A 54,400-nucleotide genomic window follows, 5' to 3' on the forward strand; every position below is an offset into this window, starting at 1 on the left:
ATCTCCCGGATGTTTCCGGTCGACGGGGTATCAACATATCTGGCGTTGACTTTTGGCACGCTGTTGAGTTCTCAAGGAACGGACGCTTCCTTTGTGCCTGTTTCACCAGGCTCTCCGGGCGCTTCCCTTCGGTCTTGCGTTTCCGACTCTATCAGATCCTTGCGGCTCCGATTTTCGCCGGTGCGTTTCCGCCTTTCGGCTTCTCCGCGTTTCCAACCTTACCAGATCCGTTTCCGTCTCTGGCCCCCTGCTGGAGCGGGGTCGGCCGTTTGGCTTTCGCTTTTCGGCCTCTCCGACTTTATCAGATCCGGTTTCGCTTGGATTCCGGTTCCGATTTTCGTCGGAGGTCCGCTTCGGAGCAGCTTTTTGCGGCTGCCCTTTCGGCGTGATTACTACTTTAGCGGCTCTCCCTTGCGGCTCATAATCGAGTCGGCGGGTCGAATTTCGGCAACGCCGAATAGGACCCGTCAGGGAGTCGTTGAGAGTAGTTGGTTGCGCCGTCTGGCGGTCTGCGCAGATAGCGCTGCCCGTCTCCAACGGCTCGGGCTACGTTAGGCGGTTGACCGTGGAGAGTCAAGTTGCGCCGGCGGTGCGGCGACGGGGGACGTGCCGGCGGTAGGGGCTGACCGTCGGATCGTCGGCGATCCAGTAGCGCCAAGGGTGATCGGCCCCGTCTCCGCCGACGCCGGTGCGCGGGCCGCTGCGTACCCGCTCGGGGGCGGGCGGGCGACCGTGCAGCAGGGTGAGGGGGGCTTCGCCGCCGGCGCACAGATCGACGCCGTCGAGGGTGCGGTCGATGTCGAGGGCGGTGGCCAGGCGGGCCGGGCCCTTTGCCAGTTCGTTGGCGCTGCGGGCCTTGGGGCGTCGGGCCGCGGCGAGTGGGGCGCCGGTGAGGATCTCGCCGGCGCGCAGGAGGACGCCGCTCGCCCGGCCCTCGGGGCCGCAGACCGCGTTCAGGCTGAACCACATGCCGTAGATGAAGTAGACGTACGCATGGCCGGGCGGGCCGAACATGGTGGCGTTGCGGGCGGTGCGGCCGCGGTAGGCATGGGAGCCGGGGTCGGACTCGCCGTCGTACGCCTCGACCTCGGTCAGCCGGAGTTCGATCGGGCCGTCGGGGGTGTGGCGGACGAGGGTGCGGCCCAGCAGATCGGGGGCCACCTCCACGACGGGGCGGTCGAAGAAGTCGCGGTGGAGCGGCATTCGTTCCGGTACGTCGGTCATGCGGCCCGAGGGTAGTGGAGCGGTGGTGGGTGCCGGCTGGCCAGCGGGGCGTCGGGGTTGGGAAGGTTGGGCCGTGGAACCGGCCTTCGCGGTTTCGCGTTCGTAGGAAACGATGCGCAGGAACCGAGCCGAGTTCTCGGCGCGCGACAACACAGCACAGGCGTTCCGCCTGGGGAGGACGAGCATGGGATTCAAGAAGCTGCTGGCGAGCCTGGGTGCCGGAGGCGCGTCGGTGGAGACGGTGCTCTTCGAGGAGAACGTGGTCCCGGGCGGGGTTGCGCAGGGTGAGGTGCGGATCCAGGGCGGGTCCGTCGCCCAGGAGATCCAGGGGCTGTCGGTCGGGCTGCAGGCCCGGGTCGAGGTCGAGAGCGGCGACGAGGAGTTCAAGCGGAACATCCAGTTCACCAAGGCGCAGCTGGGCGGGGCGTTCGAGGTGCAGCCGGGGGCGGTGCACACGGTGCCGTTCGGGCTGGAGATCCCGTGGGAGACGCCGATCACCACGTTCCTGGGCACGCATCTGCACGGGATGAGCGTCGGGGTGACCACGGAGCTGGCGATCGCCCGCGCGGTGGACTCCGGTGACCTCGACCCGGTGAACGTCCACCCGCTGCCGGCGCAGCAGGCCATCCTCGACGCGTTCGGCCGGCTCGGGTTCCGCTTCAAGGCCGCCGACCTGGAGCAGGGGCACATCCGGGGGACCCGGCAGAAGCTGCCCTTCTACCAGGAGATCGAGTTCTACGCCCCGCAGCAGTACCGCGGGCTGAACCAGGTCGAGCTGTCGTTCGTGGCGGACGACCGGGAGATGGACGTCATCCTGGAGATGGACAAGAAGCCGGGGCTGTTCACCGAGGGGTCGGACACCTACCGGTCGTTCACGGTCGGGCTCAACGACTTCGAGGGGACCGACTGGGCGGCGTACCTCAACCAGTGGCTGGCGGAGGTCGGTGGCAAGCGGAACTGGCTCTAACCTGGCCGGACAAGGTGTCAGCAAGCGACCAGGAGGTTCGCGTGTCCGAGCTGAAGCGGCGGCCGCTCCCGCACGATTTCCATCCGCCGGTTCCGGAGTTCACGGTACTGAGCGATGAGGTGGAGCCGGGCGGGACGCTGCGGCCGGAGCAGGTCTTCGCCGAGGGGAACCGTTCGCCGCACCTGCGGTGGGAGGGCGCTCCCACGGGGACCAAGAGCTACGCCGTCACCTGCTACGACCCGGACGCGCCGACCGGCAGCGGATTCTGGCACTGGTCGCTGTTCGACATCCCGGCGTCGGTGACGGAGCTGCCGGCCGGTGCCGGCTCCGGGGACATGAAGGGGCTGCCCGAGGGCGCCGTCCATGTCCGCAACGACTACGGGACGCGGGACTTCGGGGGCGCGGCGCCGCCGCCCGGGGACGGTCCGCACCGCTATGTCTTCACGGTGTACGCGGTGGACCAGGAGAAGCTGGGGCCGGACGCGGATGCCTCGCCCGCGGTGGTGGGGTTCAATCTGCGCTTCCACGCCCTCGGCCGGGCCCAGCTGATCGCCGAGTACGAGGTGCCGGCCGGCTGAGCCCCGTAATTCCGTTGCGCCCCGGCGCTTCCGACACGCAGAGTGGTACCTGCGCCGCCGCCCTGTAACAAGGGCGTCGGGCAGCTGGTACCGCAGTGGCGGGAGTGGCGGGGCGCAGGTGTGTCGCCGGCTGCTTGCCGGAGCCCGTTGTGTGTCGGGCGTCCGCGCCGGCTGCCGTTCGCTCCGGGTCCCGCGTGTCTCACGGGGGTGGGACCCGGAGCGATGCCGTTCCCGGTGTGCGGGTGCCGCCGGACCACCTCTTCTTCATCTTCTGATCTCGCTCCATTTCCCTTGTGGCATGCGGAAATTGCGTTGTTCGGGGAATACCTGCCGCTGCACAGTGGAGCAACTTCGCCACGGGGGCGGAGCGGGTCCGGGAGGTGGACGGGATGCGCGAGACGCTGGTGCTGAATGCGAGCTTCGAGCCGCTGTCGACGGTGTCGCTGCGGCGCGCGGTGGTGCTGGTCATGCAGGACAAGGCCGTCGTCGAGCACGCGCACCCGGGGCTGCGGATCCGGGCCGCCTCGGTGGACGTGCCGGTGCCGCAAGTGATCAGACTGAGCAGATACGTACGGGTACCGTTCCGACAACGGGCGCCGTGGTCGCGGCGCGGGGTGCTGGTGCGCGACCAGCACCGGTGCGCGTACTGCGGGCGCCGGGCGACCACGGTGGACCATGTGGTACCGCGTTCGCACGGCGGTGGCGACACCTGGCTGAATACCGTCGCCTCCTGCGCGGAGGACAACCACCGCAAGGCGGACCGTACGCCGGAGCAGGCGGGGATGCAGCTGCTGCGGCGGCCGTTCGAGCCGACGCCGGCGGATGCGCTGCTGTCGACGCTGGGGGTGTCCGTACGGGAGGGGCTGCCGGAGTGGATGGCCCTGCCGGCGTAGCAGCACCGTCCGGCCGCTGAGCCGTCGTCCGACTCCCGCTACCTGACCAGGAGTCGGACGATGGCCAGCAGGCCGACGACGACGATCACGGCGCGCAGGGCGATGGGCGGCAGCCGGCGTCCGATCTTCGCGCCGAGCAGGCCGCCGAGGGTGGAGCCGAGGGCGATCAGGCCGACGGCGGCCCAGTCGAAGGTGGCGACGAAGAGGAAGAAGACCGCCGCGATGCCGTTGACGATCGCGGCGAGGACGTTCTTTATGGCGTTGAGGCGCTGCAGGTCCTCGTTGAGCTGCAGGCCCATCAGGGACAGGTAGATCACGCCCTGGGCGGCGCCGAAGTAGCCGCCGTAGGCGCTGGCGACCAGCAGCCCGAGGAGCAGGAGGGGGCCGCCGTCGGGGTGTGCGGTGGTGCCGCTGCGCTCACGGCGGGCACGGAGCCGGGCGGCGAGCGCGGGCTGGGCGACGACGAGGACGAGCGCGATCGCGATCAGCGCCGGGACGACTATGGCGAACGCCTCGGGTGGCAGCGCCAGCAGCAGGATCGCGCCACCCAGGCCGCCGAGCATGGCGGTGATCCCGAAGCGCAGCAGACGGCGGCGCTGGCCGGCGAGTTCACGGCGGTAGCCGAAGGCGCCGCTGAGTGAACCGGGCACCAGCCCCAGGGTGTTGGAGACGTTGGCGGTGACCGGCGGCAGTCCGAAGGCCAGCAGCACCGGGAAGGTGATGAGGGTCCCGGACCCGACGATGGTGTTGATCGTGCCGGCGCCGACCCCGGCGGCGAGGACGGCGACGGCTTCCCAGATGGTCACGCTGGCTCCCCCGAGCATGATCGGTACGGTCTCGCCCGATCATGCACCAGGGGAGCGCAACAGTCAGTCGATCGGGGGATTTTCGTGCTTCGGCGTGCTGGGCTTGGGGATGGAGCCGCCGCCGGTCGGCGGGGCGAAGTTGCCGATGGCGCCGCCGAGGCCCTTGAGGGCGTCGCCGATCTCGCTGGGCACGATCCAGAGCTTGTTGGCATCGCCCTCGGCGATCTTCGGGAGCATCTGGAGGTACTGGTAGGACAGCAGCTTCTGGTCCGGGTCGCCGGCGTGGATGGACTCGAAGACCACCCGGATCGCCTGGGCCTCGCCCTCGGCGCGCAGCGCGGCGGCCTTGGCCTCACCTTCGGCGCGCAGGATGGAGGACTGCTTCTCGCCCTCGGCGGTCAGGATCTGGGACTGGCGGACACCTTCGGCCTGGAGGATGGCGGCGCGCTTGTCGCGGTCGGCGCGCATCTGCTTCTCCATCGAGTCCTGGATGGAGGTCGGCGGCTCGATGGCCTTGAGCTCGACGCGGTTGACGCGGATGCCCCACTTGCCGGTGGCCTCGTCCAGGACGCCGCGCAGCGCCGCGTTGATCTCCTCACGGGAGGTCAGGGTCCGCTCCAGGTCCATACCGCCGATGATGTTCCTCAGGGTGGTGACCGTGAGCTGCTCGATGGCCTGGATGTAGCTGGCGACCTCGTACGTCGCGGCGCGCGCGTCCGTCACCTGGTAGTAGATGACGGTGTCGATGTTCACGACCAGGTTGTCCTGGGTGATCACCGGCTGCGGCGGGAACGGCACGACCTGCTCGCGGAGGTCGATGCGGTTGCGGATGGAGTCGATGAACGGGACGACGATGTTCAGGCCCGCGTTCAGGGTTCTCGTATAGCGGCCGAAGCGCTCCACGATCGCGGCGCTGGCCTGTGGGATGACCTGGATCGTTTTGATGAGTGCGATGAACACGAGCACCACCAGGATGATCAGGACGATGATGATCGGTTCCACAGCGGCTCCCGTGCCCTTCGTTGCTGGTCCGTGCCGGCCGGTGTGACCGGCTTGCCGTTGATCAGTCTTTCAGAGACATGGCTCGTGGCGCAGCGTGTTCAGGTCAGATGACGACGGCCGTGGCGCCGTCGATCTCGACGACGTCGACCTGCTGGCCGGGTTCGTAGCTCCGCTCGGTGTCCAGGGCGCGGGCGGACCAGATCTCGCCGGCGAGCTTGATGCGGCCGCCGCCCCCGCCGTCGACCCGCTCCAGGACCGTGGCGGTCCTGCCCTTGAGCGCGTCGATCCCTGAGACGAGTTGGGGGCCCTGGCCGCGGTGGCGGTTGGCGATCGGCCGTACGACGGCGATCAGCGCCACCGACACGGCGGCGAACACGATGAATTGGAGGACGGTGCCGCCACCGACCGCTGCGGTGACGGCACCGGCGACGGCGCCGACCGCGAGCATCCCGAATTCGGGCATCGCGGTCACGACGAGAGGAATACCCAGCCCTACGGCGGCGATCAGCCACCACACCCATGGATCCACGGCTTCATGGTAGGTCCGTGCGGCGGACCGGGACAGGGTGCGACCGGTCGGCGACGGGGGCCGGCGCCGGGTCGGGGGCCTGGTGCGGGGTGGGTGGCCGGGCGACGGGCGGGGCTCAGGTCAGCGGCAGGCCCTGCGCGGTCCAGCGGTCGTTGCCGTTGCGCTCGACGATCAGCGGCAGGCCGAAGCAGTGGGAGAGGTTGCTGGAGGTGAGTTCGAGGTCGAGCGGGCCGGCGGCGAGCACCTTGCCCTGACGGATCATCAGGACGTGGGTGAAACCGGGGGCGATCTCCTCGACGTGGTGGGTGACCATGATCATCGAGGGCGCGTACGGGTCGCGGGCCAGGCGGCCGAGGCGGCGCACCAGGTCCTCGCGGCCGCCGAGGTCGAGGCCGGCGGCCGGCTCGTCCAGCAGGAGCAGCTCGGGGTCGGTCATCATCGCGCGGGCGATCAGGGTGCGCTTGCGCTCCCCCTCGGAGAGGGTGCCGAACTTGCGGTCGAGGTAGGCGGTCATGCCCAGGCGGTCGAGGAAGGCGCGGGCGCGCTCCTCGTCGACGTCCTCGTAGTCCTCCTGCCAGCTCGCGGTCATGCCGTATGCGGCGGTGAGCACGGTCTGCAGGACGGTCTGGCTGCGCGGCAGCTTGTCGGCGAGCGCGATGCCGGCGACGCCGATCCGCGGGCGCAGGTCGAAGACGTCGACCTTGCCGAGCTGCTCACCGAGGATGGAGGCGGTGCCCGTGGTCGGGAAGAGGTAGCTGGAGGCGACATTCAGCAGGGTGGTCTTGCCGGCGCCGTTGGGGCCGAGGATCACCCAGCGCTCTCCCTCCTTGACCGACCAGGAGACCTGGTCCACCAGAGCCCGTCCTTCGCGGACCACGGATACGTCCACCAGCTCCAGCACATCGCTCATGAGCGCGTTGTCTCCCATTGCTTCTCGGTCGTCGCGTACACCTGTAGGCGCAGCCCCCCTGCAAACCTACGCCACTCGTTGTCAGTGCCGTTCCCTAGGCTGGGGGCCATGCTCGATGAACCTCGCTCGGGACGACTGGCGGCATGGGGAAATGCCCTATTGGCCGGACTTGTCTCGCCAGATGAAGCCGCACATCGGATCGCGGACGACGACGCGGTGCACCGCGTGGAAGGGCTGCCCGGAGAGGAGAAGCCGGTCGGGCTGACCCTCGCGCTGGGCCGGCTGCGGGCGCTGGGGGCGGTCGGCCTGCGGGTGGCGCTGCCGGTGCCGGGGCATCCGCTGGGGCTGTGCGGCCCGCCGGAATTCAACGCGCGGGCCCTGGAGGCCGGGGAGGCGGTGCTCGCCGCGGGCGTCGGGCTGGGGCTGGTCCCGGAGGCGTACGAGGCCGGGCCCGAGGGCGGTGCCGCGCCCGATGTGCATGTGGAGGTGGTCTGGCGCTGCCTGCCGGCGCGGGACGCACACCCGGCCGATGTGCCGTCGCTGGGCGAGGCGGAGCGGGAGCTGGCGGAGGCGCTGCGGGAGGCGACCGAGCTGCTCTCGAAGCTGGATGTGGCCGGGTCCGGCCCGGTGGCGCAGGCGGCGCTGGAGGCGTACCGGGCGCGGGCGGAGGCGGGACGGCAGGTGCTGGCTCCCGGCTATCCGCCGCGTGCGGTGCGGGTGCTGGAGCTCGCGCAGCGGGTGGGCGCGCTGATCGACATCGCCCGCGCGGCGGGCGGGGACGGGGAGCACGGCGGGGCGGTGAGCTCGTCGGAGATCGCGGCGCGGGCGGAGGTGCTGCGGCCGGTGGAGCGTACGGCCCGGCGGGCGCAGGTGGCGGCGTACAACTCCGCGATGGAGGAGCGGGAGCGCCGCCGGGGGTGAACGCGGCAGGCCCCGCCGGACCATTGTGTGGTCGACGACGGGGCCGTCGCCGAGACGGGGCGAACAGCTCGGGCAGGTGAGCTGTTCGTCCCGTTCCGGGCAACCTCAGTTGTTCACGCTGTCGTTGGCGAACGTGGGGTTGAGCGCACCGATGACGTTGCCGCTGTTGCCGGTGGCGTTCACGGGCACATGCACGGGGGCCTGGACCAGGTTCCCCGAGCCGACGCCCGGCGAGTTCGTGGCCTTGCCGTCGGCCTGCGCCCCGCCGTGAGCGGAGGCGGAACCGGCGGCGATGCCGAGGGCCAGCCCGGTGGTGGCAATGACGAGTGCGGCCCTCTTGGCGGTGTTCATGGAGTGTGAGTTCCTTACGTGGTGGCACAGGGCCGCAAACGACGGTTGCTGTGTGGAGCGAAGGGCCGACCGGGTTCCCGGGGGCCGACAGCGCCCACGGGCTGAACGGCTCGGGGCAGGTGAGCTGTTCAGCCCGTGATCAGGCAACGTCAGTTGTTGACGCTGACGTTGTCGAAGACGGCGTTGCCGATGCCCACCACGTTGGCGCTGTTGCCGTTGACGTTCACGGGGACGTTCACCGGCACCTGGGTGTTGTTGCCGGAGACCACGCCCGGGGAGTGCACGGCCTGACCGCCGGCCTGCGCACCGTCGGTGGCGAACGCGGCGCCGGCGGCGGCACCGAGGGCCAGACCGGTGGCGGAGAGAACGAGGGCAGCCTTCTTGACGGTGTTCATGAGATGAGTTCCTTAGGTGGTGGCACGGGGCCACGGATGGCGGTGGTGGTGCGGAGCGGACCGGCCACTCGTCCAAGGGGTGACGGGGCCGGTCCGGCGTGACCCGCGGAGATCACGACGGAGCGCGGGTCACGCGGATCATGCAGGTGGGGCCTCGGTCAGTTGTTGACGCAGCGCTCACCGAAGTTGGGGTTGAGAATGCCCACGATGTGGAGGCTGTTGCCACAGACGTTCGTGGCGACGTTCACCGGCACCTGGGTGTTGTTGCCGGAGACGACGCCCGGGGAGTGCACGGCCTGACCGCCGGCCTGCGGGCCGTGGGCCGAAGCGACGCCGGCGCCCGCGAGGGCGAGACCGCTCGCCACCATCGTGATGGCCGCTGCGCGCTTGATGTTCTTCACTTCTCTTGCTCCTCATTGCCGTTGCCGTGACCAGCCGCCACGACTGCTCTGAACAACGGCCCGGCCCGAGGAGGGATACGCCGAACGGGCTACGGCTACACGACAGTATGAATCTCTGATCGGAAGTCGACGTTCGGCTTGACGCATTGTCGTACGGGACGACCTTCGCACCCCGGGGCGGTGCGGTTCTCAGGCCCCGATGCCGTGCCGGACGGCCCACAGGGCGGCCTGCGTCCGGTCGGCGAGGTCGAGCTTCATGAGGATGTTGGAGACATGGGTCTTGACGGTCTTCTCGGACAGCACCAGCGCTCGGGCGATCTCGCGGTTGGAGCGGCCGTCCGCGATCAGGCCCAGCACCTCGCTCTCGCGTTCGGTGAGCGAGGTGCCGCGCCCCTGGCCGCCGTTGGCCTCGTCCTGGGAGAGCAGCGCGCCGGCCACCTCGGGCTGCAGCAGGACATGGCCGGCGTGGACGGAGCGGATGGCGGCGGCCAGCGCCTCCGGGTCGATGTCCTTGTAGACATAGCCGGCCGCGCCCGCGCGCAGCGCCGGGACGACGGTGCGCTGCTCGGTGAAGCTCGTCACCACCAGCACCCGTGCGGGGTTGTGCAGTTCACGCAGCTTGCGGAGCGCCTCGATGCCGTCCATCCCGGGCATCTTGACGTCCATCAGGACGACGTCCGGGCCCAGTTGCTCGGCGGCGGCGACGCCCTCTGCCCCGTCGGACGCCTCCCCCACGACCTCGATGTCGTCCTGGACCTCCAGGAACGTCCGCAGGCCCCGGCGGACGACCTGGTGGTCGTCGACCAGCAGTACGCGGATTGAGCCGGTGTCAGCCACCGGGCACCTCCATCTCCACAGCGGTGCCCTTTCCGGGCTCCGACTCCACGGTGAGCTTTCCGCCGACGCCGCCGGCGCGGTCGCGCATCGAGACCAGGCCGAGGTGGCGGCCGGCCCGGCGGACGGCCCTGGGGTCGAAGCCGCCACCGTCGTCGGCGATCCGCAGCAGCGCGCCCTGGCCGTTGCGGGAGAGGGTGACCTCGACGTGCTCGGCGCCCGAGTGCCGCAGGGCGTTGTGCAGCGCCTCCTGGGCGACCCGGAGCACGGCCTCCTCCTGGGCGGCGGGCAGCGCCCGTACGCCCTGGGCCTCGAAGGTGACCCGTGCGCAGTGGGCGCGGTCCAGGACCTGGATCTGCGAGCGCAGGGTGGCGATCAGGCCGTCCTCGTCCAGCGCGGCGGGGCGCAGTTCGACGACGGCGGCGCGCAGTTCGTCGGCGGCCTCCGCGGCCAGCGCGGCGACCTGGTGCAGCTCGTCCTTGGCGCGGGCCGGGTCGCGGTCGACCAGGGCGGTGGCGGCCTGGGCGGTGAGGCGGAGCGAGAAGAGCTTCTGGGCGACCGCGTCGTGCAGTTCGTGGGCGAGGCGGGCCCGCTCGCCGGCGATGGTCAGCTCGCGGCTGCGTTCGTAGAGGCGGGCGTTGGTCAGGGCGATGGCGGCGTGCTGGGCGAGTATGCCGAGCAGATGCTCGTCCTCCTCGGTGAAGCCGCAGGTGCGCTCCGGCTTGGGGCAGCGCTTGTTGGCGAGGAAGAGGGCGCCGAGGATCTCGTCGCCGTCGGCGACCGGCAGGCCGAGGAAGTCGGACATGTCCGGGTGGGCCGCCGGCCAGCCGCCGAAGCGGGGGTCCTCGCGGACGTCGGCGAGCCGTTCGGGGGTGGCGTTGTGCAGCATCGCGGCGAGGATGCCGTGCTGCCGGGGCAGCGGGCCGATGGCCTTCCACTGCTCGGCGCTGACGCCGTCCACCACGAACTGGGCGAAGCCGCCGTGATCGTCGGGCACGCCGAGGGCGGCGTACTCGGCGTCCAGCAGCTCGCGGGCCGAGGCCACGATCGTCTTCAGGACGTCGCGTACCTCCAGATGCCTGCTCATCGCCAGGATCGCGGTGCTCACCGCGGGGATCCCGGCTCCCGGTCCGTTGGTCATGGCCTCACCGTACCGGCGGCGTGAGCGGCCCGTATCGGTCCGGCGACGCCTTCCGCCTAGGACCCGCGGCCTAGGCCGAATGCCCTGGCCGCGGCCGGTCCGGTGGCCGACGCCCGCGGGGTGGCGGCGTTCCTACGGTGAGGGCGTGGGCTCGGCCCGCGAGCCCGCAGGGGAAAGGGGACGCGATCATGCCGGTGGCGATCATCACGGGGGCTTCGAAGGGGCTGGGGCTGGCGCTCGCCCGGGCGCTGGCCGGACGCGGCTGGGATCTGGTGGTGGACGCCAGGTCCGCCGGTCCGCTGGCCGAGGCGGCGCGGAAGCTGCGCGGGGCGGGGGCGCGGGTGGTGGCGCTGCCCGGTGATGTGGCGGACGGCGGGCACCGGGCGGCGCTGGTGGCCGCGGCCGGGGAGCTGGGCGGGCTCGATCTGCTGGTGAACAACGCCAGCGCGCTGGGGGCCGAGCCGCTGGTGCGGCTGGCGGAGCTTCCGGTGGCGGGGCTGCGGCGGGCCCTGGAGGTGAACGTGGTGGCACCGCTGGGGCTTATCGCGGAGGCTTTGCCCCTTTTGCGCAGCTCCTCATATTTCTCCTATCCGTCCTCGTATGAAGCAGAGGCCCCTTATATAGGGGACGCACCTTTTAGGAGCGATGGACACCTTACCGGGGCATACGATTCGCACCCTTACTCCGAGAATTCCCAAAATCCCTACTTGTCCGATTCGCACCTTTATGTAGGGTTTCATGGTGCCGTTCTCAACGTCAGCTCGGACGCCGCCGTCGACGCCTATCCGACCTGGGGCGGTTACGGGGCCTCGAAAGCGGCGCTGGAGCGGCTGTCGGCGGTGCTCGCGGTGGAGGAGCCGGGGCTGCGGGTGTGGTGGGTGGACCCGGGCGATATGCGGACCGAGCTGTACGCGGCCGCGGTGCCGGACGACGACGACTCCGGGCGGCCGCTGCCCGGGACGGTGGTCCCGGCGCTGCTGCGGCTGCTGGACGGGGCGGCCGCCAGTGGGCGCTACACGGCCGCGGAGCTGCTGTCCGCGCCCGACGGTGCGAGCTCCCGGTGATCACGGAGGTGCCGGCGGTCCCGCGGGAGCTGTCGGCGCGGGTGCCGGCCGAGCAGCGCGGACCGGGCCTGGGACGGGATGCCGTACGGCTGATGGTGAGCCGGGGCGCGGCCGGGATCGGGCACCACGCCTTCGGTGAGCTGCCGGAGCTGCTGGCGGCCGGGGACGTGCTGGTGGTGAACACCTCGCGGACGCTGCCCGCGGCGGTGGACGGCAGGATCGGCGACGGGCGCGGGCGCGGTGAGCCGGTGGTGGTGCACTTCTCGACCCGTGCGGACCACAGGCACCCGGCGGGCCGGGCGGTGGCCGGCTGCTGGGCGGTGGAGCTGCGCACCCCGGACGGCCGGGGCAGCACCCTGCCGCGTGCGGGCGGACCGGCCGGTGCGGCGGTACGCCTGGAGGGCGGCGGCCGGCTGGTGCTCCAGGCCCCGGTGGACCCCGGCGGCCGGCGGCTGTGGTGGGCGCGGCCGGCGGGGGTGCGGGTACCGGAGCTGATGCGGCGCCACGGACGGCCGATCCGCTACGGCTACACGGACCGGGACCAGCCGCTGGCCGCGTACCAGACGGTGTTCGCCGTGGACTCCCCCGGCGAGGGCAGCGCGGAGATGCCGAGCGCGGCCCGGCCCTTCACCCCGGAGCTGGTGGCGCGGCTGGTCGGCAGGGGGGTGCAGTTCGCGCCGATCTCGCTGCATACGGGGGTGGCGTCGGCGGAGGCGTTCGAGCCGCCGTATCCGGAGCGGTTCGCGGTGCCGCCGACGACGGCGTGGCTGGTGAACGCCGTACGGGCGCGGCGCAGGGCGGCGCCGCGGTCGGGCGGTCCGCGGCGGAGTGCCCCCGGGGGGCGGGTCATCGCGGTGGGCACCACCGCCGTACGGGCGCTGGAGTCGGCGACCGGGGCGGACGGGCGGGTGCGGGCGGCGGGCGGCTGGACGGACCTGGTGGTGACACCGCAGCGCGGGGTGCGGGCGGTGGACGGCCTGCTCACCGGGCTGCACGAGCCCACCGCCTCGCATCTGCTGATGCTCCAGGCGGTGGCGGACGCGGTGGCGGACGGGGCGGCGCTGCGGCGCGCCTACGCCGAGGCGGTGCGGCGCCGCTACCTGTGGCACGAATTCGGCGATCTGCATCTGCTGCTGCCGGACTGAGTTCCAGACTCGGTGTATGTCGCAACCAACGCAGTCGGAACCCACGCAGCCAGACGCACCGACACCCTGGACGCCGACCCACGGCGCGCCCTACCGGCCCGTCCCCTACCGGCCCGAGCGGATGCCCGCGGCCGAGTCGCTGGCCCGCGCCGCCGAGCTGCGCGAGCGGATGGCCCGGCGGCGCACGGTCCGCCAGTTCTCCACCGACCCGGTCCCGGAGCAGGTGGTACGGGACGCGATCGCCTGTGCGGCCACCGCGCCGTCCGGGGCGCATCAGCAGCCCTGGACGTTCGTCCTGGTCAAGGACCCCGAGGTGCGCCGGAGGATCAGGGCGGCGGCCGAGGCGGAGGAGCGGCTGTCCTACGAGGGGCGGCTGGGCGAGGAGTGGCTCGCGGCGCTGCGGCCGCTGGGCACGGACGAGGTCAAGCCGCATCTGACCGATGCCCCGCAGCTGATCGTCGTCTTCCAGCAGCGGCACTGGCTGGGCGAGGACGGCAGCAGGCGCAAGCACTACTACGTGGACGAGTCGGTGGGCATCGCGGTCGGCATGCTGCTGTCCGCGCTGCATCTGTCGGGGCTGGCGGCGCTGGTGCACACGCCCAGCCCGATGCGCTTCCTGCGGGAGGTGCTGGGGCGGCCCGCCAACGAGAAGGCCTTCGCGGTGATTCCCGTGGGGTATCCCGCACCGGAGTGCGAAGTACCCGATTTGGTCCGAAAGTCCCTTGACCAGGTCGTGGTGGAGATCTGACCTCTACAGACTGTGCGTTTGCAATTACGTCTGGCGAGATAAACCGTTCCATGGTGTGACGCCGCTAATAGGACGCACATCACTTACGACCCGGGTTAGTGGTCCCCCAAATAGGGCGTGAGCTGGGAAATGACGGTACGGGACGCAATATTCCCGCCCATGGTTCCACTAACCGGGATCGTACGTCACACCTTTGCCGGGGCAATTTTCGGCCGCTAAGAATGGCTCCCGTCGCTCGGCGCCGTGGTTCAGAACTCGGCGTTCGCCGCCGCTCAGGGCCCGTGCGATGTCCCCCATCGGAAGGTCTGTCCCGCCATGCCTAAGCACGCCATCTCTGGTCTGAACCGCCTGACCCGGACGCACAAGCTCTCCGTCGCCGGTGTCGCCGCCGCCGGTGCCGCCGCACTGGTCTTCAGCATTGTTCCGGGGGCCGACGCCGGTCAGGGCAAGGCCCAGGCCGACGCCGTCGAGAACGTCAAGCCGGTCGCCTTCAGCGCGGTGGACACCGCCGCCAAGACCCAGCAGGCCACTATCGCCCAGCAGGCCGAGAAGGCCGCCGTCAAGGGCAAGGCCGAGGCCGCCGCCAAGAAGGCCGCCGCCGAGAAGGCCGCGAAGGCGAAGGCCGCCGCCGAGGCGAAGGCCAAGGCCGAGAAGGCGCGCAAGGCCAAGCAGGCCGCCAGCCGGTCCGCCGTGCGCACCGCGATCCCCGCCGCCGCCCCGAAGCCGGCCGTCAAGACCTACCCGGACAACCTCGACGGCTGGATCCGCGAGTCCCTGGACGTCATGGCCAAGAAGGGCATCCCGGGCTCCTACAACGGCATCTACCGGAACATCATCCGGGAGTCGAGCGGTAACCCGATGGCGATCAACCTCTGGGACATCAACGCGCAGAACGGCATCCCGTCCAAGGGCCTGCTGCAGGTCATCGACCCGACCTTCAAGACGTGGCACGTCGAGGGCACCTCGTGGAACATCTACGACCCGGTCGCCAACATCACCGCCGCCTGCAACTACGCCGCCGACAAGTACGGCTCGATGGACAACGTCAACTCGGCCTACTGAGCCGCCGGTTCACGCAGTCCGCGCACACAGCGCACAACGCCCGAGGGGCGGCACCCGGATGCCGGGTGCCGCCCCTCGGGCGTTGTGCCGCGCGCCGCGGGGGCGCGCTACTTGCGCATGACCTCCGGCTCGTGGCGGCGCAGCAGCCGCGCGACGACGAAGGCGAGCGCGACGCCCAGGCTGATCAGGATGATCATGTCCATCACGTAGACACCGGTCTGGTGCTTCCACAGCGCGTCGGGGTTGCCCAGCTCCCACGGCAGCAGGGTGTTCATATCGGCGGTCGCGCCCATCGCGGCGACGGCCCAGCGCGACGGCATCAGCCAGGCGAACTGGGCGACGCCGGGGGTGTCGAACAGCTGGAAGAGCACGCCGGTGAAGACCACCTGGACGATGGCGAACATGACCAGCAGCGGCATGGTCTTCTCGGCGGTCTTGACCAGCGCGGAGATGATCAGGCCGAACATCATCGAGGTGAAGCCCAGGGCGATGATCGCCAGCGCCATCTCGATGGCCGGGGCCTTCTCGATCACCAGGCCCTCGGCGGGCATGTTCCGGGTCGAGAAGCCGATCGCCGCGATGATCACGCCCTGGATGGCCGTGACCACACCGAGCACGATCACCTTGGACATCAGGTACGCCGAGCGCGACAGGCCGGTGGCCCGTTCCCGCTCGTAGATGACCCGTTCCTTGATCAGCTCGCGGACCGAGTTGGCCGCACCCGAGAAGCACATGCCGACCGCGAGGATCAGCATGATCGTGCTCGCGTCGCGGTTGGTGCGGTGCTTGTTCAGCGGGCCGTACCCGAGGCCGTAGTCGCTGGGGATGAGCATCGAGACCACGCCGAGGACCGCCGGCAGGATCACCATCAGTCCCAGGAAGCCCCGGTCGGAGGCGAGCACCGAGACATAGCGCCGCATCAGCGTCCACAGCTGCGAGCCCCAGCTCTGGGACTTCTGCATCCGGGCCGGCGGCGGCTGGACGTTCACCGACTGCGGGGCGACCGAGTCGAGGTCGGCGGCGTACATCTGGTAGTGCGGGGAGCCGCGCCAGCGGCCCATCCAGTCGTAGTCCCGGTAGTTCTCGAAGGCCGAGAAGACGTCCGCCCAGGTCTCGTACTGGAAGAAGTTCAACGCCTCCTCGGGCGGGCCGAAGTAGGCCACGCCGCCGCCCGGGGCCATCACCAGCAGCTTGTCGCAGAGCCCGAGTTCGGCCACGGAGTGGGTGACGACCAGGACCGTGCGGCCGTCGTCGGCGAGGTCGCGCAGCAGCTTCATGACGTCGCGGTCCATGCCCGGGTCGAGGCCGGAGGTCGGCTCGTCCAGGAAGATCAGCGAGGGCTTGGTCAGCAGCTCCAGGGCCACCGAGACGCGCTTGCGCTGGCCGCCGGAGAGCGAGGTGACCTTCTTCTCCTTGTGCACATGGAGCTTGAGCTCGTGCAGCACCTCGTCGATCCGGGCCTCGCGCTCGGCCTCCGCGGTGTCGCCGGGGAAGCGGAGCTTGGCCGCGTAGCGCAGCGCCTTCTGGACGGTCAGCTCCTTGTGCAGGATGTCGTCCTGCGGGACCAGACCGATGCGCTGGCGCAGCTCGGCGAACTGCTTGTAGAGGTTCCGGTTGTCGTAGAGGACGTCGCCCTGATTGGCGGGACGGTAGCCGGTCAGCGCCTTGAGCAGCGTCGACTTGCCGGAGCCGGACGGGCCGATGACCGCGACCAGCGACTTCTCCGGAACGCCGAAGGAGACGTCCTTGAGGATCTGCTTGCCGCCGTCGACGGTGACCGTGAGGTGGCGGGCCGAGAAGGAGACCTCGCCGGTGTCGACGAACTCCTCCAGCCGGTCGCCGACCAGCCGGAAGGTGGAGTGGCCGACGCCGATGATGTCGTTCGGGCCGATCAGGGCCGTACCGGACTTGGTGACCGGCTGGCCGTTGACGTAGGTGCCGTTGTGGCTGCCCAGGTCGCGGATCTCGAACCGGCCGTCGGGGGTGGCGCGGAACTCGGCGTGGTGGCGGGAGACCTGGAGGTCGGAGACGACCAGCTCGTTCTCCAGCGCACGGCCGATCCGCATCACCCGGCCCGTGTCGAGGCGGTGGAAGGTGGTCGGGCTGCGGTCGCCCTGGGCGGCCGGGCGCTGCTGGGGCTGCTGGGGCTGCCCGGCCTGCTGCGGCGGGACGTACGGCGGCTGCCGGCCCTGCGGCGGAGCCTGCCAGCCCTGCTGGGCGGGCGGCTGGTGCTGTGCGGGCGGCTGCTGGGCCGGCGGCTGCTGCGCGGGCGGTGCCTGCCAGCCCTGCGCGGACTGCTGCTGCGGCGCCATCGCGGGCTGCGCGTGGAAGGCGTCGGCGGCCGGTGCCGCGGCGGACAGGGTCACCCGGGGGCCGTCGGTGGCGTTGCCCAGGTGCACGGTCGAGCCGGGGCCGATCTCCATCTGGTGGATCCGCTGGCCCTGGACGTAGGTGCCGTTGGTGCTGCCCTGGTCTTCGATGATCCAGCTGCGGCCGCCCCACCGCACGGTGGCGTGGCGCCAGGAGACCCTGGCGTCGTCGAGCACCATGTCGCCCTGCGGATCACGGCCCACGTTGTAGGACCGGGACGGGTCGAGCGTCCAGGTCCTTCCGTTCAATTCGAGTACGAGTTCAGGCACTCCATGCCCCATTACATAGTCCCCCGAGTGACGCCCTGTATGGGAAGTCTAGGGATGGCGAACATCGTGAGGAACTATTTCAGGCTCGGCCCGTGGACCGGAAACCGGGAACGGGACTGGGGTGCGGACGGCTCGTGCGGCGGCCCGCCAAACTCTCCCGGAGCGCGGGAAGAACCCATGGATGGGCAGGGATCACCGGATTACGGGTGTTCCCGGGCGCTCCGGTGCCCGGCGGGTGGCGGCCGGGCCCGTCCCGGACGCGATGCGCGTCCGCCCCGCAGGCCGCATTATGGGATGGAGCGGACAAAACCATGATCCAGACCGCGGACTGTCGCGGTTGCGTTCCGTTATCGGCCCGAACATGTCACCGCGGCAAGGGCGTTGGCGTTCCGGCGGTGCGACCGGGCCCCGGAGCGGGCCGGACACGACTCCATAACGATCGACGGGGGCATCCGGGGCGGAGCGCCGGTGTGCGGGTGCGCGCGGGCCCGGGCCGCGGTGGTCCGAACCCCGGACACCCGTACGGGCGCGACGGCCCGGCGGTTACCGTAAGGGCACCATGAGCGCATCGCAGACCCCGCCTGCCACCGCCGCCCCCGGCGACGACGTACCCACCCTTCTCGTGAAGATCTTCGGGAAGGACCGGCCCGGCATCACCGCAGGTCTCTTCGACACCCTCGCCGCCTACTCCGTCGATGTCGTGGACATCGAGCAGGTGGTGACCCGAGGGCGCATCACACTGTGCGCACTGGTCACCACCCCCTCCCCCGCCGAGGGCACCTCGGGCTCCTCCGAAGGAGACCTGCGGGCCACCGTGCACAGCTGGGCCGAGTCGCTGAACCTCCAGGCGGAGATCATCTCCGGCCGGGGCGACAACCGTCCGCGCGGCACCGGACGTTCGCACGTCACCGTGCTGGGGCACCCGCTCACCGCGGAGTCCACCGCCGCCATCGCCGCCGCCATAACGGCCACCGGCGGCAATATCGACCGTATTTTCCGCCTTGCCAAGTATCCGGTGACCGCCGTGGAATTCGCGGTGTCCGGCACGGCCACCGAGGCGCTGCGCACCGCCCTGGCGCTGGAGGCCGCGCAGCTGGGCGTGGACGTCGCCGTGGTGGCGGCCGGGCTGCAGCGCAGGGCCCAGCGGCTGGTCGTCATGGACGTCGACTCCACGCTGATCCAGGACGAGGTCATCGAGCTGTTCGCGGCGCACGCCGGCTGTGAGGCCGAGGTGGCCGAGGTGACCGCCGCCGCGATGCGCGGCGAGCTGGACTTCGAGCAGTCCCTGCACGCCCGGGTCGAGCTGCTCGGCGGGCTCGACGAGTCGGTGGTCGAGGCCGTGCGCAAGGAGGTACGGCTCACCCCCGGCGCCCGGACGCTGGTGCGGACCCTCAAGCGGCTCGGCTACCAAGTCGGCGTCGTGTCGGGCGGGTTCACCCAGGTCACCGATGCGCTCAAGGAGGAGCTGGGGCTGGACTTCGCCTCCGCCAACACCCTGGAGATCGTCGACGGCAAGCTGACCGGCCGGGTCACCGGCGACATCGTGGACCGGGCCGGCAAGGCCAGGCTGCTGCGGGACTTCGCGCATCAGGCCGGGGTGCCGCTCGACCAGACCGTGGCCATCGGCGACGGGGCCAACGACCTCGACATGCTCAACACGGCGGGCCTCGGTGTGGCCTTCAACGCCAAGCCGGTGGTGCGCCAGGCGGCGCACACGGCCGTGAACGTTCCGTTCCTGGACACCGTGCTGTATCTGCTGGGCGTCACCCGCGAAGAGGTCGAGGCGGCGGACACCCACGCCGAGTGAGCGCAGCGCGCACCACGCGCACCACGCCCGCGATGCACAGCGCATCCGACGCGGACGGAGACGAGGACATACGGGAGGGCCCCGGCACACGGCTGCCGGGGCCCTCGCGTCGTATCCGGGTCGCCGACCGCGCGCGCTGGGCGCGCGAAGGCGGCGGGATCACTCGTGCGGTGTCCAGTACGCGACCAGCCGTCCGACGCCGTGCTCGACCGACTTCCAGGAGCCGTTGAAGCTGATCACGGCCATCGAGGCGGTCGGGAAGCCGCTGCGGTTCATCCGCGGCAGCAGATCGCCGTCGGACTCACCGGCGAGCGCGTCGGCGAGCGCGTGCACTCCCGGGTTGTGGCCGACCAGCATCAGGTCGTCGACCTCGTCGGAGGTCTCGTTCAGCAGCGCGATGAGCTCGCCCAGGGACGCTTCGTAGATCCGCTCGTCATAGACGGTCCTGGGCCGCTCGGGGAGCTCATGGACGGCGAGTTTCCACGTCTCGCGAGTGCGTACCGACGTCGAGCACAGGGTCAGATCGGGGTTGATCCCGGCCCCGGCCAGCCAGCGGCCGGCCACCGGGGCATCCTTGCGGCCGCGGTCCGCAAGCGGACGCTCATGGTCGTCGGTGTCCGACCATTCGGCCTTGGCGTGTCGGAGGAGGACAATCCGGCGGGGTGTATCGGCGCTCATGCGTCCCAGCTTCGCACGAAAGACGGCACGGGGCGCGGGGTGTTGAAGCGCTCCCCCCTGCCGGGTGACGCCGGGCGCCGGCACGTGTCAGACACCTATGGGGATGATCCGGGCAAGGGCCTCCAGCAGCCACGTCAGGCCCTGCGGAGGGCTCGCCGCGCTCGCCTCGGAGGCGCCCGCCACCAGCGCCAGCAGGGCTATGAACGAGACCACCGGCAGCGCCAGCGCCCACCACGGCAGCCGTGTCCGCAGGCGGCGGGCCTTGGCCGCGGATGATCGGCTGACCGCGGGTGACGGACTGGACGCGGCGGACATGCGAATCGCCTCCGTGGCGGCGCCGAAGGGCTGCGCGCACGCGGGCCGCGGCGCGCCCACCGCTGTCTGCGGTGTACTTCGAAGCTACGGATCACCGGCGGCCGCGCCCACCCGGGAAGCCACCCACTTAACCCTGACCCTGGCCCCCTAGGGGACGGTGGGGCTACCCCCACCCCGGACCCTCCGGCGGACCCGCGGGCCGGGCCGCGGGCGGCTCACGGAGCGGCGATACTCGCCACGATCGCGACGACGACGGTCACACCGAGCATGAGGCCCAGCACGAGGAGCAGCTTCTTCTGGCCGCCCTGCGGATTCGGTTCGAGCACTGGCATGCGCCCAGTGTCGCACTCAGGCCTCGTCCTCGATCCGGCGGTCCCGGCCCGCCAGCACGCCCACCGCGATCTGCGGCACCATCAGCCCCGCCATCAGCGCGATCGGCAGCCCCCAGCCGCCGCTGTGGTCGTAGAGCGTGCCGACCAGCTGCGGGCCCGGGATGGAGATCAGATAGCCGACGCTCTGCGCGAAGGCCGAGAGCTTGACGACGCCGGCGGAGCTGCTCGAACGCATCCCGATCATGGTCAGGGCCAGCGGGAACGCGCAGTTGGAGACGCCCATCAGCAGCGCCCAGGCCCAGGCGCCGGCGGCCGGGGCCAGCCACAGCCCGGCGTAGCCCGCCAGACCGCACAGGCCGAGCGCCACCGCGAGCGGACCCTGGTGCCGCATCCGGGACGCCAGCCGCGGCAGGACGAAGGAGAGCGGCACGCCCATGGCCATGGTGACGGCGAGCAGCACGCCCGCGGTACCCGCCGAGACCCCGGCGTCGCGGAAGATCTGCGGCATCCAGCCCATGGTGATGTACGCGGCGGTGGCCTGCAGTCCGAAGAAGACGGCCAGCGCCCAGGCGGTCGGTGAGGAGGTGATCCGGACCGGCGCCTCCTCGGGGCGCTCGGTGCCGGAGGCCGGGCCGGAGGCGGCCCCGCGCTGCCGCAGCACCGCCAGCCAGGGCAGCGCCGCGACCGCGGCGAGCCCCGCCCACACTGCCAGGCCGATACGCCAACTGCCGCCCAGCCCCTCGGTGATGGGCACGGTGAGCGCCGCGGCGAGCGAGGTCCCCAGGGCCAGCGCCATCGAGTACAGCCCGGTCATCGGGCCGACCCGGTCGGGGAACCAGTTCTTGATCACGACGGGCATCAGCACGTTGCTGACCGCGATGCCGGCCAGGGCGAGCGCGCTGGCGGCCAGGAAGCCGCCGGTGCCGCCCGCGAACGGACGCAGCGCCACGCCCACGGCGATGGCGGCCATCCCGGCGCAGACGATCGCACCGGGCCCCCAGCGCCGGGCCAGCCTGGGCGCGGCGATGCCGAAGGCGGCGAAGCACATGGCCGGTACGGACGTCAGCAGTCCGGCGACGCTGGCGCTCATGCCGAGGCTCGCGCGGACCTCCGCCATCAGCGGGCCGAGGCTGGTGATGGCCGGGCGGAGGTTGAGCGCCGCGAGGACGATCCCGGCCGTCACGATCCACGGCAGCCAGCGGCCGGCGGCACCGCCGGACCGGCCGCTCTCCGCGGCGGCCGCACCGGGCCCGGCCTGCGGCTCGGTGCCCTCGGAGCGCAGGGCTGTGGAGGTGGTGCGGGGCCCGGCCGCCGGGCCGAGGGTCGCGAGGTCTTCGTCTGCCATGGACGTCATCATAGAATCATGGGATGAATGCTTGTCCAGCCGATATCGCTAGCCTCGGCCGTCCCGGACGGCTCCCGGGCGCCGCGACGGCCCCCGGACGCCGCACCACCGCCCGTCCACCCCTGCACCCCGGAGCGCAGTTGTGCCTCTGACCTCGCCCCGCCGGTCCGCGCTGGCCGACCAGGTGATCGCGCAGCTGCGCGCCCAGATCACCTCCGGTGAGTGGCCGGTGGGATCCCGTATCCCGACCGAGCCGGAACTCGTCGAGCAGCTCGGCGTGGCCCGCAACACCGTCCGCGAGGCGGTGCGCGCGCTGGCCCACAACGGGCTGCTGGACATCCGGCAGGGCTCGGGCACCTACGTGGTGGCGACCAGCGAGCTGGCCGGGGTGATGAACCGCCGGTTCGCGGCCGCCGAGCCCGAGCACGTCGCCGAGCTGCGCAGCGCCCTGGAGGCGAGCGCCGCCCGGCTGGCCGCCCGCCGCCGCACCGACCAGGACCTGCGGCAGATCGACGCGCTGCTGGAGCGGCGCGAGGCCGCCTGGGAGTCCGGTGCGGCCGAGACCTTCGTGGAGGCGGACGCGACGTTGCACATGGCGATCGTGTCGGCCTCGCACAACGAGGTGCTGGCCGAGATCTACGCCGACCTCGGCGGCGTGCTGCGCGACTTCCTGCGCGCCGATGTCGGCGAGGAGCTGCGCCCGGAGGCGCACATGGACCACTCCCGGCTGGTGGAGGCGATCCGCGCGGGCGACGCCGAGCTGGCCGCCGCCGAGGCGGGCGCGCACCCCTTCGGCTGCCGGATGGCCGTACCGGGGCCGTGAGCGGGGTACCGGGGACGTGAGGGGATGGGGGCCTGGAGGTGGGGCCCGGGGGCCCTAAGGGGGGATCGAACGGCTCCCGTAGGGGATGCGAGCGCCCCCTGCGGGGCCACAACGGGGCGGGTACGGGCGATATTCCCGCAGGCGGTACTCCTGCGGTCGGTGGCACGGGCAGTGGTGCCCTGGGCGGTGGCGCAGGCGGTGGCGCCGTGCGCGATGGCGCAGACGGTGGCGCCGTGCAGGTCACACCGAGCCCCACAGGCCGTACCGCCGCCCACAACGCGTACCACCGCCCCACAACACGCACCGCCCCCAGCTCGCCCGCAGGCCAGCTGCCCGCTCACCCGCACGCACAACGCATACTGCCCGCCCCGATGGCCGGGGCGGGCAGTATGGACGTGATCGGGATCGGGGCGTCAGGCGCCCATCATGTGCACGCCGCCGTCGACGTGCACGATCTCACCGGTCGTCTTCGGGAAGAAGTCCGAGAGCAGACCGACGACGCCACGGCCCGCCGGCTCCGGGTCGGCCAGGTCCCAGCCGATCGGCGCGCGGTGGTTCCAGACGTCCGCCAGCTCCTCGAAGCCCGGGATGGACTTGGCGGCCATCGACTTGATCGGGCCGGCCGAGACCATGTTGACGCGGATGTTCCGCCCGCCCAGGTCACGGGCCAGGTAACGCCCGGTGGACTCCAGGGCGGCCTTGGCAACGCCCATCCAGTCGTACTTCGGCCAGGCGATCGACCCGTCGAAGGTGATGCCGACGACCGAGCCGCCGCCGCGCTTCTCCATCAGCGGCAGCAGCGCCATGGTCAGCGACTTCAGGGAGTACGAGGAGACCTGCAGCGCGGTCGAGACGTCCTCCCAGTCGGCCTCCAGGAAGTTGAAGGCGCCCTGCGGGCCGAAGGCGATCGAGTGCACGATGCCGTCGATGCCCTCGTCGTCACCGAAGTACTCGCTGACCTTGGCGGCCAGACCGTCCAGGTGCTCCGGGTTGGTGACGTCCATCTCGATGACCGTGGTCGGCTTGGGCAGCCGCTTGGCGATGCGCTCCACGAGCGAGACCCGCCCGAAGCCGGTGAGAACGACCTCCGCGCCCTGCTCCTGCGCGACCTTGGCCGCGTGGAAGGCGATGGACCCCTCGGTGAGGACTCCGGTCACCAGGATGCGCTTGCCTGCGAGGATTCCACTCATGCTGATCAGTGACCCATGCCCAATCCGCCGTCGACGGGAATGACGGCTCCTGTGATGTACGCGGCCTCGTCGGAGGCCAGAAAGCGGACCGAGGAGGCGATCTCCTCGGGCTGCGCATACCGCGCGAGCGGCACCTGCTTGACGATGCTGTCCCGCTGCTCGTCGGTGAGCACCCGGGTCATGTCGGTGTCGACGAAGCCCGGCGCGACGACGTTGACGGTGATGTTGCGGCTGCCCAGCTCCCGGGCGAGCGAGCGGGCGAAGCCCACCAGACCGGCCTTGGAGGCGGCGTAGTTCGCCTGGCCGGCGCCGCCCATCAGGCCCACCACGGACGAGATCAGCACGACGCGGCCCTTGCGCGCCCGCAGCATCGCCCGGTTGGCGCGCTTGACCACCCGGAACGTGCCGGTGAGGTTGGTCTCCAGGACCGAGGTGAAGTCCTCTTCGGACATCCGCATCAGCAGCTGGTCGCGGGTGACGCCGGCGTTGGCCACCAGCACCTCGACCGGGCCGTGCTTCTCCTCGATCTCCTTGTAGGCCTGCTCGACCTGCTCGCTGTCCGTGATGTCGCACTTCACGGCCAAGAACCCGGCGGGCGGCTCGCCCGAGCGGTAGGTGATGGCGACCTTGTCGCCTGCCTCGGCGAAGGCACGGGCGATGGCGAGGCCAATGCCGCGGTTACCTCCGGTGACCAGAACCGAGCGGCTCAAGAGATCACCCTTTCCCTTTTCTGTCCGTCCTGCGTTCGATACGAAACTATCGGTCACGGGCCCCTTCCGTGGAATCGAGCACGGACAGGCGCGCGGCCCGGTCACTGTCGGGTCCCCACAGAACGCGAGCGACGCGCCGCGGCGCGCGCCGGTGTCCTCTGGGCCCTGGACGCGGCACAGGGCATGATGCAGGCGCCGACCACGGGAGGACGCTTTGCCTGCTGCACCCCATGCCCGCACCCTCGACGCATCGTTCCTGGCCCTGCCGCTGCGGGCGCTGGCCGACGCCGCGCTGGCCCGGGCCCGCGCGCTGGGCGCCGACCACGCGGACTTCCGCCTGGAGCGGATCCGCAGCGCCTCCTGGCGGCTGCGGGACGCCCGTACGTCGGGGACCTCGGACAGCACCGACCTCGGCTACGCGGTGCGGGTGGTGCACGGCGGGGCCTGGGGCTTCGCGTCCGGAGTGGATCTGACGATGGACGCGGCGGCGCGGGTGGCCTCGCAGGCGGTGGCGATGGCGAAGCTGTCGGCGAAGGTGACCGAGGCCGCGGAATCGGCAGGGGCGGGGCGGGGGCGGGTGGAGCTGGCGGCGGAGCCGGCGTATCCGGACCGCACCTGGGTCTCCTCGTACGAGGTCAACCCCTTCGACGTGCCGGACGCCGAGAAGACCGAGCTGCTGGCGGAGTGGAGTGCGCGGCTGCTGGCCGCCGAGGGCGTGGCGCACGCGGACGCCTCGCTGATGACCGTCCAGGAGAACAAGTTCTACGCGGACACCGCGGGCACCAGCACCACCCAGCAGCGCATCCGTCTGCATCCGCAGCTGACCGCGGTCGCGGTGGACCCGGCCGGGGACTTCGACTCGATGCGCACCCTCGCCCCGCCGGTCGGGCGCGGCTGGGAGTATCTGACCGGCGATCACTGGGACTGGGACGGCGAGCTGGCCAGGATCCCGGAGCACCTCGCCGAGAAGATGCGCGCGCCGAGCGTCGAGGCCGGTGTGTACGACCTGGTGGTGGATCCGTCCAATCTCTGGCTGACGATCCACGAGTCGATCGGGCACGCGACCGAGCTGGACCGGGCGCTGGGCTACGAGGCGGCGTACGCGGGGACCTCGTTCGCCACCTTCGACCGGCTGGGCGAGCTGGCGTACGGCTCGGAGATCATGAACGTGACCGGCGACCGCACCGCCGAGCACGGCCTGGCGACGATCGGCTACGACGACGAGGGAGTGGCCGCGCAGTCCTGGGACCTGGTCAGGGACGGGATCCTGGTCGGCTACCAACTCGACCGCCGCATCGCGAAGTTGACGGGCTTCGCGCGCTCCAACGGGTGCGCGTACGCGGACTCGCCGGGCCATGTCCCGGTCCAGCGGATGGCGAACGTCTCGCTGCGCCCGGCGCCGGAGGGGCCGTCCACCGACGAGCTGATCGCCGGGGTGGAGCGCGGCATCTACGTCGTCGGCGACCGCTCCTGGTCGATCGACATGCAGCGCTACAACTTCCAGTTCACCGGCCAGCGGTTCTTCCGGATCGAGAACGGGCGGCTGGCCGGGCAGCTGCGGGATGTCGCCTACCAGGCGACCACCACCGACTTCTGGGGCTCCATGGAGGCCGTTGGCGGACCGCGGACCTACGTCCTAGGAGGGGCCTTCAACTGTGGAAAGGCCCAGCCTGGACAGATCGCGGCAGTCTCCCACGGCTGCCCGTCGGCACTGTTTCGGAACGTGAACGTTCTGAACACTTCGGCCGAGTCCGGCAGAGCCTGATAGGACTCCTCTCCGGGCCCGAAGTCTGCACCAGGTCTACACGTGGTCACAGCTGACGAGCTGGGCAACGTCGTCCCCGTCCTCAATGTCCTCCTCGCCGGGAGTGGGCTGAGGCGGGACCAGGACGGATGGCGCTCGTTCAGCCGGGGAGACTCGAAGAACCAGCCCCGCTGGACGTGTCCAGCTCCACCCTGCGGTTCCTCGCTGCCCGTCTGCGGCCGGCCGCCGCGAGCGCGGGACGCGCTGGCGGCGGCTGAGCGCGGGCCGTCAGGCCCTGCTGGTTCTCACGCACCTGCGCTGCGGTCATATCTACGCCCAGCTTGCCGCCAGGTTCGGTGTGGGCGCCACCGCCTACCGGTACATCGCCGAGGCCATCGAGGCCCTGGCCGCCCTCGCGCCGACCCTCGCCGAGGCGATGAGTCTGTGCGGGTCGTGACCGCCGGTTCGGGCCACGTCTCCGGCTTGGCGAAGCGGAACTCCGGACCGTGCTCGGGAGGTCGGCCGTTCGTCCTGGGTAACCGCGGCGGCTTCGGTAGCCGCATCACGCGGTCGCCGCGGATCGGATCAGACGAAGGCCGCCTCAGCGTCCGGAAAATGCCCAGGTGGACAACGGTTCGAGATGCCGTTCGATACGTCGGGAAGAGGAGACTCAGTCGGGCAGCGCCACGGTGAGATCCACCTCGATGAGCTGTCCTGAGAAGCCCAATTGCGCGACGCCCAACAGCGTGCTGGCGGTGGTGAACGCCGGACCGAGCGAAGAGTCGGTGAGCCGACGCCACGCGGCTCCCAGAACATCTCTTTCGCCGCTCCGCACGTAGATCACTGACCGCACCACGTGGTGCGGCTGGGCACTCACCGCGGTCAGCGCGGCGATCGCATTCGCGACCACCTGGTCGACCTGCGCCTCAAGGGAACCGGAACCGACAAGGTCACCGTTTCGATCAAGCGGGCACTGCCCCGCCAAATACGCCGTACGGCCCGCCTCCACCACGGTGATGTGGTGGTAGCCAGGCGTCTCATGCAACTGCTCGGGATTGATTCGGGTGATCACAGCCATGCCCGCGAGTCTGACCATCGAGCAGTCAGCGCGCACCGCATTTTCTCCCGCCGACAAACACTCCACAGCGACCTGGGGCACCACCCCGCTCGCGGACATCGGGAACAGCTCCAGCACGGCTGAGGCGCGTCGAGAGATTGCCGAAGCTCACGGCTTGAAGCCGGCACAGGCATGCACCCCTCCGCAGTCCCTCCCGAGCTGCGGACCATGCGGCCCGTGCGTACCTTCGGCAGGTCACTGCGAGCCGCGAGCGGCGGAGGCGGAGGCGGACGCGGCTACGATCGGTGCACCCGCGTCATCGAGTCTCCGCTCAGCACTACAGGCGCTCGATAAGCTCTGCTCCCAGGTCGACACCGCGTCATCACCAGACCCCGCAGAGTCCGGTTTGAACCGGTATGAACAGGGATTGAGGGGAGACCATGAAGAGGCGCCTGACCTGCACAGATGCTCGTCAGAGGGGTGTGCCCCCTGCTCCCCCGGTGAATTTCCAGTTCACCGGCCAGCGGTTCTCCCGGATCGAGAACGCGGGAGGCCGGTCGATGAACGCACGCCACGGATCCGGCCGGGGGGCCGGGGGTCGCCCCCCGGGCCGGCACAGCCTCAACACGACGCGGGAGGCCGGTCGATGAGCACGCGTACGCCCCGTACGAGCAGGCCGCACGAGATCGTCGAGCGGGCTCTGGAGCTGTCCCGCGCCGACGGCTGCGTGGTCATCGCCGACGAGCACTCCAGCGCCAATCTGCGCTGGGCGGGCAGTGCGCTCACCACCAACGGCGTCACCCGCGGCCGCACCCTCACCGTCGTGGCGACGGTGGACGGCGGGCAGGGCATCGCCTCGGGTGTGGTCTCCCGCTCTGCGGTGACCGCCGGGGACCTGGAGCCGCTGGTGCGGGCCGCGGAGGCGGCCGCCCGGGACGCCGGGCCCGCCGAGGACGCCCAGCCGCTGGTCGCCGGCGAGAAGGCGTCCGCCGACTTCACCGACGCGCCCGCCGAGACCTCCTCGGACGTCTTCGCGGCGTTCGCACCGGCCCTCGGGGAGGCATTCGGGCAGGCCCGCTCCGGCGGCCGCGAGCTGTACGGCTTCGCCCACCACGGCGTGGTCTCGTCGTATCTGGGCACCTCGGCCGGGCTGCGGCTGCGGCACGACCAGCCCACCGGGACGCTGGAGCTGAACGCCAAGGCCCCGGGCGCCGACCGGGCGGTGCCGCGCTCGGCCTGGGCCGGGCGGGCGACCCGCGACTTCACCGACGTCGATCCGCGGGAACTGGACGCCGAGCTGGGCCGGCGGCTGGGCTGGGCCGAGCGACGGATCGAGCTGCCCGCCGGGCGGTACGAGACGCTGCTGCCGCCGACCGCCGTCGCCGATCTGCTGATCTACCAGATGTGGTCGTCCGGGGCCCGGGACGCCGCCGAGGGCCGGACGGTCTTCTCCAAGCCGGCCGGGGCCGACGAGGCCGCCGCCGGCCGACCCGGCGCCGGCACCCGGATCGGCGAGCGGCTCAGCGAGCTGCCGCTGACGCTGCGCAGCGACCCGCGGGCGGCCGGTCTGGAGTGCGCGCCGTTCGTGCTGGCGCACTCCTCCGGGGACGATGCGTCGGTCTTCGACAACGGGCTGCCGCTGGCGGCCACCGACTGGGTGCGCGAGGGCGTGCTGAACCGGCTGGTGACCACGCGGCACAGCGCCGGGCTGACCGGCCTGCCGGTGGCACCGGCCGTCGACAACCTCCTTCTGGAGGGCGGCGGTTCGCGCTCCCTGGACGAGATGGTCGCGGCCACCGGGCACGACGGTCCCGCGCTGCTGCTGACCTGCCTGTGGTACATCCGCGAGGTCGATCCGGCGACGCTGCTGCTGACCGGGCTGACCCGGGACGGTGTCTATCTGGTCGAGAACGGCGAGGTGACCGGCGAGGTCAACAACTTCCGGTTCAACGAGTCGCCGGTGGACCTGCTGTCCCGGGCGGTGGAGGCGGGCCGTACGGAGCGGACCCTGCCGCGGGAGTGGGGCGACTACTTCACCCGGGCGGCGATGCCCGCGCTGCGCGTCCCGGACTTCCATATGAGCTCGGTCAGCCAGGGGGTGTGAGCCGGGCCGCGGGCGCCCGGCCGGTGCGCACGGCTGCGGGCCTCGGGTGCGGGCTTCGGGTGCAGGCTTCGGGTGCGGGCTTCGGGTGCGACAGCGCGGGAGGGCCCGCCCGGCGAATAGACTGCGGGCTTGTCCTCCCGTTTGGGAACCACGATCGATCAGGAACGCCATGACACGCCTCGGCGAATCCGTCGCCCGCGCCAGCACTCTGCTCTCCGCCGACCTCTCCTCGGACGGCACCGTCCGGGAGCTGCTCAAGGAGACGGGCGACCGGCGCTATCTCGATCTGACGGACCTGCCCGCCAAGGAGCAGGCCGAGCTGATCGCGGCCCGTACGGTCGAGGTGCTGCCGGGCGTGGAGAAGCTGGCCGAGCGGATCGAGGAGCGCCGGGCGGCCGGCAAGGGCCTGCACATCAAGCTCGGCATCGACCCGACGGCGACCGATGTGCACCTGGGGCATGCGGTGCCGCTGATCGTGCTGAGCCGGTTCCAGCGGCTCGGCCACGACGTCACGCTGATCATCGGCGACTTCACCGCCAAGATCGGCGACCCGTCGGGCCGTACGGCCGAGCGCCCGCCGCTCACCGACGACGACATCGCGCACAACCTCGCCACCTACCGCGAACAGGTTCGCCCCTTCTTCGACTTCGAGAAGGTCAGCTTCCGGCAGAACAGCGAGTGGCTGGCGCCGTACACCTTCCCCGAGCTGCTCGCGCTGCTCGCCCAGGTGCCGGCCTCGCAGCTGCTGCAGCGCGAGGACTTCCGCAACCGGCTCGCGGCCGGCTCCGGTCTGACGATGACGGAGCTGCTCTACCCCATCGCGCAGGGCCTGGACTCGGTGGCGCTGGAGTGCGATGTCGAGCTGGGCGGCTCCGACCAGCTGCTCAATCTGCAGATGGGCCGCAAGCTGATGGAGCTGCGCGGGCAGCGGCCGCAGCTGGTGGTGACCATGCCGCTGATCGAGGGCACGGACGGCACCGGCGCCAAGATGTCCAAGTCCAAGGGCAACTACGTCGGTCTGAGCGCGCCCGCCGACGATGTCTTCGGCAAGATCATGTCGGTGCCGGACCGGCTGATGGAGCCGTACCTCAAGGCGTGGACGGAGTGGACGGACGAGGAGATCGCGCTCGTCCTGGGCCGGGTCGCGGACCGCTCGCTGCACCCGATGGACCTCAAGAAGGTCCTCGCGGGCGAGGTCGTGGCCGCGCTGTACGGCCTGGAGGCGGCGATGGCGGCGCGCGCCGGTTTCGTCGCGCAGTTCTCCAAGAAGTCCTTCTCCGACGTGGAGTCGCTGCCGGTCGTCGAGGTCGCCGAGCACGGCGCGGAGACGGTGGCCGCGGTGCTGACCAAGGTGCTGGAGTTCACCCCGAGCGCCTCGGCGGCGCGGCGGCTGGCCAAGCAGAACGCGCTGCGGCTGGTCGTGGAGGGCGAGGACGGCCAGCAGACGGTGGTGCTCGCGGAGGCGGATGCGATCCGGCCGCTGAACGAGGTGCTGGCCGAGAAGCTCACGGACCCGGCCGGGGTCGCGTACCTCAAGGCCGGCCGGAAGCTGGCGCAGCTCGCGGGCCGCTGACCGGGCAGGCTTGAGCGGAGGCGGCCGGTGCGCGTGGGTGCGCACCGGCCGCCTGGCGTTTTTGCTGCCCCGGGCCGGCAGGCTTCGGGCGTCGCCCTCGTGCCTCCAGGCCGGCGGAGCGCTAAGCCGTTGTCTTGCGGCGGCGCATGGATACCCACAGGCGGTCGCCGATCCCGACGACGAGGACCGCGCCGATCAGTTGCAGCAGGTGCCGGATCCAGTCGATGCCGCGGGTCTCATTGACGCCGATGCCGGTGGCCAGCCAGTTGCCGAGGACGCTGCCCAGCATGCCGAAGATCACGGTCAGCCAGAGCGGGATCTGCTGCTTGCCCGGGATGATGGCCTTCGCGATCAGGCCCAGCACCAGGCCCACGATGATCGCCCACAACCAGGTCATGTCGCCTCCTCTTACGGCGCGGTGCGCGTGAGGGTCGCCCCGCCAGTGTCGCTCCGCATCGGCTACGCCGCACGCCGGAGCCGGTGGTCCGCCGTCCGTCCCGGCGGACCCGGCCGAACGGGGGCGGGCCCCGGTCTCGAAGGCGGCGCAGGTGCGGCGTACCGTGGGATACGACCGGAGACCGGGGAGAATCCGGCATGACCCAGCAGGTGGTGGAACGTGATGCGGAAGCAGAGCAGCGGCCAGACCTTCCGGATCACAGGGGCTCGCCAGGGGCTGTCCGAGGATGTGCGCGGGCGGCAGCGGCGGTATGTGATCTCGATGGCGGTGCGGACGGTGGCCGTGCTGCTGACCGTCGTGCTGTGGAACGTGGAGCGGCCCGTTGCCATTGCGACGCTGGTGCTGGGCATGGCGCTGCCCTATATCGCGGTGGTGATCGCCAACGCGGGCCGGGAGAACGCCCCTTCGCTTCCGAAAACCTTCGTCGCGGGGCCGACCAGGCCGATGCTGACGCCGGGATCCCCCGCCGCACCAGCGGAATCCGAAGCGGAGCGGCCTGGGGCGGACACGTCCACGCCCCGCCCCGACGCCCACTGATCAGCATTCGGTCTGCAAAGCTCAAGAAAAGCTCAGATCAATCATGGAGTTCCGGTGCACCGCGCACCATTCCCCGTGACATACTGCGTAACGCGCTCCGCATCCCCCGTCGGAGCGACGGACCGACGCCGGGCGGCTCCCCCCGTGGCTGCCCGGCGTCGTCATGTCCGCTCCCGGTCATGGTCTGAAGGGCCCCGGGCCGCAGGACGTAGGGTTGAGGCCGTGAACTCCCCTGATCTTCCCGACTCCACCGCGGGCGACGCCGCCGTCATCTGCTCCGCCAAGGGCTGCCGGGCCGCCGCCGTTTGGGTGCTGGCCTGGAACAACCCGAAGCTGCACACGCCGGACCGCCGCAAGACCTGGCTGGCCTGTGAGGAGCACCGGGAGCATCTTTCGCAGTTCCTCGGTGTGCGCGGCTTCCTCAAGGACGTGGTGACACTTCAGGAGTGGGAGGCGTCCGCCGCCGGGAAGTGATGCCGGGCGGCGGGGAGCGATGCCGGGCGGGTCAGCCGCCGATCGAGGACATCGGGCGCTCGGGCTGCAGGAAGGACGGGTCGTCCAGGCCGGAGCCCGCCTTCTTGCCCCACATCGCGCGCTTCCATATGCGGGCGATCTCCTCGTCGGGCGCCCCGGAGCGCAGCGCCGTCCGCAGATCGGTCTCCTCGGTGGCGAAGAGGCAGGTGCGGACCTGGCCGTCGGCCGTCAGCCGGGTGCGGTCGCAGGCGCGGCAGAACGGGCGGGTGACGGAGGCGATCACGCCGACGCGGTGCGGTCCGCCGTCGACCTGCCAGCGCTCGGCGGGCGCGGAGCCGCGCTCGTCCTGGCCCTCGGGGGTGAGCTCGAAGCGGGTGCGCAGCGAGGCGAGGATGTCACCGGCGGTGATCATGCCGTCGCGCTTCCAGCCGTGCTGGGCGTCGAGCGGCATCTGCTCGATGAAGCGGAGTTCGTAGTCGTGGGCGATCGCCCAGGCGAGCAGGTCGGGGGCCTCGTCGTCGTTGAGGCCCGGCATCAGGACGGCGTTGACCTTGACCGGGGTCAGACCGGCTTCGCGGGCGGCTTCCAGGCCGCGGAGCACGTCGTCGTGCCGCTTGCGGCGGGTCATGGTCTGGAAGACGTCGGGGCGCAGGGTGTCGAGGGAGACGTTGACGCGGTCGAGGCCGGCGTCGCGCAGCGCCGCGGCCGTGCGCTGAAGGCCGATGCCGTTGGTGGTCAGCGACATCCGGGGGCGGGGGGTGAGGGCGGCGACCCGCTCGACGATGCCGACCAGGCCGGGGCGGAGCAGCGGCTCACCGCCCGTGAAGCGGACCTCTTCGATGCCCAGGTCGCGCACCGCGATGTCGATCAGCCGGACGATCTCGTCGTCGGTGAGCAGATCGGGCTTGGCGAGCCACTGCAGGCCCTCTTCGGGCATGCAGTACGTGCACCGCAGATTGCAGCGGTCGGTGAGCGAAACGCGCAGGTCGGTGGCCACACGACCGTAGGTGTCGATGAGCACAGGGCCCCCTCCCCGGGACGGACGGCTCGGGATGTCTGGTGACGTCCTGGTTCGCCTTGGTACGTCTCCCGTGTGGATCAGTACGTCTTCGAGACTACGCGATGGGTGTGACAGCGAGCAGAGATGAGAAGCACGACGTGGGCGGGGTGGCGTCGTAGGGATCTACGACGCCACCCCGCCCCGGTCCTGTGCGGACGACTCAGTGCGCGCGGGGCGCGGGCGGCTAGTGCGCCCCGGTGCCGGTCAGCGAGCGGACCTCCAGTTCGGCGTACTTCTTGACGTCCGGCTCCTCCTTGGACAGCAGCGAGCCCAGCCAGCCGAGCAGGAAGCCCAGCGGGATGGAGATCAGGCCCGGGTTCTCCAGCGGGAAGAAGGCGAAGTCCGCGCCGGGGAACATGGAGGTCTCCTTGCCGGAGACGACCGGCGAGAAGAGCACCAGGAAGACGGAGGAGGCGAGCCCGCCGTAGATGGACCAGAGCGCGCCCTGGGTGGTGAAGCGCTTCCAGAACAGGCTGTAGAGGATCGTCGGGAGGTTGGCGGAGGCGGCGACCGCGAAGGCGAGCGCCACCAGGCCGGCGACGTTCAGCCCGCGGGCGAAGACGCCCAGCACGATGGCGACCGCGCCGATGCCGACGGTCGCCCAGCGGGCCGCACCGACCTCCTCCTTCTCGGTGGCCTCGCCCTTGCGGAGGACGTTGACGTACAGGTCGTGCGCGAAGGACGAGGACGAGGCGAGGGTGAGGCCGGCGACCACCGCGAGGATGGTGGCGAAGGCCACCGCGGAGATCACGGCGAGCAGGATGGCGCCGCCGGTGGAGCCGGCGCCGCCGCCGATCGCCTCGGCGAGGAGCGGCGCCGCGGTGTTGCCCGCCTTGTTGGAGGCGGTGATCGTGTCGGGCTTGATGAGGGCCGCGGCGCCGAAGCCCAGCGCGATGGTCATCAGGTAGAAGACGCCGATGATGCCGATCGCCCAGTTCACCGACTTGCGGGCGGCCTTGGCGGTGGGGACGGTGTAGAAGCGGATCAGGATGTGCGGCAGGCCGGCGGTGCCCAGGACGAGCGCGAGGCCCAGCGAGATGAAGTCGATCTTCGAGGTGGCGGTGGCGCCGTACTTGAGGCCGGGCTCCAGGAAGGCGGAGCCCTTTCCGCTGTTCTCCGCGGCCGCGCCGAGCAGCGCGGAGATGTTGAAGTCGAACTTCAGCGCCACCAGGAACGTGATCAGCAGGGTGCCGGCGATCAGCAGGACCGCCTTGACCATCTGCACCCAGGTGGTGCCCTTCATGCCGCCGATGCTGACGTAGAGGATCATCACGATGCCGACGATGACGACGACCAGGATCTTGCCGGCCTCGCTGGTGATGCCCAGCAGCAGGGTGACCAGGGCCCCGGCGCCGGCCATCTGGGCGAGCAGGTAGAAGATCGACACGATGATGGTGGAGGTGCCCGCGGCCGTGCGGACCGGGCGCTGGCGCATCCGGTAGGCCAGCACGTCGCCCATGGTGAACCGGCCGGAGTTGCGCAGCGGTTCGGCGACCAGCAGCAGGGCGACGAGCCAGGCGACGAGGAACCCGATGGAGTAGAGGAAGCCGTCGTAGCCGAAGAGGGCGATGGCGCCGGCGATGCCGAGGAAGGACGCGGCGGACATGTAGTCGCCGGAGATGGCCAGGCCGTTCTGGAAGCCGCTGAACTGCCGGCCGCCGGCGTAGAAGTCCTCCGTGCCCTTGGTCTGCCGGCCGGCCCAGACGGTGATGCCGAGGGTGGCGGCGACGAAGACCGCGAACAGGGTGACGATCAGGGCGCGGTGCTCACCCGCGCCGCCGGCCGCGAGCTGGAGCGCGAGCGGCTGCTGAGCGGGGGTCATGCGGCACCCTCCAGGCGGGACTTGATGGCCTCGGCCTTGGGGTCGAGCTTGGCGGCGGCGTGCCGGGAGTACCACCAGGCGATGAGGAAGGTGGTCACGAACTGGGCGATGCCGAGTACGAACGCGACGTTGATGTTGCCGAGGACCTTGGTGGCCATGAAGCCGCCGGCGTAGCTCGACAGCAGTACGTACCCGAGGTACCAGACGATGAAGGCGACGGTCAGCGGGAAGGCGAACGAGCGGTGTGCGCTGCGGAGTTCGTTGAATTCCGGGCTCGACTGCACCTGGATGTAGTCGGGCGGTTCATGCGTCCCCGGATCGATGGTGGGTGCGGCGCTCACGGGATCTCCTGACGCGAGGGGGCGGCTGGCTCGGGGCTGGTGCGCCGGTCCGCACGGGGGACGGCCCGGTCGACGTAAGGCCCGCATAAGTGATGTTGATCACGCATGGTAAGGCCGCGCCACACGTTGCGACAGAGGGGCGTTGGTGGAATCTCCGAGGGAAAATCGGGGGGAATGGCCGCGGCGACCGCCACCGCGCGCGGGGCGATTCGTTGAGCCGGATGTGAACCCGCCGCCCCAGCAGGCCCCGCAGCCCTCCGTTCCCCGCCGGCGCCCGTACGGCAGCGTCCGGCTGCCGGCGCCGCTCACCGTCGCCCCGTCGCGGCCGCGCCCGGAGACCGCCCCGGCAGCGCGCCGCTGGTACGGCCCGCGGATCCCCCTGCCGCTGCTGAGCATCGCCACGCTGCGGCGCGGCGACTGACGGGACGCCAGGCCGGACGGCCCTCGCGAACCGAGCCGCGACCGGAGCTGACAGCACATCAATTCACCACCCCTGAGAGGTTTTCTCCCCGTTCCATTGCTGTGCGTCAGTGATCGCCGATAACTTCACGTCTCACTGCATCCGCCCGTACGCAAACCCGCGTACGGGCGGTCTCACGGATGATGTGGAGTACCCCCATGGCACATCCCCGATCCAGACGCATGCGGGCGCTGGCCGTACCGCTCGGGCTGGCCCTGACGGCGTCCCTCGGCTTCCTGCCGAACGCGGCCACCGCCGCACCCCAGGGCTCCGTACCGGCCGCCGCGCAGGCCGACGGCCCGCTGCTCTCGTACGTCGTGAACACCACGCCCGGCCAGGCCACCGTCGGCAAGGTGGAGAAGGCGATAGCCAAGGCCGGCGGGAAGGTGATCGTCGCCCATGAGCAGATAGGCGTGATCGTCGTCCACTCGGCGAACCCGCAGTTCGCCGCCACCATGCGGACGGTGCCGGGCGTGCAGACCGCCGGTGCCAGCCGCACCGCGCCCCTGAAGCCCTCGGGCACCACCGACGTCGGCAAGCCGCAGAAGGTGGACCTGACGACGTCGCAGCTCAAGGCGGCCGGCAGCGCGGCGAAGGCGAACGGACAGGAGCCGCTGGAGCCGCTGCAGTGGGACCTGCCCGCCATCAAGGCCGACCAGGCCGCGCAGGTGAACCCCGGCAGCCGGGACGTCACCGTCGCCGTCATCGACACCGGCGTGGACGACACCCACCCGGACCTGAAGGCGAACTTCTCCGCGAAGCAGTCCGCCAACTGCGTCGGCGGCGTGGCCGACACCTCCAAGGGGTCCTGGCGCCCCTGGAACCCCGACAGCGACTACCACGGCACCCATGTCGCGGGCACGATCGCCGCGGCCCGCAACGGCGTCGGCGTGGCGGGCGTCGCCCCGGGCGTGAAGGTCTCCGCGATCAAGGTCAGCGAGCCGGAGACGAGCCTGTTCTACGCCGAGAGCGTGGTGTGCGCCTTCGTCTTCGCGGCCGACCACGGCGTCGAGGTCACCAACAACAGCTACTACGTCGACCCGTGGATGTTCAACTGCAAGGATGACGCCGACCAGGCCGCCATCGTTGACGCGGTCGGCCGTGCGGCGAGCTACGCCCAGCGCAAGGGGGCGATCAACATCGCCGCCGCGGGCAACTCCAACCTCGATCTGGGGGCCGCCAAGCTCCCCGACGCCAGCAGCCCGAACGACTCCACCCCCGTCGAGCGTACCATCAACCCGAAGACCTGCTGGGATGTGCCCACCCAGCTGCCGGGCACGGTGACCGTCGCGGCGACCGGTGTGCACAAGCTCAAGTCCGGCTACTCGAACTACGGGCTCGGCCAGATCGATGTGGCCGCACCGGGCGGCGACTCCAAGCAGGTTCCCGAGCTGCCCGCCAAGAACGGCAACATCCTCTCCACCATGCCGGGCGGCGACTGGGCCTACCTGGCCGGCACCTCCATGGCGTCCCCGCATGTCTCCGGCGTCGCGGCGCTGCTCAAGAGCGCCCACCCCAAGTCCAGCCCGCAGGAGATCCAGTGGCTGCTCAAGCAGCAGGCGGACAACCCCGGCTGCCCCGCGGGTGACGCGACCTGCACCGGCACCAAGCACGTCAACAGCCACTTCGGCTACGGCATCGTCGATGCCCTGGACGCGGTGAAGAAGTAACCGCGCGCCCCGCCCGGCACACCGCACGGTGTGCCGGGCGTTCTGGCCGGGCCGGGACCGTCAGCCGAGCCCGGCCGGGGGCCGCTCGCGGCCGAGGAAGGCCGCGAGCCGGTCGGCGGCGGTGGCCCCGGGCGCGGCCGGGCGCTCGGGCGCGAACGATCCGCCCTCGGTGCGCGGCGCGGCCCCGTAGATCCGGTGCGCCGCCGCCAGGGTCTCCTCGGCGACCTCCGGCGCGAGGCCGGTCGGGGCGCCCAGCGCCGTCGCCAAATCCCAGCCGTGGGCGAGGAGTTCGACCACCACCTGCTGGACGATCATCGAGCCGGGTGCCTCGTGGGGCCCGTAGCGGCGGTGCAGCATCCCGCTGCCGGTGAACGCGGCGAGGGCGGCGCGCGCCGAGTCCTCGAAGGCGGCGATGTGGTCGTCGCCGAGGTGGTCGGCGGTGTGGTCGGTGCGCGGGTCGCCCTCGGCTATCGAGGCGGCCATCAGGTTCTCCCACACCATGTGGTTCAGCAGCCGTGCCACGCTCCAGTGCGCGCAGGGCGTCGGCAGCGCGAGGTCCGCCGGCCGTACGGCGGCCACCAGGGCGCCGACGTCCCGGGGCACCTGCTGGTAGGCGTAGAGCACGCGTTGCGGGTCGGTCTCCTCGAACACGGAGCGATCGACCTCCAGCGGCCGGAGGTGGGCGCGCAGGGCCGCGGTCGTCCAGGTGTCCGCGGCGCCCCAGTCGGGCGGGGCGGGCCGGCCGGTGACCGCGCACAGCAGCCGCCAGTAGCGCTCGACGGACGGCTCGGCCGCGGTCCGCAGCTGCTCCAGCAGCCGGGCGCGGGCGGGCGGGCCGTCCTGGGTGGGCGCCTGGGCGGTGCCTGCCTGGGTGGGGAGCCAGGCGGCGACCAGCTCGGCGACGACGGGACCCGCGGCCGGTGAGTCGGGGGCGATCCCGGCCGCCACGGCCGTCTCGGCGCGCTCACGCATCAGCTCGGCGACACGCACGGCGGCCGCCTCCGCTTCCGCGCCGCCGCCTTCCGGCGCGGTGCGCGCGCTGTACTCGGCCAGCCGGCGCAGCGCGGCAGCCAGCTCCGGCTCGCGGACCAGGGCGGCCAGTTCGACCCAGGCGCCGAGCTGCTCGGGGGTGGGGGCGTCGGGCAGGTCGGGGACGGCGGCCAGCAGACCGCTGCGGTAGGCGGAGTCGGGGACGCCGTCGAGGGCGTCGGTCAGGAAGTCCGCGATGATCCGGCGGCGTTCATCGGCCGACAGGCGGGCCAGTTCGGTCATGTGGGGCAGCTCCTCTGCCGTGCTGTCCCGCTCGGCCACCGTTCGCAGCACGGCGCTCTGCAGCCGCAGGGTGCGGATCTGCGCGTCCAGCGCGTCCGCCCACTGCGCCGCCGTCTCGGCGAGGGTGCGCTCGCGCCGCAGTACGGAGCGGATCGCCGCGGTCCCGATGCCCAGTTCGCGCAGGCTGCGCACGATCTCCAGGCGGGCCGGGGCGTCCCCGCCGTACAGCCGGTAGCCCGCGGGGGTGCGGGCGGCGGGCGGCAGCAGGCCCTGGTCGGACCAGTTCCGGATGGTCTTGACCGAAACGCCGGTCAGGCGCGCCAGTGCGCCGATGGTCAGTGGGCCTGTGCCGTCCTCGTACATGCCGTCCACTGTCGGGTCTCCCACGGGGGGAGACTCAAATCCGCCGCTCGGGGTCCGTCCGTCCGGTGGGCCAGGGCCGGAAGGGCCCTACGCGACGCCGGCCGCCGGGACCTCTTCCGTGTGACGGGAGCGGGGCCGCGGCTCCGTATCGGCGGCGGAGCGCAGGACGCCGGCGGTCAGGGCGCACTGGGCGGCGACGTAGCTGACCATGATCCAGAACTGCGGGGCGGGCAGCTGCGGCCAGTGGGCGATACCGCTCGCGATCAAGGTGTCGGAGAGCAGGAAGAGCAGTCCGCCGGCCGTGGCCCAGGGGCCGGCGCGCAGCGCCCCGAAGGCCATCGCGGTCAGCAGCAGGCTGTACCCGGCGACCGGGATCCGCAGTTCGGCCGGGAGGCCGGGCCACAGCAGGGCCACGGTCCCGGCCAGCGCGGCGGCGTAGGCGGCGGTGAGCGCGGTGGTGCGCCCCCGCCGCCCGGGGCCGGGTCCCGTTCCGTGGCGGGCGAACAGCAGCAGGTAGCACAGGTGCCCGGCGGCGAACGAGCCCATCCCCACCAGGAAGACAGCACCCCCGGCGGCTCCGCCGATCTGGAGGAAGGTGTCGCCGCCGCAGCCGAACAGCAGCGCACCGGCCAGCAGCACGGGGCCGCCGCGCGCCAGCACGTATCCGGCGAGCACCGGCATCAGCGCGGGCTTGGTGAGCTGCTCGATGGTCCCGGCTCCCGCGATCAGCGCCCCGAGGTGCACGGCGGCCAGCACGGCGAACGCCACGGACAGCGGCCGCAGGCCGCCCGGCCAGCGCGGCGTCACGTCACGGGCTCCTCGACCGAGGCGGGCGCCGTGCGGTCGGCCGGCGCGGCCGCCCGCCGCGCGGCCGGCTGCCAGCCCGGTCCGCGGAAGACCCGCCCGGCGCGCTCGCTCCAGCTGTCCGCGGCCCGTACGTCGCGGGCGATGGCGGCGTACTCGTGGGTGGCCACCCGCAGCGGGTTGTAGGTCTTGATGTTCTTGGTGAGGCCGTAGACGGGCCGTTCGGTCTCGGGGACGAACGAGCCGAACATCCGGTCCCAGATGATCAGGATCCCGCCGAAGTTGCGGTCCAGGTAGCCGCCCTGCGAGGCATGGTGGACGCGGTGGTGGGAGGGGGTGTTGAGGACGAACTCGAAGGGCCGCGGCAGCTTGCCGACCCGTTCGGTGTGCACCCAGAACTGGTAGACCAGGTTGGCGCCGGAGGTGAAGGCGATCGCGGCCGGATGCACGCCGAGGGCGACCATCGGGACGTAGAACGGCCAGACGGTCCAGGTCGTCCAGGGCTGCCGCAGGGCGGTGGTGAAGTTGAACTTCTCGCTGGAGTGGTGCACCACATGGCAGGCCCACAGGATGCGGATGACGTGGTGGCCGCGGTGCGACCAGTAGTAGAAGAAGTCCTGGGCGAGCAGCATCAGCAGCAGCGTCCACCACAGCACCGGAACCCGCAGCGGGGTGAGTTCGTAGACCGCGGCGTAGATCGCCACGATGGGTATCTTCCACAGCGCGTCGAAGACCAGGCTGCCCAGCCCCATGCCGACGCTGGTGGCCGCGTCCTTGGCTTCGTAGCCGGCCGCGTCCTCGTCGGGATGCAGCCGGTAGCTCACCATCTCGACCACGGTGAGCAGGACAAAGGCGGGTACGGACCACAACACGACATCGGGCAGGTGCGGCATGCACCGCACCATAAGGGCGGTGACGGGGGTGCCGCTAGGGGTTGTTACTCAGAAGTATGTGAGACGTGATGTCAGCTGCCCGGCACGGCGTACCGCCGGTAGCTTGCCGTCGTACCGCAACATGCTCGCCGTCTGGCGGCTGCACGGCCTGGACGCGGTGCTGCGCGAGGCGTACCAGGCGGGGGTGGTGCTGTGCGGCATCAGCGCGGGCGCGTGCTGCTGGTTCCAGAGCGCGTTCTCGGACTCCTTCGGCCCGCCGGCACCGCTCGCCGACGGGCTGGGGCTGCTGCCCGGCAGCCTGTGCCCGCACTACGACAGCGAGCCCGAGCGCCGCCCCGGCTATCTGACGGCCGTCGACGACGGTGCGCTTCCCGGCGGCTGGGCGGTCGACGACGGCGCCGCCGGGCTGTTCACCGGCGGCCGCCTCACGGAGGTCGTCACCCGTGCGCCCGGGGCCACCCTGCGCCGGGTACGGGTGGACGGGAACGGCTCGGTGGAGGAACTCCCCCGGACCGCCCGGGTACTCGGCCCCTCGACGGCCGCGTCCGCCTGAACCCGCCGCGGCGCCTCGCGGCCGGCCCGGGTCTCACCACACCCGTACCGAGCCGCCCGGGGCGAACGCCGGGCTGGTGGCGTCCGGCGGGATCTCGTCCAGGGGTACCGCGAGTTCGCCGTGCGTCGGGCCGACGCGGGCGGCTATCGGGGCGAGGCGGGTGAGGTCGAAGCCGTAGACCCGGGCGGCGTTGGTGCCGAGCATCTGGGCGATCTCGTCGGACGGCAGGCCCGCGTAGGCGAGGCGGAGGGCCTCGCGGGAGTGCGGGTGGGTGCCCTCGTCGTGGGGGTAGTCGCTGCCCCACATGATCTTGTCGAGGCCGATGCGGTGGCGGAGCGGGACCTCGTGGGGGCGCATGAAGCTGGCGCCCACGTAGCAGCGCTCGCGCCAGACGCTGCCCGGCGAGGCGCCCATGCCCGCGGCCAGACCGGCACCGAACTTGGACTCGGCGGTGGCGGCCCGGGACGCGGCGGCCACCAGCCGGCCGTGGTAGTAGTCCAGCATGCCCAGGACGCCGGGGATCCAGCCGGAGCCCTGCTCGGTGAGGACCAGGCGCAGGCCCGGGTGGCGGTGGAAGGCGCCGCCGAACATCAGGTGCCACAGGGCGCGGTGCGAGAACCAGGTCGTCTCGACCATGAAGACGGCGCGGGCGGCGGGCTCGTCGCCGAGGGGCGGGGAGGCCGAGCCGCCGTGGTGGTTGACGGGGACCTCCAGCTCGGCGCAGACGGCCCACAGGGGGTCGTACACCTCGGAGTGGAGTTCGGGCAGGCCCGAGCCGGGCGGTGTGCCGGGGAGCAGGACGCCGCCGGTGAGGCCGGCCTCCTTGGTGCGGCGGACCTCCCGTACGGCCTCGTCGACGTCGTTGAGCAGGATCTGGGCGACGCCGGCCCGGCGCCCCGGGGCCTCGGCGCAGAAGTCGGCGAGCCAGCGGTTGTGGGCGCGCAGGCCCGCCCAGCGCTGCTCGAACTCCGCACGGGTGGGCGCCGGTGCCATCAGCGACGCGCTGGGGAAGAACGGCGGGATGGTGTTGGGGAAGACGACCTCGGCGACGATGCCGTCGGCCTCCAGTTCCGCCAGCCGCCGGGCGGAGTTCCAGTTGCGGTCGGCGGTGTCGGCGAGCAGGTCCTCGTACGGGTTGACGTAGGTGGCCGCCCAGGCGTCGAAGGCGTCGTGGTGCTTCGCCTCCAGGTACGGCTTGTAGTCCAGGAGGTCGGCGCCCGCGTGGCAGTCCGCCGAGATCACCGTGTACCGGTCCTCGGAGCTGCTCACGGCGTCACCCCCAGGGTCGGGAAGTCCTGTCCGGTGAGCCAGTGCCGGCCCGCCTCGCGGGAGCGGGCCCAGGAGGTCTCGACGGCGCTCTGGTCGGCGTCCTGGCCGAGGTCGGCCGGGGTCGGGCCGATGCGGGCCGCGAGCGGGGCCAGCCGGTCGGTGTCGAAGCCGAAGACCTCGGCGGCGGCCAGGCCCAGCATCCGCCGGGTCTCGGCGACCGGGATGTCGTGGAAGGTGTCGCGCAGCCAGGCGCGGGTGCCGGGCCAGGTCCCTTCCGGGTGCGGGAAGTCGCTGCCCCACAGGATGTTGTCGACGCCGATCTCGTAGCGCTGGGCGAGTTCGCGGCGCTTGGTGTTGGTGGCGCAGACGAAGACCTGCCGGTCCAGGTACTCGTGCGGGGCGCGCTTCAGCTCGGCGAACGGGGACAGCTTCTTGCCGCCGTGGGCGCCCAGGTAGAGCCGGTCCATGAACCACAGCAGGTTCGGCAGCCACCAGCAACCGGACTCCGCCACACCGAACTTCAGGCCCGGATGGCGCTCGAAGACACCGGACCACAGCAGGAACCAGAGCGGGCGGGCCGGCCACCAGGTCACCTCGCTCACATAGATGCCGAGGTGGTCCCCGTACTCGTGGCGGGGCGCCGCTCCGGAGTGGGTCAGGACCGGCATCCCGCAGGCGGCGGCCGCCGCCCACACGGGGTCGTAGCGCCGCGCGTGGTACGGCTCGTTGTCGACCCACATGGAGGGGATCATCAGGGCGCCGAGCCCGGACTCCTTGGCCCGGTGCACCTCCGCGACGACCTTCTCCGGGTCGGCGGTGACGGGCAGCAGGGCGACGCCGCAGTGCCGTTCGGGGTTGCGGGAGACGAAGTCGGCGAGCCAGCGGTTGTGCGCCCGGGCGCCGGCCATGCCGAGTTCGGGGTCCTGGTCGCCGGAGAGGCCGAGCCCGACGCCGAAGGGCGCCGCCGTCCGGCTGTCCACGGCGTCCGCGTCGGGGAAGACGACCTCGGCGGCCACCCCGTCGCCGTCGAGCTCCTTGAGGCGCTGTGCGCTGTCCCAGCCACCGCGCAGGCCCTCCTCGTTGTCCTGGAACCACTTGGCGGCGAACGCGTCGTTGCGGATGCCCAGGCGGGTCGCCTCCGCGCGGCGGGCGTCCCGCTCGCCGAGGAACTCGTCGAAGGCGCGGTGGAAGCGGCGCTCCAGATAGGGCCGGTACTCCTCGGTGGGCAGTCCGGCATGGCAGTCGGAGGAGATGATCAGGTACGGGTCCTGGTTGCTCATCGCATGTCCCTCGTCCTCAGTCGAGAATGAAGCTCTCCAGATACGCCGGGTTCGCCCGGTCCAGCATCGACCGCGACCGGGCCCGGATCTGGCTGTCGCTGTGCTCGCTCTCGGGCAGCAGCCAGAAGCGGTCCGCGGCGATGCCGTCGGCGACCAGGTCCGCGACCTGCTCGACCGGGGTGAACTCGATCTCGCGCCCGGCCTCCTTCATCGCGGCCTCCCACTGGTCGAGGCTGCGGTAGGGGGTCTTGCGGGGCCGCTGCTTGGCGTACCGGTCGGGGCGGTTGCGGTGCGACTCCCACAGGCCGGTCCGCAGCATGTGCGGCCCGGGGAAGAGCACCGAGGCGCCGACCCGTGCCCGCTCGGCCCGCAGATGCGCGTACAGGGACTCCGTCATCGTCACGACGGCGGCCTTGGTGACCGCGTACACCGAGGCGGTGGGCAGCGGGGCGATACCGCCGTCGGCCGACGAGGTGTTGACGACATGGCCCACCTCCCCGCCCGCGATCATGCGGGGGACGAACGCCTGGACGCCGTGGAAGACGCCCCACACGTTGACCGCGAACGCCCACTTCCAGTCGTTGGGCTCGTGCTGCCACATGCGGCCCTCGGCGCCGGAGCCGACGCCCGCGTTGTTGCACAGCACATGGCAGGCGCCGAAGGTGGCGTAGGTGTCCTCGGCGAGCGCCATCACCTGCTCGCGCTCCCCGACGTCGACCACGCGTGCGTGCACGGTCGCCCCCTGCGCCCGCAGCCCGTCCGCCGCGCTCTCCAGGGCGCCCCGCTCGACGTCGGCGAGCACCACCTTCAGGCCGTCGGCCGCGAACCGCCGGGCCATGGCGAGCCCGACGCCGCTCGCCGCGCCGGTGACGACGGCGACCTGCCCCGGTCGCAGCTCCATGTCAGGCGCTCCCCTCGGGCGGGCCGTCGAGGATCTGCTGCGGATCGTCGTAGCGCTGATGGATGTACGGGAGCAGGGCCCGGGCACCGACCCGCTCGACGACCCTGCCCTTCTGGTCGGTGGTCTTCTCACCGATGGTGATCTCCACCAGGGTGCGCACGGGGAGGTCGGCGACCGGGTCGTACATCGACTCCCGCAGGACGACGTCCCCGGTGATCCGCTCCAGCCTCCTGACCTTCTCGTCGCGCAGGCAGTGCACGAGGACCGGGTCCGCGTCGAAGCCCGAACCGTCCACCGCCGGAAGGAACTTGAAGTAGAAGTCCGTCTTCTGCGACGGCTCCGGGAGCGGCAGGACGCCGTCGACCGCGCCGCGCACCTCGACGAACGCGATGCCGTGCCGGGCGAGCGCGGCCCGCACCACGAGGCCGTCGCGCTGCACCGTCACCTCGCCCAGCTTCTTGGGCTCGCCGAAGACCTCCCGGCCGCCGATCAGCGCCCGCTCGTGGGTCATCGGCATCACCAGCGGATACCAGCCCTCGACGCCGTGGTGCGCGGCCGCGACGGCGACCGAGCCGGCGCCCAGGGGGTAGCCGGGCAGGTCGACGGTGCTGATGGCGGCCCGGACCAGCGGGCGGCCGGTGGGCTTCAGCGGCGGCGGCAGGACGGCCGCGACCGCGTCGGGATCGCTCTCCCAGACGGCGACCACGCCGGTGGACCAGATGTCGGGGAGCTTGGCGGCGGCGGTGCGCGCCGCGGCGATCTCCGCCTCGGTGCGCGCTCCGTAGCGTATGCGTGCCATGTCGTACCGCCCTTCGTCGTCGGTGACTTGCGGGGGTTGACGTGCGGGGTCGTACGGAGGTCGGCGGGCGGGCGCCGTGGAGGGCGCCGGCTGCGATGCCCGCCTGTAACACTGTTACAGCGTCCGGGGCGAAGGGTAAAGAGCCTTGCGGGAACGGGAGTTGAAGGGGTAGGTGGGGGGCATGACACGTACCGCGCTGACCAGCGAAGAGGTTCTGGCCACGGCCGCCCGGCTGGTCCGGGCGCACGGCCCCGCCGCGCTGACCATGCGCCGGCTCGCCACGGAGCTGGGCACGGCCGTCACCTCCATCTACTGGCACGTCGGCAACCGCGAGTCGTTGCTGGACGCGCTCGTCGAGCGCACCGTCCGGGAGATGGGCGAGATCCACCCCATCGGGCGGACCCCGCACGCGCGCATCGTCTCGGTCGCCCGCGCCCTGCGCACGGCGCTGCGCGAGCGGCCGCAGCTGATCGCGATGGTGCACGAACGCGGCCTGACGGAGCGGATGTTCCTGCCCGCGCAGCAGGCGCTGGTCCGCGAGATGCACACCGCGGGGCTGCGCGGGCGGGCCGCCGCCGACGCGGTGCGCGCCGTCCAGTTCCAGGTCGTCGGCCATGTACTGGTCGAGCGCGCCCGGGAGCGGTCACCCGAGCAGCACCCCAGCGAGGGCGAGCTGTGGGACTCCCCCACCGCCGGGCACGATCCGGCGCTGGCCCGCGCGCTGGCGGCGCCGGCCGACACGGAGCGGCTGTTCGCGGCCGCGCTGGAGGCGGTGGTGGCCTCGCTGCTCGCGGCCGGGGAGCCCGGGACGTCCGCGCGGCGGCCCGCCGGCCCCGCGTGCTGACGCTCCGGAAGGCCGCCGTGCCCGACCGCGGGCAGGCGCGGACGGCACCCCGCGTGCCGGCCGGGGCCGCCCGGTCGGGCCGTCAACAACCGTGCCGCGGACCCTCGTGGCGGACGGCGGTTCGGTGGCTGTCAGTGGTGGCCCGTATCCTCAGTGACCATGCTCGAAGACCCCATGGCAGCAGCCGGCCCGATCGCGCCGAAGATCGGGCAGCAGCCGGGCCCGCAGACGCCGCCGGCTCCCTGGCCGTCCGGGTATCCCCAGGGATACGCGGTGGTCGACGTGGAGACCACGGGGCTGGCCCGCGACGACCGGATCATCTCCGCGGCCGTGTACCAACTCGACGCGCAGGGCGAGGTCCAGGACCACTGGTACACCCTGGTCAATCCGCAGCGCGATCCGGGGCCGGTGTGGATCCACGGCCTGACCAGCGCCGTGCTCGCCGACGCGCCGCTCTTCCCGGAGATCGTGCCGCAGCTGTCCGAGCGCCTTCAGGACCGGGTGCTGGTCGCGCACAACGCCATGTTCGACTGGTCGATGATCGCCCGTGAGTACGCCCGCGCCGCGGCCACCGCCCCGGTGCGCCAGCGGCTGTGCACGATCGCGCTCTCCAAGGAGCTGCGGCTGCCGCTGCCCAACCACAAGCTGGAGTCGCTCGCCGCGCACTACGGCGTCGTACAGCAGCGCGCCCACCACGCGCTGGACGACGCCCGGGTACTGGCCGAGGCGTTCCGCCCCAGTCTGCGGCGGGCCGCGCGGGAGAACCTGCGGCTGCCGCTGCTGAGCTGCCAGCCGCTGACGGAGTGGTCGGACGCCCCCGCGCCCCGGCAGCGCCCCGCCTCCTCCGCGTACCGCCCGACGTCCTGGCGGCCGTCCCGCAAGCGCCCGGCCTGCCCCTATCCCAATCCGGGGCGCTATGAAGCCGGCGGCCGGCTCGTCCAGGGGATGCGGGTCGCCTTCTCGGGCGACACCTCGGTGGACCGCGAGCTGCTGGAGGACCGGGCGATCGAGGCCGGGCTGCATATCGCGACGAGCGTGTCCCGGCTGACCAGCCTGCTGGTGACCAACGACCCGGACGCCCAGACCTCCAAGACCAGCAAGGCCGCCGCGTACGGCACGGTCGTGATCGACGAGGCGGCCTTCATGCAGCTGCTCCAGGACGTGCAGCCGGCCGGCCCCGCGGCGCCGCCTGCTTCCGGGTGAAGCCGGGCCAACACACCCGCCGGCGCCGCGCCCCGGGCGGGGCCCGCCCGCACCCTGTGGCGCATGGCACGTTGTGAGGTCTGCGGAAACGACTACGGGATGACGTTCGAGGTGCACGCGCAGGGCGCGGTGCATGTCTTCGACTGCTTCTCCTGCGCCATCCACCGCATGGCGCCGATCTGTGAGCACTGCCGGGTCCAGATCATCGGCCAGGGCGTCGAGGCCGACGGCAAGTGGTACTGCGGCGCCCACTGCGCCCGCTCGGACGGGAGGGTGGGGATCGTCGACCGGGTCTGAACGGCCCGGCCGCCCCTCCCCCGGGCCCTGCCGGGGGACCCCGGGCTCGGCGGCCGCGGCGCCCCAGGTACCGTCGAGGCCGTGTACCGCTTCCTGTTGTCCCGGCAGTGGGTGATCCTCACCCTCGTGGGTCTCGTGCTGATCCCCGTCATGATCAAGCTGGGCTACTGGCAGCTGCACCGCCATGAGCACAAGGTGGCGCAGAACCAGCTCATCGCCTCCAGCCTGGCGGCCAGGCCGGTCCCGGTCACCGACCTGACCGCCCCCGGCCGGGACCTGCCGCGGCGCGAGATGTGGCGCACGGTCACCGCCACCGGCCGCTACGACACCGCCCACGAGGTCGTGGTCCGCCAGCGCACCGCCGCCGACGAGCAGAGCATCGGCTACTACGTCCTGACCCCGCTGGTCCTCGGCGACGGCGACGCCGTCCTGGTCAACCGCGGCTGGATCTCCGCGGGCGACGACCTCACCAAGTTCCCGGACGTCCCCGCCGCCCCCAAGGGCAAGGTCACCGTCACCGGCCGGATGATGGCCGACGAGACCACCGAGGCCAGCGGCATCAAGGACACCAAGGGTCTGCCCGCCCGCCAGGTCATGCTGATCAACAGCAAGGAGCAGGCGAAGCGGATCGGCCGGCCGACGCTCGGCGGCTATATCGAGCAGACCGCTCCCGAGCAGCCCGGCGGCAAGCCGGAGCTGGTGCCCGAGCCGGACCACGACTCCATCGGCCCGCACATGGCGTACGCGATCCAGTGGTGGCTGTTCGCGGCGGCGGTGCCGGTCGGCTGGGTGATCCTGGTCCGCCGCGAGCGCCGCGACCGCGCGGCGGCAGCGGCCAAGACGGCCGGCGAGGCCGACGCCACCCGGGAGTCCGCGGACGCCACGGCGTAGGGCCTGCCCGACGGGACACCCCCCTAGGGCCTGTCCGATGGGTCGGGGTCGGACAGGCCCTAGCCCGGACAGCCGTCACCGCCGAGTAGCGCACCGGCCGGGCGGGAAGAGCCGCACAGTGCCCCCATGCATCGAGGACTACGCGCTCATCGGCGATCTGCAGACCGCCGCACTCGTCGGCCGGGACGGCTCGATCGACTGGCTGTGCCTGCCCCGCTTCGACTCCGGTGCCTGCTTCGCCGCCCTCCTCGGCGACAAGGACAACGGCCACTGGCGGCTGTCGCCGAAGTCCCGCGAGGCCCGCGCCGAGCGCTCCTACCGCGGTGACTCGCTGATCCTCGACACCGTCTGGCACACCCCCGAGGGCCGGGTCCGGGTCACCGACTTCATGCCGCAGCGGGACCGCGCACCCGATGTCGTACGGATCGTCGAGGGCCTCGGCGGCCGGGTCGAGATGCGCGGGGTGCTGCGGCTGCGGTTCGACTACGGGCGGGTGGTGCCCTGGGTGCGCGCCACCGAGGGCTGCCGGGTCGCGATCGCCGGGCCGGACTCCGTCTGGCTGCGCACCCCCTCCCAGGGCAGGACCTACGGCAAGGACTTCAGCACCCGCTCGGACTTCACCGTCGCCGAGGGCGAGCGCACCGCGTTCGTGCTGACCTGGCACCCCTCGCACGAGCCCCGGCCGACCCAGATCGAGCCGTTCGAGGCGCTCCGGGACACCCTGGAGGACTGGCACGCGTGGTCGGCGCGCTGCCGCTACGACGGTCCGCACCGCGCGGCGGTGATCCGCTCGCTGATCACTCTCAAGGCCCTGACCTACGCGCCCACCGGCGGCATCGTCGCGGCCCCCACCACCTCGCTGCCCGAGGAACTGGGCGGCGTCCGCAACTGGGACTACCGCTACTGCTGGCTGCGCGACGCCAGCCTCACTCTGGACTCGCTGCTCCAGGCCGGGTATCTGGAGGAAGCCGGCGCCTGGCGGGACTGGCTGCTGCGGGCGGTGGCCGGCGCCCCCGACGATCTGCAGATCATGTACGGGCTGGCCGGTGAGCGGCGGTTGCCGGAGTCCGAGCTGCCGTGGCTGACCGGATACGCCGGCTCCGCGCCCGTACGCATCGGCAACGCCGCCGTGCAGCAGCGCCAACTCGACGTCTACGGCGAGGTCATCGACTCCTTCCACATCGCGCGCGCCGCCGGGCTGCCGGCGGAGCCGCACGCCTGGAGCATCCAGCGCGCGCTGGTGGACTATCTGGAGTCCACCTGGCGCGACCCCGACGAGGGGCTGTGGGAGATCCGCGGGCCGCGCCGGCACTTCGTGCACTCCAAGGTCATGGCCTGGGTGGCGGCCGACCGGGCGGTGCGGGCGATGGAGGGCGCTCCCCATCTGGGCGGGGACCTCGGCCGCTGGCGGGCGATGCGCGAGGAGGTCCACCGGGAGGTGTGCGAGCGGGGCTACGACGCCGAGCGCGGCGCCTTCACCCAGCACTACGGCTCCACGGAGCTGGACGCCGCGACCCTGCTGATCCCCCGCGTCGGCTTTCTGCCGGGGCACGACCCGAGGGTGACCGGCACCATCGACACGGTGCGCCGGGAGCTGTCGCAGGACGGCCTGCTGCGCCGCTACAGCACCGAGGGCGGGTCGGTCGACGGGCTGCCGGGCGGTGAGGGCGCGTTCCTGGCCTGCTCGTTCTGGCTCGTCGACGCGCTGGCGCTGAGCGGCCGGCGGGCGGCGGCCGAGGAGCTGTTCGCGCGGCTGCTGACGCTGCGCAACGACGTGGGGCTGCTCGCCGAGGAGTACGACCCGGTGGCCCGCCGCCAACTGGGCAACTTCCCGCAGGCTTTCAGCCATATCGGCCTGGTGGGGACCGCCTTCGGCCTGCTGGACGGGGCACCGGCACACTAGGGCCATGGATCTTGGACTCACCGACCGGACGTACATCGTCACCGGAGCGACCCGCGGCCTGGGCTTCGCCACCGCCCGCGAGCTTCTCGCCGACGGCGCCAACGTCGTGATCACCGGACGCACCGAGGAGAGCGCGGCGGCCGCGGCCGCGAAGCTGGGCGAGCGGGCCCTCGGGGTGGCGGCCGACAACGCCGACGCGGGCGCCCCGGCGCGCCTGGTGGCGGCGGCCCGCGAGCGCTTCGGCCGCCTGGACGGCATGCTGATCAGCGTGGGCGGCCCGGCGCCGGGCACCGCCGCCGACAACACCGACGACCAGTGGCAGTCGGCCTTCGAGACGGTCTTCCTCGGCGCGGTGCGGCTGGCCCGCACGGCCGCCGCCGAACTCGACGAGGGCGGGGTGATCGGCTTTGTGCTCTCCAGCTCGGTGCACGAACCGATCGGCGGCCTGACCATCTCCAACGGCCTGCGCCCCGGCCTCGCCGGCTTCGCCAAGTCGCTCGCCAACGAGCTGGGCCCGCGCGGCATCCGTGTCGTCGGGGTGATCCCCGGCCGGATCGCCACCGACCGGATGACCCAGCTCGACGCGCTCTCCGGCGACCCCGAGGGCAGCCGCGCCCGCAACTCCGCCGCGATCCCGCTGGGCCGCTACGGCAAGCCCGAGGAGTTCGGTCGCGCCGCGGCCTTCCTGCTGTCGCCGGCGGCGTCGTACATCACCGGCGTGATGGTGCCGGTGGACGGCGGTGCGCGCCGCAGTTTCTGAGCGGGCGCGCGCTCCAGCAGCGCAGGGAGCTAACTGACCCGCTCCGCACGGTGTTTGACGGCCTGCAGGCGGACCTCCGCCGGCAGGCGGTCGAGCCCGGCGGAGCGGCGGGCGTGGGCCACCGCCTCGTCGGACAGGCGCCGCACGACGGTCCCCGGGTCGGCGTGCGGCGCGAGGGCCAGCAGGGCGCGGATCCGGGGCTCGCCACGGCGGCCGGTGAGCAGGACACCGGCCCGTTCGACGCCCTCCAGGGACTCCGTTTCGGCGGCGAGTACGCCCTCCAGGGCCCGGCCCCGCAGCTGGGCGCCCTCGCCGTCGCCGCTGTCGACGAGGATCTCCTCCAGCCGGTGCCGGCGCAGCTGGACCAGCAGCCACCACAGCATCAGCAGGACCACGACGGCCAGCGCGGCGATGACGACCGGCCACCACCAGCCCTGATCCGTCCAGCGGGTGCGCTGGTGCGCGGAGAGCAGTACGCCGTCGGGGCCGGGCCAGGGCCATCCGGCGGGCAGGCCCAGATGCCACTTCGCGGGCAGGCCGAGCCCGCCGAGCAGCACCAGGCCGCCGGTGCCGAGCAGCAGCACACCGGCCAGGCCGAGCAGCACCCGGTTGGCCGTTCTGCGGACCTGGCGCATCGCGCTCACCTCTTCTTCGGGCGCCGGACGTGCACGGTCAGCGCGAGCCCGTGGGCCAGGCCCAGCTCCCGCAGGCCGTCGCCGAGGGCGGTGTCGAGGTCGGCGCGGACCTCGTCCAGCGCGCGGAAGTGCGAGACGGCGTGCGCCTTGGCCTTGCGACGGCCGACGGCCATCCGTACGGACTGGACCCCGGCGACCTCCATGGCGCGGTCGCGCAGCACCAGTGCGGCGGCCGCCCGGTCCAGGCCGGCCCGGACGCCCGGGGCGGCGGGCCGCATCGGCAGCACCTGGCGCAGACCGGGGGTGACGGCCAGCACGATCAGCCAGATGCCGAGCACCATCGCCAGCGCGGCGGCGCCCAGCACCCAGGGGCTGTCGAGGTGGACGGTGGCCAGCTGGCGGGCGAGCCCGCGGCGCCAGGCCATCGCGGGGCGGTGCGCGCGCACCGCGGCCACGTCGTAGAGCAGCAGGCCCGCGGCGCCCAGCAGCACCAGCGCGACCACGGCGGCGGGCACCCGGCGGGCGGACCACCAGCGCCCGGTCCGGCCGTCGTCGAAGGCAGCGGGCGCCGAACCCTCGTCCGCGCCCGGCGCCGGGTCGGGCGGCTGCTCGGGCGGCTGGTCGCCGAGCGTGGGCAGTCGCCGGGTGTCCGGCGGTTCGGCGGCGTCGTCGCTCATCGCACTCGCTCCCGGCCCCTGCCCTCCAGCAGCGGTGAGCGCAGCCGCTCGACCTCCACCGCCACCTCGGGCACCGCCATGCTCGCCAACGCCGTGACCCGCTCGGTGACATGACGGCGCACCAGGCGGCACTGGGCGCCGATGTCCGAGGGGTAGCCCAGCTCCACCGCGATCCGCACCCGGGCCTCGCCGAGGTGCTCCCGGTCCTCGCGCCGGTGGACGGTCACCGTCGCATGCGCCTGAGTACGGCCGTGCGGGGACTCCGCGCGCAGCGCCTCCCGCGCGGCCTGCGCGGCGATCTTCGCCACCACCCGGTCCGCGATGCTGGTCGCGCCCCGCTCGCCCGCCGGTACGCCGGCGGCAGCGGACGGCGCGGGCCCCGTCGCCACCCGGCCTCACCGCCGCCGTTCGTCGCGGTCACCGGTGCGGCGGAAGAAGTCGCCGGCTTCCAGGTCCCCGTCCGCGAACTTGCCCGCCACGAACCCGATCGCGCCCAGCACCGCCACCACCACGAAGGCACCGAAGCCGCCGAAGTATCCGGCGAAGCCCAGCGCCATACCGGCCAAGAGGCCGACCACGGCCATGCTCATCGTGCGCTCCTTCGCTGCCGCTCCGGACGGGCCCTTCAATGGAGCCGCGGTTCGGCTTCCTCTTCTTCGTCCGCCTCGTCGGGCAGCTTGACGTCGCTGACCGCGATGTTGACCTCGACGACCTCCAGGCCCGTCATCCGCTCCACGGCGGCGATGACGTTCTCCCGGACGGACCGCGCGACATCGGCGATGGAGACGCCGTAGTCGACCACGATCTCCAGGTCCAGCGCGGTCTGCACCTCGCCGACCTCGGCCTTCACCCCGCGCGTCGCGGTGGCCGACCGGCCGCCGCCACCGGGCACCCGCTCGCGTACGGCACCGAGCGTGCGGGCCAGGCCGCTGCCCATGGCGTGCACC

The 54,400-nt window shown here is 72.0% G+C and carries 58 protein-coding genes and 1 pseudogene (1 of these 59 cut by a window edge); 25 read left to right on the top strand and 34 right to left on the bottom strand.

Annotation, left to right across the window (positions count from 1 at the left end):
• Positions 1–573 precede the first annotated feature (573 nt).
• Complete coding sequence (locus ACZ4NB_RS11455) at positions 574–1,224, bottom strand: DNA-3-methyladenine glycosylase (RefSeq protein WP_467660353.1); 651 nt, start codon at positions 1,222–1,224, stop codon at positions 574–576.
• Positions 1,225–1,408: 184 nt separating this feature from the next.
• On the opposite strand from ACZ4NB_RS11455, the gene ACZ4NB_RS11460 reads away from it, so the two are divergent.
• From ACZ4NB_RS11460 to ACZ4NB_RS11470, 3 genes are all read left to right on the top strand, one after another.
• The gene (locus tag ACZ4NB_RS11460) at positions 1,409–2,191 is read left to right on the top strand and encodes a sporulation protein (RefSeq protein ID WP_467660355.1); all 783 of its coding nucleotides are present in this window, start codon (positions 1,409–1,411) and stop codon (positions 2,189–2,191) included.
• Between the two features lie 41 nt (positions 2,192–2,232).
• Positions 2,233–2,769 (top strand): YbhB/YbcL family Raf kinase inhibitor-like protein, encoded by a 537-nt coding sequence (locus ACZ4NB_RS11465; RefSeq protein WP_467660357.1) that lies wholly within the window; start codon positions 2,233–2,235, stop codon positions 2,767–2,769.
• Positions 2,770–3,158: 389 nt separating this feature from the next.
• Positions 3,159–3,662: an HNH endonuclease gene (locus tag ACZ4NB_RS11470; protein ID WP_467660359.1), complete on the top strand. Its 504-nt coding sequence runs from the start codon at positions 3,159–3,161 to the stop codon at positions 3,660–3,662.
• Between the two features lie 38 nt (positions 3,663–3,700).
• On the opposite strand, the gene ACZ4NB_RS11475 is transcribed toward ACZ4NB_RS11470, so the two are convergent.
• The 4 genes from ACZ4NB_RS11475 to ACZ4NB_RS11490 form a co-directional block, all read right to left on the bottom strand.
• Positions 3,701–4,468: a sulfite exporter TauE/SafE family protein gene (locus ACZ4NB_RS11475; protein ID WP_467660361.1), complete on the bottom strand. Its 768-nt coding sequence runs from the start codon at positions 4,466–4,468 to the stop codon at positions 3,701–3,703.
• A 63-nt stretch (positions 4,469–4,531) separates the two neighbouring features.
• A complete protein-coding gene (locus tag ACZ4NB_RS11480; RefSeq protein ID WP_399150038.1) occupies positions 4,532–5,470 on the bottom strand; it encodes an SPFH domain-containing protein in 939 nt (312 codons plus the stop codon).
• Between the two features lie 103 nt (positions 5,471–5,573).
• Positions 5,574–5,987, bottom strand: a complete 414-nt coding sequence (locus ACZ4NB_RS11485) for an NfeD family protein (protein ID WP_467660833.1) — start codon at positions 5,985–5,987, stop codon at positions 5,574–5,576.
• A 127-nt stretch (positions 5,988–6,114) separates the two neighbouring features.
• Positions 6,115–6,927, bottom strand: coding sequence for an ABC transporter ATP-binding protein (locus ACZ4NB_RS11490; protein WP_467660363.1), 813 nt, complete (start codon positions 6,925–6,927; stop codon positions 6,115–6,117).
• Positions 6,928–7,017: 90 nt separating this feature from the next.
• On the opposite strand from ACZ4NB_RS11490, the gene ACZ4NB_RS11495 reads away from it, so the two are divergent.
• Positions 7,018–7,830 carry a hypothetical protein gene (locus ACZ4NB_RS11495; RefSeq protein WP_467660365.1) on the top strand — a complete coding sequence of 271 codons (813 nt, stop codon included), beginning with the start codon at positions 7,018–7,020 and terminating at the stop codon, positions 7,828–7,830.
• A gap of 105 nt (positions 7,831–7,935) precedes the next feature.
• Here the strand turns inward: ACZ4NB_RS11495 and ACZ4NB_RS11500 are convergent, their stop codons facing one another.
• The 5 genes from ACZ4NB_RS11500 to ACZ4NB_RS11520 all read right to left on the bottom strand — a co-directional run bounded on the left by ACZ4NB_RS11500 (position 7,936) and on the right by ACZ4NB_RS11520 (position 10,952).
• Complete coding sequence (locus ACZ4NB_RS11500; RefSeq protein WP_467660367.1) at positions 7,936–8,181, bottom strand: chaplin; 246 nt, start codon at positions 8,179–8,181, stop codon at positions 7,936–7,938.
• 149 nt (positions 8,182–8,330) lie between these two features.
• Complete coding sequence (locus ACZ4NB_RS11505; protein WP_467660369.1) at positions 8,331–8,576, bottom strand: chaplin family protein; 246 nt, start codon at positions 8,574–8,576, stop codon at positions 8,331–8,333.
• A gap of 158 nt (positions 8,577–8,734) precedes the next feature.
• The gene (locus tag ACZ4NB_RS11510; RefSeq protein WP_407286043.1) at positions 8,735–8,977 is read right to left on the bottom strand and encodes a chaplin; all 243 of its coding nucleotides are present in this window, start codon (positions 8,975–8,977) and stop codon (positions 8,735–8,737) included.
• Positions 8,978–9,166: 189 nt separating this feature from the next.
• Positions 9,167–9,814, bottom strand: coding sequence for a response regulator (locus ACZ4NB_RS11515; protein WP_467660372.1), 648 nt, complete (start codon positions 9,812–9,814; stop codon positions 9,167–9,169).
• Entirely contained in the window at positions 9,807–10,952 is a 1,146-nt protein-coding gene (locus ACZ4NB_RS11520; protein WP_467660374.1) for a GAF domain-containing sensor histidine kinase, read from the bottom strand. Before ACZ4NB_RS11520 ends, ACZ4NB_RS11515 begins: the two co-directional genes overlap by 8 nt.
• A 188-nt stretch (positions 10,953–11,140) precedes the next feature.
• On the opposite strand from ACZ4NB_RS11520, the gene ACZ4NB_RS11525 reads away from it, so the two are divergent.
• The 4 genes from ACZ4NB_RS11525 to ACZ4NB_RS11540 all read left to right on the top strand — a co-directional run bounded on the left by ACZ4NB_RS11525 (position 11,141) and on the right by ACZ4NB_RS11540 (position 14,971).
• Complete coding sequence (locus tag ACZ4NB_RS11525; protein WP_467660376.1) at positions 11,141–12,016, top strand: SDR family NAD(P)-dependent oxidoreductase; 876 nt, start codon at positions 11,141–11,143, stop codon at positions 12,014–12,016.
• Entirely contained in the window at positions 12,016–13,161 is a 1,146-nt protein-coding gene (locus ACZ4NB_RS11530) for an S-adenosylmethionine:tRNA ribosyltransferase-isomerase (RefSeq protein ID WP_467660835.1), read from the top strand. The genes ACZ4NB_RS11525 and ACZ4NB_RS11530 overlap by 1 nt, the downstream gene beginning before the upstream one ends.
• A gap of 16 nt (positions 13,162–13,177) precedes the next feature.
• Positions 13,178–13,909 carry a nitroreductase family protein gene (locus ACZ4NB_RS11535; protein ID WP_467660378.1) on the top strand — a complete coding sequence of 244 codons (732 nt, stop codon included), beginning with the start codon at positions 13,178–13,180 and terminating at the stop codon, positions 13,907–13,909.
• Positions 13,910–14,224: 315 nt separating this feature from the next.
• Positions 14,225–14,971: a transglycosylase SLT domain-containing protein gene (locus tag ACZ4NB_RS11540; RefSeq protein WP_467660380.1), complete on the top strand. Its 747-nt coding sequence runs from the start codon at positions 14,225–14,227 to the stop codon at positions 14,969–14,971.
• A gap of 107 nt (positions 14,972–15,078) precedes the next feature.
• Here the strand turns inward: ACZ4NB_RS11540 and ACZ4NB_RS11545 are convergent, their stop codons facing one another.
• Positions 15,079–17,622 carry an ABC transporter ATP-binding protein/permease gene (locus ACZ4NB_RS11545; RefSeq protein WP_467660382.1) on the bottom strand — a complete coding sequence of 848 codons (2,544 nt, stop codon included), beginning with the start codon at positions 17,620–17,622 and terminating at the stop codon, positions 15,079–15,081.
• A 547-nt stretch (positions 17,623–18,169) separates the two neighbouring features.
• Between ACZ4NB_RS11545 and serB the strand changes: the two genes are divergently transcribed.
• A complete protein-coding gene (gene serB, locus ACZ4NB_RS11550; RefSeq protein ID WP_467660383.1) occupies positions 18,170–19,417 on the top strand; it encodes a phosphoserine phosphatase SerB in 1,248 nt (415 codons plus the stop codon).
• Between the two features lie 159 nt (positions 19,418–19,576).
• On the opposite strand, the gene ACZ4NB_RS11555 is transcribed toward serB, so the two are convergent.
• The 4 genes from ACZ4NB_RS11555 to ACZ4NB_RS11570 form a co-directional block, all read right to left on the bottom strand.
• Positions 19,577–20,095 carry a SixA phosphatase family protein gene (locus ACZ4NB_RS11555; protein WP_393501123.1) on the bottom strand — a complete coding sequence of 173 codons (519 nt, stop codon included), beginning with the start codon at positions 20,093–20,095 and terminating at the stop codon, positions 19,577–19,579.
• A gap of 87 nt (positions 20,096–20,182) precedes the next feature.
• A complete protein-coding gene (locus ACZ4NB_RS11560) occupies positions 20,183–20,410 on the bottom strand; it encodes a hypothetical protein (RefSeq protein WP_467660385.1) in 228 nt (75 codons plus the stop codon).
• Positions 20,411–20,625: 215 nt separating this feature from the next.
• A complete protein-coding gene (locus ACZ4NB_RS11565) occupies positions 20,626–20,742 on the bottom strand; it encodes an SGM_5486 family transporter-associated protein (RefSeq protein ID WP_393501117.1) in 117 nt (38 codons plus the stop codon).
• A gap of 16 nt (positions 20,743–20,758) precedes the next feature.
• Positions 20,759–22,087: a CynX/NimT family MFS transporter gene (locus ACZ4NB_RS11570; RefSeq protein WP_467660386.1), complete on the bottom strand. Its 1,329-nt coding sequence runs from the start codon at positions 22,085–22,087 to the stop codon at positions 20,759–20,761.
• Between the two features lie 142 nt (positions 22,088–22,229).
• On the opposite strand from ACZ4NB_RS11570, the gene ACZ4NB_RS11575 reads away from it, so the two are divergent.
• A complete protein-coding gene (locus tag ACZ4NB_RS11575; protein WP_467660388.1) occupies positions 22,230–22,910 on the top strand; it encodes a FadR/GntR family transcriptional regulator in 681 nt (226 codons plus the stop codon).
• Between the two features lie 413 nt (positions 22,911–23,323).
• Here ACZ4NB_RS11575 and fabI read toward each other — a convergent pair whose 3' ends face one another.
• Together fabI and fabG are read right to left on the bottom strand one after the other, a co-directional pair.
• Positions 23,324–24,100, bottom strand: coding sequence for an enoyl-ACP reductase FabI (fabI, locus tag ACZ4NB_RS11580; protein ID WP_467660390.1), 777 nt, complete (start codon positions 24,098–24,100; stop codon positions 23,324–23,326).
• 5 nt (positions 24,101–24,105) lie between these two features.
• Complete coding sequence (gene fabG / locus ACZ4NB_RS11585) at positions 24,106–24,810, bottom strand: 3-oxoacyl-[acyl-carrier-protein] reductase (protein ID WP_454421487.1); 705 nt, start codon at positions 24,808–24,810, stop codon at positions 24,106–24,108.
• 214 nt (positions 24,811–25,024) lie between these two features.
• Between fabG and ACZ4NB_RS11590 the strand changes: the two genes are divergently transcribed.
• Together ACZ4NB_RS11590 and ACZ4NB_RS11595 are read left to right on the top strand one after the other, a co-directional pair.
• Complete coding sequence (locus tag ACZ4NB_RS11590) at positions 25,025–26,575, top strand: TldD/PmbA family protein (RefSeq protein ID WP_467660392.1); 1,551 nt, start codon at positions 25,025–25,027, stop codon at positions 26,573–26,575.
• Positions 26,576–26,703: 128 nt separating this feature from the next.
• Positions 26,704–26,993: pseudogene (locus tag ACZ4NB_RS11595) on the top strand (transposase family protein); the annotation flags it as partial.
• A gap of 231 nt (positions 26,994–27,224) precedes the next feature.
• On the opposite strand, the gene ACZ4NB_RS11600 reads toward ACZ4NB_RS11595, so the two are convergent.
• Positions 27,225–27,632, bottom strand: coding sequence for a RidA family protein (locus tag ACZ4NB_RS11600; protein ID WP_467660394.1), 408 nt, complete (start codon positions 27,630–27,632; stop codon positions 27,225–27,227).
• Positions 27,633–28,257: 625 nt separating this feature from the next.
• Between ACZ4NB_RS11600 and ACZ4NB_RS11605 the strand changes: the two genes are divergently transcribed.
• The gene (locus tag ACZ4NB_RS11605; protein ID WP_467660395.1) at positions 28,258–29,715 is read left to right on the top strand and encodes a metallopeptidase TldD-related protein; all 1,458 of its coding nucleotides are present in this window, start codon (positions 28,258–28,260) and stop codon (positions 29,713–29,715) included.
• A 169-nt stretch (positions 29,716–29,884) separates the two neighbouring features.
• Positions 29,885–31,288 carry a tyrosine--tRNA ligase gene (gene tyrS / locus ACZ4NB_RS11610; protein ID WP_467660396.1) on the top strand — a complete coding sequence of 468 codons (1,404 nt, stop codon included), beginning with the start codon at positions 29,885–29,887 and terminating at the stop codon, positions 31,286–31,288.
• 121 nt (positions 31,289–31,409) lie between these two features.
• On the opposite strand, the gene ACZ4NB_RS11615 is transcribed toward tyrS, so the two are convergent.
• Complete coding sequence (locus tag ACZ4NB_RS11615; protein ID WP_467660398.1) at positions 31,410–31,685, bottom strand: GlsB/YeaQ/YmgE family stress response membrane protein; 276 nt, start codon at positions 31,683–31,685, stop codon at positions 31,410–31,412.
• A 222-nt stretch (positions 31,686–31,907) separates the two neighbouring features.
• On the opposite strand from ACZ4NB_RS11615, the gene ACZ4NB_RS11620 reads away from it, so the two are divergent.
• Together ACZ4NB_RS11620 and ACZ4NB_RS11625 are read left to right on the top strand one after the other, a co-directional pair.
• Positions 31,908–32,282, top strand: a complete 375-nt coding sequence (locus ACZ4NB_RS11620; RefSeq protein ID WP_467660400.1) for a DUF3099 domain-containing protein — start codon at positions 31,908–31,910, stop codon at positions 32,280–32,282.
• 222 nt (positions 32,283–32,504) lie between these two features.
• Entirely contained in the window at positions 32,505–32,756 is a 252-nt protein-coding gene (locus ACZ4NB_RS11625) for a hypothetical protein (protein ID WP_467660402.1), read from the top strand.
• Between the two features lie 31 nt (positions 32,757–32,787).
• Here the strand turns inward: ACZ4NB_RS11625 and moaA are convergent, their stop codons facing one another.
• From moaA to ACZ4NB_RS11640, 3 genes are all read right to left on the bottom strand, one after another.
• Entirely contained in the window at positions 32,788–33,777 is a 990-nt protein-coding gene (gene moaA / locus ACZ4NB_RS11630) for a GTP 3',8-cyclase MoaA (RefSeq protein WP_467660404.1), read from the bottom strand.
• A gap of 223 nt (positions 33,778–34,000) precedes the next feature.
• The gene (locus tag ACZ4NB_RS11635; protein ID WP_467660406.1) at positions 34,001–35,638 is read right to left on the bottom strand and encodes a solute symporter family protein; all 1,638 of its coding nucleotides are present in this window, start codon (positions 35,636–35,638) and stop codon (positions 34,001–34,003) included.
• Complete coding sequence (locus ACZ4NB_RS11640; protein ID WP_467660408.1) at positions 35,635–35,979, bottom strand: DUF485 domain-containing protein; 345 nt, start codon at positions 35,977–35,979, stop codon at positions 35,635–35,637. The genes ACZ4NB_RS11635 and ACZ4NB_RS11640 overlap by 4 nt, the downstream gene beginning before the upstream one ends.
• Positions 35,980–36,202: 223 nt before the next feature.
• On the opposite strand from ACZ4NB_RS11640, the gene ACZ4NB_RS11645 reads away from it, so the two are divergent.
• Both ACZ4NB_RS11645 and ACZ4NB_RS11650 read left to right on the top strand, forming a co-directional pair.
• Positions 36,203–36,400 (top strand): hypothetical protein, encoded by a 198-nt coding sequence (locus ACZ4NB_RS11645; RefSeq protein ID WP_467660410.1) that lies wholly within the window; start codon positions 36,203–36,205, stop codon positions 36,398–36,400.
• Between the two features lie 197 nt (positions 36,401–36,597).
• Complete coding sequence (locus tag ACZ4NB_RS11650) at positions 36,598–38,109, top strand: S8 family serine peptidase (RefSeq protein WP_467660412.1); 1,512 nt, start codon at positions 36,598–36,600, stop codon at positions 38,107–38,109.
• A 60-nt stretch (positions 38,110–38,169) separates the two neighbouring features.
• Here ACZ4NB_RS11650 and ACZ4NB_RS11655 read toward each other — a convergent pair whose 3' ends face one another.
• The 3 genes from ACZ4NB_RS11655 to ACZ4NB_RS11665 form a co-directional block, all read right to left on the bottom strand.
• Positions 38,170–39,768, bottom strand: a complete 1,599-nt coding sequence (locus ACZ4NB_RS11655) for a TIGR03086 family metal-binding protein (RefSeq protein ID WP_467660414.1) — start codon at positions 39,766–39,768, stop codon at positions 38,170–38,172.
• Between the two features lie 63 nt (positions 39,769–39,831).
• The gene (locus ACZ4NB_RS11660; protein ID WP_467660416.1) at positions 39,832–40,551 is read right to left on the bottom strand and encodes a lysoplasmalogenase; all 720 of its coding nucleotides are present in this window, start codon (positions 40,549–40,551) and stop codon (positions 39,832–39,834) included.
• Positions 40,548–41,441, bottom strand: a complete 894-nt coding sequence (locus ACZ4NB_RS11665) for a sterol desaturase family protein (protein WP_467660418.1) — start codon at positions 41,439–41,441, stop codon at positions 40,548–40,550. Before ACZ4NB_RS11665 ends, ACZ4NB_RS11660 begins: the two co-directional genes overlap by 4 nt.
• Before the next feature lie 103 nt (positions 41,442–41,544).
• Between ACZ4NB_RS11665 and ACZ4NB_RS11670 the strand changes: the two genes are divergently transcribed.
• Entirely contained in the window at positions 41,545–41,994 is a 450-nt protein-coding gene (locus ACZ4NB_RS11670; protein WP_467660420.1) for a Type 1 glutamine amidotransferase-like domain-containing protein, read from the top strand.
• A 33-nt stretch (positions 41,995–42,027) separates the two neighbouring features.
• Here ACZ4NB_RS11670 and ACZ4NB_RS11675 read toward each other — a convergent pair whose 3' ends face one another.
• Genes ACZ4NB_RS11675 through ACZ4NB_RS11690 form a run of 4 tightly spaced genes read right to left on the bottom strand, consistent with a single transcriptional unit; the run spans position 42,028 to position 46,243 of the window.
• Entirely contained in the window at positions 42,028–43,263 is a 1,236-nt protein-coding gene (locus ACZ4NB_RS11675) for an amidohydrolase family protein (protein WP_467660422.1), read from the bottom strand.
• Positions 43,260–44,543: an amidohydrolase family protein gene (locus tag ACZ4NB_RS11680; protein ID WP_467660424.1), complete on the bottom strand. Its 1,284-nt coding sequence runs from the start codon at positions 44,541–44,543 to the stop codon at positions 43,260–43,262. Before ACZ4NB_RS11680 ends, ACZ4NB_RS11675 begins: the two co-directional genes overlap by 4 nt.
• Positions 44,544–44,559: 16 nt before the next feature.
• Positions 44,560–45,444 carry an SDR family NAD(P)-dependent oxidoreductase gene (locus ACZ4NB_RS11685; RefSeq protein ID WP_467660426.1) on the bottom strand — a complete coding sequence of 295 codons (885 nt, stop codon included), beginning with the start codon at positions 45,442–45,444 and terminating at the stop codon, positions 44,560–44,562.
• Position 45,445: 1 nt separating this feature from the next.
• Positions 45,446–46,243 carry an acetoacetate decarboxylase family protein gene (locus tag ACZ4NB_RS11690; RefSeq protein ID WP_467660428.1) on the bottom strand — a complete coding sequence of 266 codons (798 nt, stop codon included), beginning with the start codon at positions 46,241–46,243 and terminating at the stop codon, positions 45,446–45,448.
• 181 nt (positions 46,244–46,424) lie between these two features.
• Here ACZ4NB_RS11690 and ACZ4NB_RS11695 point away from each other — a divergent pair, with 181 nt between their 5' ends.
• From ACZ4NB_RS11695 to ACZ4NB_RS11720, 6 genes are all read left to right on the top strand, one after another.
• Positions 46,425–47,087 (top strand): TetR/AcrR family transcriptional regulator, encoded by a 663-nt coding sequence (locus ACZ4NB_RS11695; protein WP_467660429.1) that lies wholly within the window; start codon positions 46,425–46,427, stop codon positions 47,085–47,087.
• A 159-nt stretch (positions 47,088–47,246) separates the two neighbouring features.
• Positions 47,247–48,290 (top strand): DEDDh family exonuclease, encoded by a 1,044-nt coding sequence (locus ACZ4NB_RS11700; RefSeq protein ID WP_467660431.1) that lies wholly within the window; start codon positions 47,247–47,249, stop codon positions 48,288–48,290.
• A gap of 63 nt (positions 48,291–48,353) precedes the next feature.
• A complete protein-coding gene (locus ACZ4NB_RS11705; RefSeq protein WP_077192103.1) occupies positions 48,354–48,587 on the top strand; it encodes a hypothetical protein in 234 nt (77 codons plus the stop codon).
• An 81-nt stretch (positions 48,588–48,668) separates the two neighbouring features.
• Positions 48,669–49,478 (top strand): SURF1 family cytochrome oxidase biogenesis protein, encoded by an 810-nt coding sequence (locus ACZ4NB_RS11710; protein WP_467660433.1) that lies wholly within the window; start codon positions 48,669–48,671, stop codon positions 49,476–49,478.
• Between the two features lie 118 nt (positions 49,479–49,596).
• Positions 49,597–51,381, top strand: a complete 1,785-nt coding sequence (locus tag ACZ4NB_RS11715; protein WP_467660435.1) for a glycoside hydrolase family 15 protein — start codon at positions 49,597–49,599, stop codon at positions 51,379–51,381.
• A 4-nt stretch (positions 51,382–51,385) separates the two neighbouring features.
• Positions 51,386–52,141 (top strand): SDR family oxidoreductase, encoded by a 756-nt coding sequence (locus ACZ4NB_RS11720; RefSeq protein WP_467660437.1) that lies wholly within the window; start codon positions 51,386–51,388, stop codon positions 52,139–52,141.
• A gap of 29 nt (positions 52,142–52,170) precedes the next feature.
• Here the strand turns inward: ACZ4NB_RS11720 and amaP are convergent, their stop codons facing one another.
• The 5 genes in view from amaP to ACZ4NB_RS11745 are tightly spaced (at most 35 nt apart) and all read right to left on the bottom strand, a layout consistent with a single transcriptional unit that may run on beyond the window.
• Positions 52,171–52,776 (bottom strand): alkaline shock response membrane anchor protein AmaP, encoded by a 606-nt coding sequence (amaP, locus tag ACZ4NB_RS11725; RefSeq protein ID WP_467660836.1) that lies wholly within the window; start codon positions 52,774–52,776, stop codon positions 52,171–52,173.
• Between the two features lie 5 nt (positions 52,777–52,781).
• On the bottom strand, positions 52,782–53,453 hold the full coding sequence (locus ACZ4NB_RS11730; RefSeq protein ID WP_467660438.1) for a DUF6286 domain-containing protein: 672 nt from the start codon (positions 53,451–53,453) through the stop codon (positions 52,782–52,784).
• Positions 53,450–53,842 (bottom strand): Asp23/Gls24 family envelope stress response protein, encoded by a 393-nt coding sequence (locus ACZ4NB_RS11735; RefSeq protein WP_467660439.1) that lies wholly within the window; start codon positions 53,840–53,842, stop codon positions 53,450–53,452. The genes ACZ4NB_RS11730 and ACZ4NB_RS11735 overlap by 4 nt, the downstream gene beginning before the upstream one ends.
• Positions 53,843–53,848: 6 nt before the next feature.
• Positions 53,849–54,043: a hypothetical protein gene (locus tag ACZ4NB_RS11740; RefSeq protein ID WP_393491764.1), complete on the bottom strand. Its 195-nt coding sequence runs from the start codon at positions 54,041–54,043 to the stop codon at positions 53,849–53,851.
• Between the two features lie 35 nt (positions 54,044–54,078).
• Positions 54,079–54,400: the 3' portion of an Asp23/Gls24 family envelope stress response protein gene (locus tag ACZ4NB_RS11745; RefSeq protein ID WP_467660441.1), read on the bottom strand. 143 nt of this gene lie beyond the right edge of the window; 322 of the gene's 465 nt are visible here — the last part of the coding sequence; its start codon lies beyond the right edge, outside the window — the gene reads right to left on this strand; it ends in the stop codon at positions 54,079–54,081.

This window comes from Streptomyces sp. NPDC026575, from assembly GCF_055567415.1.

Coding starts and splice junctions, on each gene's coding strand:
- ACZ4NB_RS11455 (WP_467660353.1), bottom strand. CDS start 1,224: ATGACCGACGTACCGGAACGAATGCCGCTCCACCGCGACTTCTTCGAC.
- ACZ4NB_RS11460 (WP_467660355.1), top strand. CDS start 1,409: ATGGGATTCAAGAAGCTGCTGGCGAGCCTGGGTGCCGGAGGCGCGTCG.
- ACZ4NB_RS11470 (WP_467660359.1), top strand. CDS start 3,159: ATGCGCGAGACGCTGGTGCTGAATGCGAGCTTCGAGCCGCTGTCGACG.
- ACZ4NB_RS11490 (WP_467660363.1), bottom strand. CDS start 6,927: ATGGGAGACAACGCGCTCATGAGCGATGTGCTGGAGCTGGTGGACGTA.
- ACZ4NB_RS11495 (WP_467660365.1), top strand. CDS start 7,018: ATGCTCGATGAACCTCGCTCGGGACGACTGGCGGCATGGGGAAATGCC.
- ACZ4NB_RS11500 (WP_467660367.1), bottom strand. CDS start 8,181: ATGAACACCGCCAAGAGGGCCGCACTCGTCATTGCCACCACCGGGCTG.
- ACZ4NB_RS11505 (WP_467660369.1), bottom strand. CDS start 8,576: ATGAACACCGTCAAGAAGGCTGCCCTCGTTCTCTCCGCCACCGGTCTG.
- ACZ4NB_RS11520 (WP_467660374.1), bottom strand. CDS start 10,952: ATGACCAACGGACCGGGAGCCGGGATCCCCGCGGTGAGCACCGCGATC.
- ACZ4NB_RS11525 (WP_467660376.1), top strand. CDS start 11,141: ATGCCGGTGGCGATCATCACGGGGGCTTCGAAGGGGCTGGGGCTGGCG.
- ACZ4NB_RS11535 (WP_467660378.1), top strand. CDS start 13,178: ATGTCGCAACCAACGCAGTCGGAACCCACGCAGCCAGACGCACCGACA.
- ACZ4NB_RS11540 (WP_467660380.1), top strand. CDS start 14,225: ATGCCTAAGCACGCCATCTCTGGTCTGAACCGCCTGACCCGGACGCAC.
- ACZ4NB_RS11545 (WP_467660382.1), bottom strand. CDS start 17,622: ATGGGGCATGGAGTGCCTGAACTCGTACTCGAATTGAACGGAAGGACC.
- serB (WP_467660383.1), top strand. CDS start 18,170: ATGAGCGCATCGCAGACCCCGCCTGCCACCGCCGCCCCCGGCGACGAC.
- ACZ4NB_RS11555 (WP_393501123.1), bottom strand. CDS start 20,095: ATGAGCGCCGATACACCCCGCCGGATTGTCCTCCTCCGACACGCCAAG.
- ACZ4NB_RS11560 (WP_467660385.1), bottom strand. CDS start 20,410: ATGTCCGCCGCGTCCAGTCCGTCACCCGCGGTCAGCCGATCATCCGCG.
- ACZ4NB_RS11565 (WP_393501117.1), bottom strand. CDS start 20,742: ATGCCAGTGCTCGAACCGAATCCGCAGGGCGGCCAGAAGAAGCTGCTC.
- ACZ4NB_RS11570 (WP_467660386.1), bottom strand. CDS start 22,087: ATGGCAGACGAAGACCTCGCGACCCTCGGCCCGGCGGCCGGGCCCCGC.
- fabI (WP_467660390.1), bottom strand. CDS start 24,100: ATGAGTGGAATCCTCGCAGGCAAGCGCATCCTGGTGACCGGAGTCCTC.
- ACZ4NB_RS11600 (WP_467660394.1), bottom strand. CDS start 27,632: ATGGCTGTGATCACCCGAATCAATCCCGAGCAGTTGCATGAGACGCCT.
- ACZ4NB_RS11605 (WP_467660395.1), top strand. CDS start 28,258: ATGAGCACGCGTACGCCCCGTACGAGCAGGCCGCACGAGATCGTCGAG.
- tyrS (WP_467660396.1), top strand. CDS start 29,885: ATGACACGCCTCGGCGAATCCGTCGCCCGCGCCAGCACTCTGCTCTCC.
- ACZ4NB_RS11615 (WP_467660398.1), bottom strand. CDS start 31,685: ATGACCTGGTTGTGGGCGATCATCGTGGGCCTGGTGCTGGGCCTGATC.
- ACZ4NB_RS11620 (WP_467660400.1), top strand. CDS start 31,908: ATGCGGAAGCAGAGCAGCGGCCAGACCTTCCGGATCACAGGGGCTCGC.
- ACZ4NB_RS11635 (WP_467660406.1), bottom strand. CDS start 35,638: ATGACCCCCGCTCAGCAGCCGCTCGCGCTCCAGCTCGCGGCCGGCGGC.
- ACZ4NB_RS11650 (WP_467660412.1), top strand. CDS start 36,598: ATGGCACATCCCCGATCCAGACGCATGCGGGCGCTGGCCGTACCGCTC.
- ACZ4NB_RS11665 (WP_467660418.1), bottom strand. CDS start 41,441: ATGCCGCACCTGCCCGATGTCGTGTTGTGGTCCGTACCCGCCTTTGTC.
- ACZ4NB_RS11680 (WP_467660424.1), bottom strand. CDS start 44,543: ATGAGCAACCAGGACCCGTACCTGATCATCTCCTCCGACTGCCATGCC.
- ACZ4NB_RS11685 (WP_467660426.1), bottom strand. CDS start 45,444: ATGGAGCTGCGACCGGGGCAGGTCGCCGTCGTCACCGGCGCGGCGAGC.
- ACZ4NB_RS11690 (WP_467660428.1), bottom strand. CDS start 46,243: ATGGCACGCATACGCTACGGAGCGCGCACCGAGGCGGAGATCGCCGCG.
- ACZ4NB_RS11695 (WP_467660429.1), top strand. CDS start 46,425: ATGACACGTACCGCGCTGACCAGCGAAGAGGTTCTGGCCACGGCCGCC.
- ACZ4NB_RS11700 (WP_467660431.1), top strand. CDS start 47,247: ATGCTCGAAGACCCCATGGCAGCAGCCGGCCCGATCGCGCCGAAGATC.
- ACZ4NB_RS11705 (WP_077192103.1), top strand. CDS start 48,354: ATGGCACGTTGTGAGGTCTGCGGAAACGACTACGGGATGACGTTCGAG.
- ACZ4NB_RS11720 (WP_467660437.1), top strand. CDS start 51,386: ATGGATCTTGGACTCACCGACCGGACGTACATCGTCACCGGAGCGACC.
- amaP (WP_467660836.1), bottom strand. CDS start 52,776: ATGCGCCAGGTCCGCAGAACGGCCAACCGGGTGCTGCTCGGCCTGGCC.
- ACZ4NB_RS11730 (WP_467660438.1), bottom strand. CDS start 53,453: ATGAGCGACGACGCCGCCGAACCGCCGGACACCCGGCGACTGCCCACG.
- ACZ4NB_RS11740 (WP_393491764.1), bottom strand. CDS start 54,043: ATGAGCATGGCCGTGGTCGGCCTCTTGGCCGGTATGGCGCTGGGCTTC.